Genomic DNA, 56793 nt, shown 5'->3' on the forward strand with positions numbered 1-56793 from the left:
GCCTGGGGGCGGTGGGTACTGACCGGCGCGCTGCATCAGGTCGGCGCGATTGACGCCGGCCCAGGCCACCTCGATATGCACTTCTCTGGCCCGGGGGGCGGGGAGATCGTCGGTGGACCGCCAGATCAGGCGGTCGCCGTCTTGCTGCATGGCGTACATCGGACATCCTCCATGATGAAATGAGAGGTCTACGAGGCGGTTGAGAAGCCGCTTGGACGCAGGAGCCTAGCGCTTGTCCAGGCGGGCCTCGAGCGCCTCCAGCAGGGCGTCAGGGGTGTCTGCACTGATCAGCGTATCGAGCGTGGCGGTGTCGAGAAAGCCCTGCTCCACCCCGGCGTGGAGGAACCTAAGCAAGGGGCGATAGAAGGCGCAAGTGTCGAGAATGCCGATGGGCTTGGCGTGCAGGCCGAGGTAGCGCCAGGTCCAGGTCTCGAAGAATTCCTCCAGGGTGCCGATCCCGCCCGGCAGCATCACGAAGGCGTCGGCGTTGGCCGCCATCTGGGCCTTGCGCTCGTGCATGTCGCCGACACGAACCAGTTCGGTCAGGCCATCGTGGGCCAGCTCCCGGTCCACCAGGTGGTGGGGCATGACCCCGATGACCTGGCCTCCGGCCTCCAGGGTGGCATCGGCCAGCGCGCCCATCAGGCCGACACTGGCGCCACCGTAGACCAGGCCATGGCCGCGTTCGGCCAGGCGCCGGCCGAAGGCGCGGGTATCTTCGAGAAAACGGGGATCTTCGCCCTGGCGTGAACCAAGATAGACACAGATCTGGGCCATGGAACGTTCTTCCTGTCGCGGCGTGAAGGGGGAGAGCGCTTGTCTGCGAGCAGCTCAGGGCAACAGATCGATGATGCCGTAGTGCTCGTCGACCCACTGGCCGATCACGTTGTTGCCGCACAGATGATGGGCGTACTGGGTGTGCAGGCAGCGCACCTGATCGTGGTTGGCGATGCCGCCGATGCCGCGTTCACGCAGCACCTTGTCATAGCCCAGACGCTCGACCTCGGCACGCTGCTCGGCGCTCATGTGCGCCCAGCGGGTGGCGATGTAGTCCTGGTGGCTTGCATGGTAGGCCGCACGGAAGTCGTCATCTTCCTTCAGCCGGGCCTCCAGCGACTTGATCACGCCGGCTGCCTCGATCCGTGACAGCTCCACCTTGAGCAGCTCGGAACTCAGCCAGAACAGGGTGGGAAACGGCTTGCCGTCGACGATCGGGGCCATGCGCAGCACCAGCGGAGTGCCTTCGCCGTCGGTGGCGGCAAGGGCCTCGATGCCGCGGGGCTCGCGACCGAGCTGCTCGGCGATGATCGCCGTCTGGGCGGCATCGGGGGGCGTGTCAGGACGGATCACCATCGGGGTTGTCTCTTACGAATTTGGTGGAGCGCCCCACCGCGCGAAAGAAGGCACGATTGAGCTGTTCCGGGGTGGGGACGTAGGCCTGCTCGCGCTCGATGAACTCGGCGCCGCGTGCGATCAGCACGTCGTAGAGGCGATTGAACGGGGCATCATAATCGTAGGGATCGGCGCCGAACAAGCGAATGTGCGGATAGTCGGCGAAGCGCTCGAGGAAGAAGGCTTCCAGGCTGGCCTCGGCGGCGCGATGGCGGACCTTGTCGTCCGGGTCCAGCCACAGGGTGTAGCGGATCGCCATGGGCACCTCTGGTGTCGATATGGCTCCACCCTAGCATTTTTGCCATTTTGACGCTTGTTCGGCCGGTCTTTTTACCGCGAACGGGGCAGTCTCGAAGGGCTAGCTCGAAAGGCTGTCTCGAAGCGCTATCTTGAAACGCTATCTCGAAGCGCTATTTCGAAGGACTATCTCGCCAGCGCCACCACCTGGGCATCGGTCAGCGCGATCAGGTCGTCCGGGGCCAGGGTGATTTCCAGGCCGCGGCGTCCGCCGCTGACGTGGATCTGGCTGTGGTCGTGACAGCTGTCATCGATAAAGGTGGCCAGACGCTTCTTCTGACCCAGCGGGCTGATGCCGCCGACCACATAGCCGGTGGCTCGTTCGGCCGCTTCGGCCTCGGCCATGGCGGCCTTGCGACCCTTGGCCGCCTTGGCCAGGGTCTTGAGGTCGAGCTTGCGCGATACCGGCACGATGGCCACCACCAGGCGCTGGCCATCGATGCTTGCCAGCAGGGTCTTGAACACCGCCGCGGGGTCCAGCCCCAGCGCCTCGGCCGCCTCCTCGCCGTAGGCCGGCGAGCGCGGGTCATGCTCGTAGCTGAGGGTGGAAAATGGTCTGCCGGCCTTTTCCAGCGTCTTGACGGCAGGGGTCATGGTCAGGCGATCTCCGGTTCGTGAAGGTGCTCCATCAGGGCTTCGCGCAGCTCGCCTTCAATCGGCACCGCCTTCTTGGTCTGGTGGTCGAAGTGCACCAGCACGGTGTGGCCGAGATTGGTCAGCTCGCCCTTCTGGTGGGCTTCCTGGGTCACGGTGAAGGAGCTGTTGCCCAGGCGTGACAGGTAAGTGCGAACCTCGATGTCATGGCCATAGTGGAGTTCGGCGCGATAGTCGATCTCCATGCGTGCCATGATCAACCGCCACTTGGCCGGGTCCAGGTCCGGGGTGAACAGGCGGAAGAGGTCATTGCGTGCCAGCTCGAACCAGGCCGGCAGGCGGGTATTGTTGACGTGACCGAGGGCGTCGGTGTCGTAGAAGGCGGGCTCGATGGTGCGGGTCAGCATAGGGCGTTCTCGTTTGTTGTGGTGGCGATGTGGTGATGTCAGGGTTTCAGGATTATCCCAAGCAAGCGCTAGGTCAAGATGCGGGCGTCGGCGCGCCCGTCTTGGCTCAACGCTTGGCTCAGCCTTTAGCTCAGCCCTTGTCTCTCAACTTCGGCGGCCTGCCCACCACTGCTGCACGCGCATCCACGACAACAGCCACAGGGTGGCGGCGGCGAAGCCCAGCAGGGTGCCTGGCCACAGGCCGAGGCTTGCGTAGGTCAGTGACACCACCAGGGCGTAGCACAGAAGCGAGCCCAGGCCCGCAGGATAGTGCTTGATGACCGTGGCCACTGGCGCTGCCCCCTGGGTCAGGTGGAGGATCACCAGGAACGGGTACATGGTCACCGGGAACGCCGCCATGACCCCGGCCCAGGCGCTCGGCACCACATGGGCGAGGCCGGTGATCAGGAAGATGATGCCCGCGGCGAGCCCTGCCCGCAGCGCCAGCGCCGGCCAGGAGAAACCGCCCTTGGGGGTGGCCTTGACGTCGGGGACCCGGCGATACAGCCAGGTGAAGACGATGATGGCGGCCAGGGTGGTGAGGGTGCCTCCGAGGCGGCTGAAATCGACCTGGGTCAGCAGGCTGCTGGCGGCGAGCCAGGCGGCAAGGCCACCCGCGGTTCCCTGGGCCACGCCCTTGAGCCCGTCACCGCGTGCGGCCAGCAGGTAGCCGCCGCCCAGCGCCAGGGTCGCGGTGAAGCCGGCCAGGGTGTGTACGGCGCTGTCGCTGGCGAACTGGGGCGACAGCTCCAGGCCAATGAAGAACAGTGCGATGGCGGTGCCCAACGGGTAGCCGGAGAGCAGGCCGGCGACCCGGGGGCTGACCCGCTCGGCGATGACCGACAGGCCGAGCACGACGCCGACGGAGATAAGCAGTTTGGCCAGTTGCCAATGAAGGGGGACGTCCATGAGGGGAGGGGGTTCCTTGGGTTATCGTATGTATCTGGTGACCAGGTTCAAGCGAGATGACCATGACCGAGCTGTCGCCGCCCCCGAGGCCGGAGCGCTGCGAGCTGTGCGCGCGAGGGGCGCCCCTGACCAAGCATCATCTGATACCGCGTTCGCTGCACGGCAAGGCGCGCTATCGCAAGCGCCACGATCGCGTCGAGCGCCTGACGGCGATCCTGTGGGTGTGCCATGGCTGCCACCGCCATCTTCACGCGCTGCTGAGCGAGCGTGAGCTGGCCGACCATTATCGCAGCCGCGAGGCGCTGCTGGCACATCCGGAGATTCGTTCCTTCGTCGAATGGCTGTCGACCAAGCCGGATGGGTTTCGGCCGAAGCGGCCGACCCGGCGAAGAGGCTAGGGCTTCAGTGCGGTGCCTAGACCAGCCTGAGCCCCTGGCGATCGACCCAGGCGGCGGTCACCGCGGCCGCCAGCGGTTGGCGAAGGTGTTCCGGCAGGGCATCGACGGCGGCGTCGCGGCTGTCGAAGGCGCGATTGCGCAGCCAGCAGTAGGCCCAGGCGCAGGCCTCGGGCTCATCGCCGGGTGTCGGCCGCGCAGGCATCTGGACCAGCAGGAACAGCGCGGTACGCACCGCCCAGTGGGGTGGGATCTCGTCGTTGTCGGCGGCGGCCCAGCGCTCCAGTGTGGCGCCGTCCGGGGTCTCTCCCGGGTCGCCGAGGCCGGCGACCCGGGCGGTTTCTGCCAGGATCAGCGCCAGGCGATCGGGGTCGCCGCGTCCAAGCGCCAGCCACTGGCCGATCAGGGCAGGCATTCCTCGGCATACCTTGGCGAAGAATCCGTGATGCGGCATGGTGCTTGTCATGGGGGAAGCGTCCTTCAAGTGCTTGGCCAGGGTATCCTGGCAACCGACCAGCCATCGTCAGGGAGATGACCATGAAACCCGATTTTGCCACGCCGATCGATCGACGACAGCCCCGCGGTGATGATCGTTCGCCACATTGGCCGTCACAGAAGTGGCACCGCCACGGTGATGACGTCCTGCCGCTGTGGGTCGCGGACATGGACTTCCGCTCGCCCGAGGCGGTGGTCGAGGCGCTGTCGGCGCGCATCGATCATGGCGTCTTTGGCTACGGTCTGGTGGCGGAAAGTCTGGAACAGACGCTGATCGACTGGAGTGCCACCCACTATGGCTGGGACATCGAGGCCCGCTGGCAGCACTGGCTGCCGGGGGTGGTACCGGCGTTGCACCTGGCGAGCCTGGCCTTTACCGAGCCTGGCGATGGGGTGCTGACGGTGACGCCTATCTATCCGCCGTTCTTGCAGGTGGCCAGGCGCACCGGGCGCCTGCCCCAGCAGGCAGCCATGCGCCCGCCCCAGGCGCCGGGCGAGCCCTGGACGCTGGACCTCGAGGCGCTGGAGGCGGCGATCACCGAGCGGACCCGGCTGCTGTTGTGGTGCCAGCCCCACAACCCCACCGGACGAGCCTGGCGCCGCGACGAGCTCGAAGGACTCGCCGAACTGGTCGAGCGTCATCAGTTGATCGTGGTTTCAGACGAGCTGCACTGCGACCTGCTGCTCGACGAAGGAGCGCGCCACCAGCCCCTGGCCGCCGCCTTCCCGGCGCTGGCCGATCGCATCATCACCCTGTGGGCGCCCTCCAAGACCTTCAATCTGGCTGGGCTGACTGCCGCCTGCGCGATTTGCCCCGACGCCGGCCTGAGAAAGCGCTTTCGTGATACCGCCAAGGGATTGATGCCGGACGCCAATGTGCTCGGGCTGGTGGCGGCTGAGGCCGCCTATCGCCACGGCGAGCCCTGGCGCCAGGAGTTGTTGACGGTACTGCGTGGCCACCGCCAGACGCTGGTCGAGCGCGTCGCTGGCTGGCCCGGCGTGGGCTTCAGCGCCCCCGAATCGACCTATCTGGCCTGGCTCGATCTGCGCCAGTCGACCCTGGGTGGCGAGGAGTCGCCGGCCAAGGCATTGCTCGAGCGAGCCGGGGTCGCGCTGTCGGATGGCGCCGACTTCGGCTGGCCGGGCTTTGCGCGGCTCAATTTCGGCACCACGGCCACCCAGCTTGACGAGGCGCTGGCGCGCCTGGACCAGGTGCTGGGCGGCTGAGTGGCGCTGGCGTAATAACCTCAACAACGAAAACGGGGCCCTCGAAGGGGCCCCGTTTTCATCTTTTTTAGGCGATGAGCGGCAAGGCGCTCGACGTCTCGATCCCCTCAGTAGAGCAGGGCGAACAGCTTGCGGCGGTAGCTCACCGTCAGCGGATGATCGGCGCCGAGTGCGTCGAACACCCGCAGCAGGGTCTTGCGCGCCAGGTCGTCACCGTAGGCACGGTCGCGCTTCATCACTGCCAGCAAGCCTTCCAGGCCGGGTTCATAGTCACCGTCGGCCACCTGGCGCAGCGCCCTCAGATAGTTGGCCTCGCTGTCGTCACGCCCCTCCAGGGCGGCCAGGGTCTCGGCGTCGGGCGCTTCTTCGCCGAACTCGATGCTGGCACGAACGCCGCGGGCCTCGGGACCGTCGCGGTCTTCCGGAGGTAGCGCGTCAAGCAGGGTGCGCGCTTCGTCATTGCGACCTTCCGCCACCAGCACTCGGGCCATCTGGATCTGGTAGGCCAGGTGGTCGGGGTACTGCTGCGTCAGCTGCTGCAGGATCTCCAGCGCGGTGGCGGTGTCGCCCGCCGCCAGGGCCTGCTCGGCCTGTTCTTCGGGGCTTGCCGGAGCATCTTCCGGGGCCGGGAAGTAGCGGCCCAGCCACTCGCGAATTTCCTTTTCCGGCAAGGCGCCCTGGAAGTGGTCCACCAGACCGCCCTGACTGATCAACTTGACGTCGGGTACCGAGCGTACGCCGAGCTGGCCGGCGATGTCCTGGTTGTCGTCGATGTTGAGCTTGGCCAGCAGGAAGGTGCCGGCGTATTCGCGGGTCAGCTTTTCCAGCACCGGCATCAGGTTCTTGCAGGGCTCGCACCAGGGGGCCCAGCAGTCCAGCAGCACCGGGATGCGCATGGACAGCTCCAGCACCTGCTGAATGTTGCTGCGGTCGACGTCGAAGATCAGGTCGCTGTCGGCCGGCCCCTGGGACGCCGCGGCGGCACCCAGGGCGGGTTCGCTGCTCGGATCGCTGCTCAGAGGTTCGCCTGTACGAGGGTCGACGATGGGCATGGGACACAACCTTGTCAAAAGTGAATTGCCCTAAAGATGCGGGCGACGGCCACCGACTTCAAGGCGCCTGCCGATACGCAGGTTGTATTGTCGAGGCGCTCGCGATGTTCGAGGCTGGGCACCCGCAGCTGCAGATTATTCATCGGCTCCGGGCGGCCAGCGGCCTGCGTCGATCAGGGATCGGAACCACTTGGTCATGGCTGCATCTTCCACGGCGTATTCACCCCGGCTCGATTTCCACGCAAGGGGTGGGGTGCGTTCCCGTAGACTCTCCAGGGCTCGCTGAGCTTTTTGTGCAGAAACCGGCTTGCCGGTGATCCGCCGATAAAAGGCCAGCGATTCGGCATTGTACGGACGGAACCCCTCTCTCATCTCGAGCATTCGCCACAGCACCGCCTGCTGGACGGGGTCCAGGCCGAGGTAATCACTCGCCATGTCCTGCTCGACATCTCGCTGTCGAGCCTGTGCGAGTGATACGAGCCGCTGCTCGAATCGGTTTTCATCCGCAGCCAGGGGGCTCATCGCTTGGCCGAGCGCCTCCATGAACAACTGGGGACGAAACCCATAAGCCGTGAATGCCTGCAGCAGCATGTCCGTGTCCACCGGGGCCTGCGCTGGCTGCTGGCGCTCGATGAGATCGGCGATGTGCTTGATAAAAGCCTTGCCGAGCAGCGGCATCTGCTGGATCTGTGATCCGTAGAAGGGGGCAGAATGGCTGTTGACAAGCCGGAGCAGCTTGTCGCGATCGGACCCCGACATGACCAGCATCAGCTGGATGTGGTCGGGCGAATTGAGCTGGTCCCGCGCCGACTTCAGGGCGGCCATGAGGGTGTTGCCAGCGTCGGTGGTTACCGCTTGCTGGGCCTCATCAATCACCAGGGCAACTGGCCTGCCCCCGGCCTCGATGAGCAGGCGTAGTGCCTCAGGGAGGGAGGCGCCCCCGTTGTCTGTGGGGGTGGCATCGAGCTGGATCCATTGTCCGAGCCCTACCTTGCTGATGCCCCACCGTGCTGCCAGCTTCTCGATGGCGGGACGGTGCGGGGCCATGGCTTCCTGAATGGCAGCCTGAATCAGCTGGGCGGGGTCGCGCTGCTGATCCGACCAGAGGTCGACATAGACCACCTCGACGCCTTGTGTCTCCAGCGTGGGCAGCAGGTCGTTGCGCAGGAAGGTAGTCTTGCCGGTCCTGCGAGGGGCGGCAAGGAACAGGCCATTAGGCGCGTCGCTGAAGAGGGTGTGCCCCCTCACGGCGTCCGCCATGTCAGCGGCCAGCTGATGCCTGGGAAAGTAGATCATGGCTTTACCAGTTTTTATCTGAATTCCTATAATTTATCAGACTAGCCGTAAAATGGCGTAAAGCAACGCTCCTGCCCATGATGGCTTCCGCTCCGAGCGGCCTGGCCAGGAGAGATGCGCGTTCTGTAGTAGGCGTGACGGCGGTTGTGCTGGCCCGCGGATGGCCCACGCGAAATGAGCTGGCCCTCAGTCGCTGGACGTTTCATACGGTCCGCGCGGTGATGGAGAGTTCCAGCACCGGCATCAGATGCTTGCAGGGCTCGTATCAGGGGGGCTGCAGGCCAGCAGAACCGGGATGCGCATGGACGGCTCCAGTACCTGCTGAATATTGCTGCGGTCGACGTCGAAGATCAGGTCGCTGTCGACGGTCGATTCTTGACCGACTCGGGTTGATCGAGGTCAGCTCTTCGACGAAAGAAGGAGGGGTGGATGGCTAATCCGGGGACACGGAAGCGCCAAAAAATATCGAATTGGCACAGAAAAATTAAGATTTAATCAGGGGGCGGGCTTCGCAATACAGGGATGCCGCAATGGCGTCTAGTGGCGAAGCGCTGGCCTCGGCCAGCACCGGACAGCCAACAAAAAAACGAGGCAGTCCCGAAGGACTGCCTCGTTTTCGTATTTGGTAGCGGGGACCGGATTTGAACCGATGACCTTCGGGTTATGAGCCCGACGAGCTACCAGACTGCTCCACCCCGCATCAACGAGGACGTAGTATACGGATAATTCTGGCTGCGTCAACCCTGTGCGATTTCGGGTGTGATGGGTCGTGCCGTTCGGGCGCTGTGGTCCATACTGGAGGGGCTGTCATGCAAATGTCAGTGCTAGACGCTAGCCTGGTGGATAGTCGTTGTGGACGTTGATTCGACGCAGTACCACGACGAAGGCCTGCCGAGGTAGGCAGGTGGGGCTGGACGTCGCAGTGGCAGGAGGCCACCCGCGATCGCTCTGGGCCCGAGGTTCCTGGTTGCGCGAATGCGCAGCACCAGAGCATCCACTGCTATACATGCTTGCAACAACAAGTGCCGTCGCCAAGCGGCGGCGTGAAGGACAATCAGGGAGGTCGTCTATGACTCAGCAAAAGCCCGTCGCGTGGGTCACCGGTGGTACTGGTGGTATCGGAAGCTCAATCTGTCGCGAACTGGCGGATGCCGGCTATCAGGTAGTGGCCGGTTACAACAATCCTGACAAGGCCAAGACCTGGCTGGAGACCCAGAAGTCGGATGGCTATGACAATATCGACATCGCTGGCATCGATCTGACCGATTTCGAGGCCTGCCAGAATGGCGTCAAGGCGATCGAGGACCAGCATGGGCCGATCGCAGTGCTGGTCAACTGTGCCGGTATCACCAAGGATGGCACCTTGAAGAAGATGTCGGCGGACCAGTGGAATGTGGTCATCGACACCAACCTCAACAGCGTCTTCAATACCTGCCGCAGCGTGATCGAGAGCATGCTGGAGCAGGGCTACGGACGGATCATCAACATTTCGTCCATCAACGGCCGCAAGGGTCAGTTCGGCCAGGTGAACTATTCCGCCGCCAAGGCCGGCATGCACGGTCTGACCATGGCGCTGGCGCAGGAAACTGCGACCAAGGGCATCACCGTCAACACCATCTCGCCTGGCTATATCGCCACCGACATGATCATGAAGATTCCGGAGAAGGTGCGCGAGGCCATTCGCGAGACCATCCCGATGAAGCGGTACGGCACGCCGGAAGAGATCGGCCGCCTGGTCAATTTCCTGGCCAGCAAGGACAACGGTTTTATCACCGGTGCCAATATCGACATCAATGGCGGTCAGTTCATGGGCTGACAGACGTCGCGCCGGGCTCACGAGGCTCGGCGATGTACATTTCGCCAGAAACCACGATGCGAGGCCAAAAGGCCTCGCATCGTGGTTTTCAGGGGTTGAAAGAGGGGGGAGGCACGGCAAGCCGTGCATCGCTCAGGGTGGTGGCAGTTGACTCAGCCCATCCAGCAGGGCGTCGAGCTCCTGTACCTCGCGCTCCCACTGCTGGCGCGACACTGGACCGGTGGCCAGCAGCCCACACAGTACCGAGATCAGCTCGTCTTCCCGGCTCGGCGCCTGGCCAAGGCTGTCGTTGAGACGGTCGACCTGGATCGCCAGGCGCAGTGGCTCGTCCTGGTGGCCGATCGGATGGCCCGCCAGGAGCGCCAGGTGCACCCGCAGTCGTGCCAGACGCTCGGCGACTTCCTCCGCTGGAGCAGGATCGCGTCGTGCGGCGTTGCGCTGTGCGTGGGCCTGTTTCAGCGCCGGCGGCAACGATAACGCGGCGGGAATCTCCACATCACTGCAGAGGCGGCCGGCGAGGCAGTCATCGTCTGCCTCAAGGTGCTGCAGAATCAGGGGTTTGACCTCGCGCCAACGACCGACGACCTCTGCCACGGAGAGCCGTTCCAGGCGCTCGCGCCGAGCCCGTACGATGCCGGTCCAGCGCTTGCGCATGCCTTCGGTGCGCCGGCCCGATGGCAGCGGTTCCAGCGCGCTGGCCTCATCCACCGCCTTGTCCAGCCAGTCGGCTTCGCTGCTTGCCGCGGGTTGCCAGGCATCGATGCGGTCGATCAGGGCCTGCATCTGTTCCAGGCGCTCGCGAGCACGCTGGGCACGATCATCGCGCTCGGCGTCACGCTGGGCGAAGATCTGGTCGCATAGTTGGCGGAATTCTCGCCACAGGGTCTGCTCCTCGCCCTTGGGCGCGCGCCCCAGTTCGCGCCAGCGCTGTTGCAGTGCCTTGGCCTGGTCGGCTCGCTGGCGTGCCGGCAGTCGTGCATCGACCAGCGCTCGGGCCTGGTCGATCACCTCACGCTTGGCGTCGGCGATCTCGTTGGCGCGGCGATCGATCAGCGCCTGCAACTGGTGCCGGATGCGGCCGAAGCGTCGTCCGATGGCCTCTGCGTGATCGCGCGGGACAGGGGCGGTGCGGCGCCACTGTTCCCTGGCCTGGTCGCGGATCTCGCGCAGCGCGTCGGGGTCGGCCTGGGCGGCGGGCTGCTCCAGAAGGGCCTCGATCTGCTCGCACAGCGCTTCGCGCTCTGCCAGGTTGGCCTCGCGCAGGCGCTGTTGTTGTTCACGCCAGGCCTTGAGCGACTCGCGAATACGTTCGGAGGTTGCCCGAAAGCGCTCGGACTGCTCGCGGTTGGCCGCGGCGTCACCCAGTGCCTTCCACTCCTTGACCAGCTGGCGATGGCGGCGGTCACGGTCACGGTCGGTGAGGGTGGCGTCCTGCTCCAGGGCCTCGATGGCCTGGCACAGTTGCTCGCGCTTGGGGCCGGCGACGAAGCCGCGCCAGTCGCGCAGTTCGGCGAGTCGTGCGCCGAGGCGCTTGAGTCGTGACTGCTGGGCGCCGGCCGAGGACGGCAGTTGATCGGCGAGGTGGCGAAGCCGCTGGTGCAGGCGACTCGCTCCCTTGAAGGTACCCTCGTCGAGCAACGCCTCGAGACGATCCAGTTCCTCATCGAAGCGTGTGAGCTGGGACTCCGACGGTTCGTCCCCGGAAAGATCCTTCTCCAGGCGAAGATGGTGTCGCGCACGTTCGAGCCGCGGGTCTGGCGGCAGACCTTCGGGCCACTTGCAGTCGCTCACCAGCTGCTTGAGCGCAGCCTCGTCGCCGGCCTTGATGGCTTCCTCCAGCGGCAGGGCGCGCTCGACCAGGCGCTGGTGGGCCTGGTTGATGGCGTCGTAGTTCTTCAAGGCCTTGTCGTAGCGCTGGCGCAGGCCGTCGTCGGCCAGGTGGATCTCGGACAGTGCCTGCCAGCGGTTGGCCATCAACTGCTTCTGAGCGCGCAGGCTGGCCAGGTCCTGTTCACCGACATATTCGCCCTGATAGAGCGCGGCCAGGCTTTCTTCCAGCGCCATGACCAGTGCCTCTCGGTCCTGGTCGGCCTGCTCGCGGCGCTGCCGGTCGGCACGCAGGGCGTGTTCCTGGGCCTCGTGATCGTGAATCACCTTGCGACAGCGCAGGCTGGCCTCCTGGTAGCGCTGCTCCTGCCCGGCGTCGGGCAGATCTGCCAGTCGAGACCACTCGCGCTCCAGATGGCGGAAGCGCCCAGCGTAGAGAGGCTCCCAGGTGGCACGGGCGTGCTGCTCGAGACTGGCCAGCAGTTGCTCGCGTCGTTCCCGAGCCTGTTCCACGGCGTCGGCGTCGGCGCGCAGTCGTCCCAGGCGTTCCTTGGCGTCGCGCACCACGTGGCGATCCCGGCGGGCCGCCTGGGCCAGCTGCTTGAGACCTTCCTCGGAGGTGACCCGCTCGGCGGCGGCGTGACGTACGGCGGCGATGCCGTTGTCGCAGGCCTGGCGAATCAGGGCGGCCTCGTCATCGAGCCTGGCCAGGGCGGCGAGTCGCAGCTGCTGGTTATCGCCCTGGAGGGCGATCTCCTCGAGCATCGCCGCGTCGTCCAGGGACTCGACGATCTGCTGGCGGCGGCCAAGTTCGATGCCGCCCTGGCGACCGATCAGCAGCGCGATGAGCTGACGATCCAGCTCGCGTGATCCTTTACCCCCGACGCGCAGCTCCAGCAGTCGCTGTGGGTCGTCCAGGCGCCTCGCCGCGGCGAGACGGACGTCGGGCTCGGTGTCCTGGACCAGGGTCTCGAGGGCCTCGCGTTGGCTCTGGGGGTCGAGCCGTTCGGCGGCATCGCGTCGGACCTGTGGATCGGGATGTCGCCAGCGTGGCGAGAAAAGGCGGCGGAGGAGTCCGGGCATGGGGCTTCCTGCAAAGAAATAAAGAAAGGTGGCGAAACGGCTTCACCATCTTGTTATTGCGCCAGGCAAAGCCGGGCGTCGAGATAGAAAGTTTATCTAAGCATGCGCGCCACCATCAGAAAAGGCCTCAGCGCAGGGCTGTGGCTGATTGGAGACACTGACAGGAGGACAATTGAGGCTTATGATCGGTTGCAGGACCGGGGGCTCTGACTTAGCTTGAGATCATCCCCCGACCAACACCCGACGTGGAGTTCGGCAATGAGCCTCAAAGTGGACAGGGACAGCATGGCGTTTACGTTCAAGGGTGGGATGCTGCCCATGACGGTGATGGAGCTTTCCAGTGCGGATCCCGAGGAAATTCGCGATCAGCTCGCGGGCAAGCTCTCGCAGTCGCCAGCCTTCTTTCAGCACACCCCGGTGGTGCTCAGCGTCGAGAAGCTCGACGAACCTCACCTGGCCCTGGAACGTATCTGTGCGGTGTGCCGGGCGCACAAGCTGCTGCCGGTAGCGGTGCGTGGTGGTGCCGATCCGGTCAAGCAGTCCGCCTGGGCGCTCGGACTTGGCTGGTTCCCCCCCCAGGATGCCGCTCGTGCGCGTACCCTGGAAAGCGTTCCGGTGCAGGAAGACGAAGACGTCACCGTGGTCGAGGAAGTGGAGGCTGACGCGCCTCATGGCGGACGTATCTTTCGTGGCACCGTGCGTTCCGGCCAGCAGATCACCGCTCCCGACGGCGACCTGACCGTGATCGGTGCGGTCAATGCCGGGGCCGAGGTGCTGGCGGCGGGCAATGTCCACGTCTACGGTGCCCTCAGGGGGCGTGCCCTCGCTGGCATTCACGGCGACCACCAGGCAGGCATCTTCTGCCGTGAGCTGCATGCGGAGCTGTTGTCAGTGGCGGGCAACTACAAGCGTCTCGAAGATATCGACCCCCAGCTGCTCGGCTCCTCCGTCCAGGTCGTGCTGACGGACGATCAGTTGGGGATCACCGCGCTGAAGTGAGCCTTCAGCTGGGCTTGTAAGGAGCCTTCAGCCGGGCTGATAGAGAGCCTTCAGCTGGGCTGATAGAGAGCCTTCAGCCGGGTTTGTAAGGAGCCCTCAGCTGGGCTGATGGAGAGCCTTTAGCCGGGCTTGTGAAGCGCCTTCAGCGGGGCATTGCCGCATCAGCGGGCGCTTTAGCGCGGGACAGCGATTTTTATAAGGCCGTGCCTGGTCACTGCGGTGACCACACAGGACCAACAACTTTACGACGACAGGATGCGACACTTGGCCAAGATCATCGTTGTGACCTCCGGTAAAGGCGGGGTCGGCAAGACAACCAGTGCGGCAGCCATTGCCACCGGGCTGGCACTCAGAGGCAACAAGACGGTAGTGATCGACTTCGATGTCGGTCTACGGAACCTCGACTTGATCATGGGCTGCGAGCGCCGTGTGGTCTACGACCTGGTCAACGTCATCCAGGGCGAGGCCGGGCTGAACCAGGCGCTGATCCGTGACAAGCGCGTGGACAACCTGCATATCCTTCCTGCCTCCCAGACTCGGGACAAGGATGCCTTGACCCAGGAGGGCGTCGAGAAGGTGCTGGACACCCTGACCAAGGACTTCGACTACATACTGTGCGATTCACCCGCCGGTATCGAACGTGGTGCCCAGCTGGCCATGTACTTCGCCGACGAAGCCATCGTGGTGACCAACCCCGAGGTGTCTTCGGTGCGTGACTCCGACCGTATCCTTGGGCTGTTGTCATCGAAGACCCGGCGGGCCGAGCAGGGCAAGGACCCGATCAAGGAGCATCTGCTGATCACCCGCTACAACCCCGGACGGGTCGACCAGGGAGACATGCTGAATCTCGAGGACATTCGCGAGATCCTGGCCATCAACCTGGTAGGTTTGATTCCCGAGTCCGAGGCCGTGCTGAGAGCCTCCAACCAGGGGGTCCCGGTCACCCACGACGACAGCAGTGACGCTGGCCAGGCCTATATGGATACGGTCAGCCGCCTGATCGGAGAGGAGGTGCCCTTGCGCTTCCACGAGTATCAGAAGAAAAGCCTGCTGAGCCGCATGTTCGGAGGAGGAGGTCGCCGGTGAAACTACTCGATTTCCTGAAGCGCGAACGCAAGAAGTCCGCGTCTGTCGCCAAGGAGCGGCTGCAGATCATCGTGGCGCACCAGCGTAGCCAGCGGGGACAGCCTGACTTCCTGCCGATGCTGGAGAAGGAGTTGCTTGAGGTTATCCGCCGCTATGTCGAGGTGGACGACGATGCCATCAATATGTCGCTGGACAGCGAGGACAACTGCTCGGTGCTCGAGCTCAACGTGACCCTGCCGCGCAGCAGTTGATGCAGCGTCTGGTGTTGCTTGAACGTCGTGATATCGTCGATGCCACATCGCCGATGCGATATCGACAATGCCAGCCATCAAGATGACGCCCCTTGGGCGTCTTTCGTGTATTTCCTTCCCGCGCCGGACTCGACCTGTGATCGTGCAGGCTGAGCCCGGCGTTGGCCTGTGCTAGGCTGACGGGCCTTTGACGTACGCGTGGAGACCGCAATCCCATGGCGCAGCCGAAAGCCGCTCCGCTGACCTTTCTGTGGCACGACTACGAGACCTTTGGTGCCGATCCTCGGCGCGATCGTCCCTCGCAGTTCGCGGCCATCCGTACCGACGCCGAGTTCAACGAGATTGGCGAGCCGGTGGAGCTGTTCTGCAAGCCCGCCGATGATGCCTTGCCGCACCCGATGGCCTGCCTGATCACCGGTATTACGCCCCAGCAGGCGAGGCGCAACGGTGTGCCCGAAGCCGAGTTCGCCGGCGCCATCGTCGACGAGATGAGCGTCGCCGGGACCTGTGCGGTGGGCTACAACAGCCTGCGCTTCGACGATGAGGTCAGTCGTCACCTGTTTTACCGCAACCTGATCGACCCCTATGCACGGGAGTGGCAGAACGGCAATTCGCGCTGGGATCTGATCGACGTGGTGCGCGCCTTCCACGCCTTGAGGCCCGAGGGCATCGAGTGGCCAAGGCGCGAGGACGGCAGTCCCAGCTTTCGCCTGGAAGACCTGACCGCGGCCAACGGCATCGAGCATGCCGGCGCCCACGACGCCCTGGCCGATGTACGCGCTACCATCGCCCTGGCGCGACTGTTGCGTGGCGCCAATGCCAACCTGTTCGACTACCTGCTGTCGCTCAGGGCCAAGCGCGAGGTGCGTAAACGCCTGGATACGACCCAGCGCAAGCCGGTGGTGCATATCTCCCGGCGCTATCCGGCCAGTCGCGCCTGCGGGTCTCTGGTGATGCCCCTGGCCGAACACCCGACCAATCCCAACGGCGTCATCGTCTACGACCTGTCGCTGGACCCTGCCGACATGCTCAGTCTCTCGCCCCAGGAGATTCGTGCTCGGGTATTTGTCAGCAATGACGACCTGGCCGAGGGGGAAAGCCGGATTCCGCTGAAGGTGGTGCACATCAACAAGTGCCCGGTGATCTTTCCGCCCAGTGCGCTCAAGGATGTGTCGGGGCCCCATCAGGGCGAGTACGGCGAGATCGTGGCGCGCATGGGGCTCGAGATGGACGCCTGTCGCGGTCACTACCAGCGGCTGGCCAAGGACCCCGATATCGTCGCCAAGGTGCAGGAGGTGTTCGCCGAGCCACCGCCGGAGCCGCGGAGGGATCCGGACCTGATGCTCTACTCCGGCGGGTTCTTCTCTCCTGCCGACCGCCAGCAGATGGAGCGCGTGCGTGCCATGGATCCCTGGGATCTGGTCGACGCCAGCTTTGCCTTCCAGGACCCGCGCCTCGAGGAGATGCTGTTTCGCTACCGCGCCCGCAGCTATCCGGACACCCTGACCGGCGAGGAGCAGGCGCGCTGGGAGACCTTCCGGTGGGAGCGGATGAACGACTCGGCGCTGGCGAGCCTGACGCTAAAGGACTTCGCGCGTGAAATCGAGCGTCTGAACCAGACCTCGCTGAGCGATCGCGAACGCCAGATCCTCGAGGAGATGGTGATGTTTGTGGAGTCGATCATGCCCGCCCAGGCGTTCGGCTAGGGGACCAGCCTGGCGCAGACGCACGGCGTCGCGCTGGCCGTGTCGGGCATCATCAATATGGCGCCATGAATCAGGTGCCATGTATCAGGTGTGATGAAGCGGGTGAAACGACGCGGGTGAAACCACAAGGCCCGACCGGCGATGCCGGTCGGGCCTTGTCGTCACTGCTGTCGGCGGCGGCGTCGCCAGCCGGGCGGGATCGCCCCCAAGCAGGGGGCGATGGGGTGGGCCAGGGCCTTTTGGCAGAGCCCTGTCAGGGTTTGGCCGCCTGGGCGCTGGTGTCCGCCGGCGTCGGTGACAGCGCTTCTTCCTCGTCACCGGGCAGGGCTTCCAGGTCGCCTTTCAACGCCATGACGTCGCTGGGTGCGGCGCCCGGATCGAAGGTCACGTCCACCACTGCGGCGCCACCCAGACGCTGCCAGCTGTCCTTCAGGCTGGCGGCGTCGACCTCGAGCACCGCGGCGGCCAGCCGCTCACGCCTATCGAAGTCGGTGTCGCCGTAGGACAGCGCCTGCCACAGGCGGGTGGTGCGCTCCTCGAGGCCTGAATCACGCTGGGTAATCTCGTCGTGGACCGCCTGGCGATAGGTGGCCAGGGTGTCGTCATCCAGGCTGTCCAGACGCTCGGGCACACGGTCGAGGAAGTCGCTGACCCTGGCCTTGAGCTCGTCGCTCTGGGTGGAGGGAGACTGCACCAGCAGGCTGATGCCCGGAGCGTGCAGCAGCGGTGAGTAGCCTGCGCTGACGATGTACCCGAGCTGCTGTTCGGTACGCAACTGCTGGTAGAAGGGGGTCTCGAGCAGCTTGCCGAGCACCGCGATGCGGGCCTGGGTGGCGATACCCTGGTCCGGCCCCTGCAGGTAGCGAATCAGCAGCGACTCGTCTCGGCTGGAGTCCGGCGTCAGGCTCGGCAGATCCACTGCCTTGAGTACCTGCAGGTCGGTGATGGCGTCCGCGCCAAGGCTGGGCTCAAGCGCCGCGATGGCCTGCTCGGCCTCGTCGCGTGCCAGCGACTCTTCCAGGTTGCCGACCACCAGCGCCTGCAGGTGCAGCTCGTCGAGGAAGCGCTCGCGGAAGTCGCGCAGGTCCTGGGGCTCGAGGTCGGACAGTGCCTCGAGCAGCACCTGGGGGGACCACTGGGGCCGAATCAGCGCCTCGGACAGGGTGCGTTGACCCTGGTGATAGAGCGGATTGCGTGGTGCATTGCCCCATTGCTTTTCCAGGCCGTAGCGTACTCGGGCAACGCTTGCGTCGCGGATCTCACCCTGCTTGAGCTGGTCGATCACCTCCCGTATCACCCTGTCCTGGCGGTCACGCCAGCCGGTGAAGGACAGCGTCATGCCACGTGAGTGGGCATAGGCTTCATACTTCTGTCCCGCCAGACGTGCGGCGTAGAGCTTCTCGTTGAGGCTGTCGTTGAGCCAGCCGGCCAGCAGTTGTGTCAGCACGGCCTGGTGCGGGGACTGGCTGGCGCCAGGGTGCTGCAGGCTGAAGCGCCAGGAGGCCTTGGGCGTATCGTACTCGGCATCGGCCTTGTACCAGGCGTCGGCCTCGGGGGTGTCGATCAGCAGTGAGGGGCGCTCGTCGTGGGCCTCAAGCAGCGCCAGGTCCTCGGCGATAAAGGGATTGGGCTCGGGCAGTGCCAGCCCCGCCAGGGGGTCGGCTGCGGTGTCGGCCAATGGCGTCTCCTGCCAGGCGGTGTCGTAGTAGCGGCTGCGCTGGTCGCCTTCGACCTCGGGGCCGGTGTACAGGCGGATCATGTTGTCGGGGCGCAGCGCATCGAGCCAGCGACGCACTTCCTCTGCGTCGAGCCCGTCCATGCGGTAGCCGGCGCGGTTGACGTCCTCGAGCGGGTAGTGGGTCAGGCTCATGGACAGGCGCATGGCCTCGTCCAGGGCGTTACCGTGCTGCTGGAACTGGAACGCCTGCTCGGACAGGCTGGCCTGCTCGTCGTAGCGCTCCTCGCTGATGCCCTGTTGGCGAATCTGCTCGATGGTGGCAAACAGACTGGCCTGGATGCGATCGAGATGCTCGCGCCCCTCGGGGGTCAGGCTGACATCCACGGCCAGCAGTGCATGGCGGCCGTCACCTCGGGTGACGCCGGCGGACAGGCCGTCGGCCCAGCCGGCCTCGCGCAGGCGGCTCAACAGGCTGCCGGGTCCCTCATGACCGATCAGGTTGGCGATGTAGCTGGCCGGCTTGTGGCGATAGCTGAGCACGGGGTCGGGCACCGGGAACAGAAAGCTGACGCGGCGAGCGTCGCGCAGCGACTGGGCCTCGGCGGCCAGCGGCAGGCGTGAGCGATCCACCAGTGGGGTGTCGATGACGGGTGCCTCGAGGCCGCGATCGGGCACCTCGGCGAAACGTTCGACCACCAGTGTCTGCAGTTGATCCAGCGGCATCGGCGCCACTACCGCCAGATGCATGACGTTGGCACCGTAGTGGTTGTCGTAGAAGTTCATGACCCGCTCGCGCAGGCTGGGCTCCCCTTCGGGCCGCTCGGCCAGGGTCTCCTTGCTGCCCACCGAGAAACCCACGGTGGGGTTGGCAGGATTGAGCAGGGCGTCGAGGACCTCGTTCTCGCGGCGTGCGTCATCGCGCAGGCGCGCCTGATATTCGGAGTGCACCACGTTGCGCTCGCTGCCCAGGCGGTCGGCGTTGAACAGCGGGTCGATGAAGAACCGACTGAAGCGATCCAGAGCGCCTTCGAAGGCCTCGGGTTCCACATCGAAGAAGTAGTTGGTGTCCAGCGAGGCGGTGAAGGCGTTGTGGCGCCCGCCGTGGCGGCTGATGTAGCCCTGGTAGGCGTCGGGCTCGGGGTAGGCCTCGGTGCCCAGAAACAGCATATGTTCGAGCAGGTGGGCGAGCCCCTGCAGGTCATCGGGATCCTGGGCGCTGCCCACCGACACATTGAGTGAAGCCGCCGCCTTGTCGGCCTCGGGATCGCTGACCAGCAGGACGTCGAGGCCGTTGTCCAGGGTCAGTACGCGATAGTCGCGATCATCGTGGGGGCTGACGATCGGCGTCGTGGCGGTGGCCACGTCGGCGTCGGCCTGAGCCGTGGGCGGTTGCTCGCTGGTAGCGGTCGGGGCCGCGGAAGCCTGAGCCAACGGCAGCCACAGGCCGATCAGGGTGGCGACGAGGGCGCTGGCGCCGCGTCGTGTGAGGGTCGAAGCCATCACGTCTCCTTGGAAGTCTGGCGCCACATCTTGCCGATGGGATGGGCACAGGATGGGTCTTGCTCTTGAGGATTGTTCACTCGTCTTGATACCGGAAAAGCGCCCAACAGTTCCCCGGGAGGGGGGCTCAACAGTGACTTGAGGTCCTCGGGATCACTCTGCGGGTCCAGCCAGGCCCTCGCTTGGCCGGGGGGCACGACCGCCGGCAGACGGTCGGTCAGGGGGGCCAGAAAGCCAGGGCTAGGTACCGTGATCAAGGCGAAGGAGTCGTTATAGTCGGTAAGGGTGGTGTGAAACCTACACCATAGTCCGGCCAGCAGCATCGGCCCGCGGTCTGCCCTGGTGATCAAGAAGGGCTGCTTGTAGTTTGGACGCGGCTGCCAGGCGTAGGCGCCGGCTACCGGCACCAGGCAGCGCCGCGCGCGGAAGGCGTCACGGAACATCGGGCGCGAGTCGAGGCTTTCGGCGCGGGCGCAGTGGGGGGCGTGATCGAGTACCTGCAACCAGGGCGGTGTCAGGCCCCAGAAACCGATCCCCAGGGTCGGGCGTCCAGCTTCCAGGCGGATGATCGACAGTGGACGGCGCGGGGCCATGTTGACGCCGCTGATGGCCTGGGCCGGAGCATCGAGGTCGTCGAGGGCGGTCTCGATGGCGCGGGCGGGAATATAGAGACGGCCGGTCATGGGGGCTCCTGCGATCTGGAGGGCCAGCGTACCCAAGCTCCCGGTGTCAGGAAAGCCTTGAGCCCGTTGTCGCGGCGAAGGGGGCATAATGAGCGGTCGAAAACAGTGTTCGATTAATGTATGCTGAACGATACCGCTGAACCTGAAGCCGCCGATGTCCGGCCGCGAGAGAGAAGAGCGATGGCGCGTCCAAGACAGCATGCCCCCGAGGAGCTTCACGCCCAGGTGATGGCCGCCTGCGATGCCTGGCTGGCTGAGCAGCCGGTGCATGCCCTGTCGCTGCGCTCGTTGGCCCGGGAGGTGGGCTGTGCGCCGAGCACCCTGCTGAAACTCTACGGCAGCTTCAACAACCTGCTTCAGCACGTCAACCTGGAAAGCCTCGGTCGGCTGCGCACGGTGATGGAGCCCCTGCTGGTGGACACCACCGAGCCCGAGGCCCGGCTGCGTGCCCTGGCCCAGGGGTACTGGAAGTTCGCCCGCGAAGACGCCCATCGCTGGCAGCTGATGTTCGACTATCCGTTGGCCCAGGAAGGCGAGCTCGATCAGCGCCAGACCGACATGATCGGCGCACTGTTTGCCCGGGTCGAGGGGACCCTGACCGAGTATCAGCCGGATCTCGAATCGCTCGAGGCGCAGCGCCTGGCGCGAACCCTGTGGGGTAGCGTTCATGGCCTGGTGCAGCTGGGGCTCAATGACCGTCTTGGCTATTCCCAGGGCGGCGCCTTCGAGGTCGAGGAGCTGCTCGATCAACTGCTGTCGACCACCCTCGCCGGACTCAAGCAGATAGGCCGTGACCAGAGGGGCGATAGACAGGTGAACGACACGCCGTGATCGACGTACTCGTCTGGGGCCTCGTCGGCCTGCTTGCCTGCATCGCTGCCTGGCGCTTCTATCGCGCCCCGGCGGTGTATATCCGACGTTTCGTGTTTGCCTTTATCCATGTGTTGTACCGACTTCGCTTCCAGGGGCGTCGCTTCGTGCCCCCGCGCGGGCCGGCGCTGGTGGTGTGCAATCATGTCAGCTTCATGGATGCGCTGGTGATGGGCGGCGGCAGCCCCAGGCCGCTGCGCTTCTTGATGGATCGTCCGATCTACGAGTCGAAGCGCCTCAACTGGCTGTTTCGCATGGTCGGGGCGATACCCGTGGAATCGGATCGTCGTGACCCGGGCAATGTGCGTCGCGCCCTGGAAGAAGTCAGTCGCGCCTTGAGAAACGGCGACGTGGTGATGCTGTTCCCGGAAGGGCGGCTGACGTCGGATGGTGAGGTCAAGACCTTCCGCCGGGGCCTCGATCTGATCCTGTCGAGGGACCCGGTGCCGGTGATTCCTGCCGCGCTGTCGGGCCTGTGGGGCTCGTGGACCTCCAATTGTCACGGCAAGGCTCTGGCCCATTTCCCCAGGCGCTGCCGCGCCCGGGTGGCGCTCTACTTCGACGAGCCGGTGCCGCCGGGGCAAGCCACCCGTCAGTCGCTGGAGGCCCGGGTGCGCGAGCTCAAGGCCGAAGCCGATCGCTGGGTCGAGACCGGTAAGCCCTGAGGCAACCGCCGCCGGGGTACGCAGGCTCCGGCAGAGGGAAGGTCGGGTTAGGGAAGTGATAACGCAGAAAGGGACGGCCTCGGCCGTCCCTTTCTCGTTAGTGCTTTGCTTGTCAGTACTTTGCTGGCAAGTACTCTGCCTGCTGGTGCCTTGCCCGCTGGTTCCTTCCCTGCATGTCGCGTCGCGACTGACGTCCCTCTGGTCCTTGCGGTGGTCAGTCGCCCGCGTCGGATTCTGCCAGGACGCGGCGAGTGCCGGGCCAGCAGCTGACCGAGGTGATCAGGTTGTCGCGCATCTCGAGGATTTCCATGCGGATGTTGCCGATCTGCAGGCAGGCCGGGCCGTCGGGGAAGGACTCGAGGTGTTCCAGTATCACCCCGTTCAGCGTCTTGGGGCCGTCGGTGGGCAAGTGCCAGCCCAGCGACTTGTTGATATCACGGATATTGGCGGTGCCGTCGATCACGTGGCTGCCGTCGCTCTGGGGCAGCATGTCCTGTTCCTGGCCGGCCACGTCGGTGGTGAATTCACCGACGATCTCCTCGAGGATGTCCTCCAGGGTCACCAGGCCCTCCACGTCGCCGTACTCGTCCACCACGATGCCAATGCGGCGCTTCTGCTTCTGAAAGTTCAAGAGCTGGGTGTGCAGCGGCGTCGATTCGGGGATGAAGTAGGGCTCCCGCGCTTCCTGCACGATGGCCGCCTTGGTCACCTCTCCTCTGGACAGGAAGCGGGCGGCATTGCGCAGGTGCAGCATGCCGATGATGCTATTGATGTCGCCCTTGAACACCGGCAGCCGAGTGTGCTGGCTGGTGCGGATCTGGGTCAGGATATCCTCGAGACTGTCGTCGAGGTCGATGCCGACCACCTCATGGCGCGGCACCATGATGTCGTTCACGGTGACATTCTCGAGATCCAGAATCGACAGCAGCATGGCCTGGTGGCGATGGGGAATCAGGGTGCCGGCCTCGTGGACCACGGTGCGCAACTCGTCGCGGGTGAGGTTGTCACCATTGCCGTCGATATTCTTGACGCCAAGCAGTCTGAGCAGGCCGTTGGAGATCACGTTGACCACCCACACCAGCGGATACAGCAGCTTGAGCAGCGGCTCCAGGATCATCGAGGCGGGGTAGGCGATGCGCTCCGGCTTCACCGCAGCAAAGGTCTTGGGGGTGACCTCGGCGAAGATCAGCACAACGATGGTCAGGATCGCCGTGGAGATGGCGGGGCCGCTGACATCGCCAAAGAAGTGGATGGCGATGATGGTGGCGATGGAGGCCGCCAGGTTGTTGACGAAGTTGTTGCCGATCAGGATGACGCCGATCAGCCGGTCGGGACGCGCGAGCAGGCGCATCACGCGCTTGGCGTTGCGCTGTCCGCTGTTGGCCTGGTGGCTCAACCGATAGCGGTTGATCGACATCATGCCGGTCTCGGAACTGGAGAAGAAGCCCGATAGGGCAATCAGCAGAAAGAGCAGGCCGAACAGCAGGCCCACCGGAAAGTCGTCGTTCAAGACGTGAAATCCTTGGTCGCGGGTAGGGGTCGAGTTGTAGGGGGTCGGGCCGGGAGTGTCAAGGAGACCTCCTGTCTAGCTGTGCGCTAACAGCACCTCAAGGACAAACTTGCTACCAAAGTAGGCCAAAAGCAGTGCGATATAGCCTCCCAGGGTCCAGCGCACCGCCCGCATGCCTCGCCACCCAAGGCGGTAGTGGCACAGCAGCAGTACCGCGAACACCAGCCAGGCCAGCAGCGACAGCACCGTCTTGTGGACCAGGTGCTGGGCGAACATGTTGTCGAGGAACACGAACCCGCTGGCGATGGCCAGCGTAAGCAGGGCCATGCCCACCCAGATCATCTCGAACAGCACCCGCTCCATGGTGGTCAGCGGCGGCAGTGCCTGTACCACGCCGCGTATCCGGTGATGCTTGAGGGCCTTGTTCTGGACACCTACCAGTATCGCCTGCAGCGAGGCGATGGCCAGCACCGCGAAGGCCAGGGCGGAGCTGACGGCGTGGAAGGCGATGCCGGGGGTCATGCCGTTTGCGCTGGTGGGGGTCGGTAGTTCGGTACCGAGCAGCAGCACCACGCCGGCAAAGGGGAACAGCACGGCGGCGATATTGAGCACCGGTTTGAACAGGCTGGCGCCCAGCAGCACCACCACCGCCAGGGCGGTGACCAGCACCGCGCTGGTGGACAGTCCTGGCAGCATCGAGCCCTCGAGGGCAAGCAGGCCGCCGGCGACGACCAGGTGGAGAGCCGCTGCCAGGGTGCCGAAGCCACGTACCAGTAGATCGCGCGGAGGTACCCGGCGAATCAGGGTCAGCCCTTGCCAGGAGGCAGCCGCCAGATAGAAGACAAAGGCCAGTAGAGCCAGAGGTAACGCCTGCATGCTGTGCTGTCCGTGCGCCTTGCCGGCGCCTTTGAAGATAGGGATCCTGGGTCCGGGGAATGCCTTCCCCTCGACACCGACTATACCGGATAGCGCCTCGGCTGACAGCCAGCGGGCGGCCTTCTTCGGCTGTCTTGCCGGCAACTGCATGGAGAGTCCGCGCCACAAGGCGTATAATTTGCGCCATCGTCAAGGCCGCGCACCGGCGGCCGTCTCAAGGGGCGTCTCGACAAGGGCGCCTTGAGGCCATCGCATTTGGAGAGGCCCATGTTTCAGAACCTGAGCGAGCGTCTGTCCCAGACGCTGAAGTCGATCAAGGGTCAGGCACGCCTGACCGACGACAACATCAAGGACACCCTGCGCGAGGTGCGCAAGGCGCTGCTCGAGGCGGACGTTGCCCTGCCGGTGGTCAAGGCGTTCATCGAGCGAGTGCGCGAACGTGCCGTGGGCCAGGAGGTCTCCCGCAGCCTGTCGCCGGGCCAGCAGTTCATCAAGATTGTCCAGCAGGAGCTGGAAGTCACCATGGGCGAGGCCAACGAAGGGCTGTCGCTCAAGGGCACGCCCTCCGTGGTGCTGATGGCCGGCCTGCAGGGTGCGGGCAAGACCACCTCGGTGGCCAAGCTGGGCAAGTATCTGCGCGAGCGCGAAAAGAAGAAGGTGCTGGTGGTTTCCACCGACGTCTACCGCCCCGCCGCCATCGACCAGCTCGAGACCCTGGCCAAGGAGGTCGAGGTCGACTTCTTCCCGTCGCGCTCGGATCAGGCCCCGGTGGACATCGCCACGGCGGCGCTGAAACACGCCAAGATCCAGTTCCATGACGTGGTGCTGGTCGATACCGCGGGTCGCCTGGCCATCGACGAAGCGATGATGCAGGAGATCCAGGGGCTGCATCAGGCCATCGAGCCCTCCGAAACGCTGTTTGTGGTCGACTCCATGACCGGCCAGGATGCGGCCAACACCGCCCGCGCCTTCGCCGATGCCCTGCCGCTGACCGGGGTGGTGCTGACCAAGGCCGACGGTGATGCCCGTGGCGGTGCCGCCCTGTCGGTGCGTCACGTCACCGGTCGTCCGATCAAGTTCATGGGTGTCGGCGAGAAGGTCGATGCCCTCGAGCCCTTCCATCCGGATCGTGTGGCCTCGCGCATCCTCGGCATGGGCGACGTGCTGTCGCTGATCGAGGAAGCCGAGCGTACCGTCGACAAGGGCAAGGCCGAACAGCTCGCCAAGAAGGTCAAGAAAGGCCAGGGCTTCGATCTCGAGGACTTCCGCGAACAGCTCCAGCAGCTCAAGAAGATGGGCGGCATGAGCGGCCTGATGGGCAAGCTGCCGGGCATGGGGCAGATGGCCGAGATGGCCCAGGGGCCTGGGCCCGAAAAGGAGCTTGGCAAGCTCGAGGCGCTGATCAACTCGATGACGCCGAAGGAGCGCCGTAATCCGGACATCATCAACGGCTCGCGCAAGCGCCGTATCGCCGCCGGTGCCGGCCTGCAGGTGCCGGACCTCAATCGTCTGCTCAAGCAGCACAAGCAGATGCAGAAGATGATGAAGAAGGCCGGTAAGAAAGGCGGCATGCAGAAGATGATGAGGGGCATGTCCGGCATGATGGGCGGAGGTGGCCCTGGCGGCCCCGGTGGCATGGGCGGCATGGGTGGCCCCGGCGGCATGCCCTGGCGCTGAGTCAGTTTTTTTCGCTGATGCTGTTTTTAATGCCAAGCGCCGAAGCGTGATGAAGATGCAATACGCTGGGCCCGCCACTCCCGGCCCTGGCACCGCTGGTGCGCCGCTCGTCAAGGGATGAGCGGCAAAAAAGGTTCCCTTGGGGGGTGGTTTTCCGTAGAATACTGCCTCTTCACTCGAGGACCGCGCCTGGCGCGGCCCTCGTCGTGAGCGAAACACCGGTGGCTGGCCTGGCCGTCGCCGTTATCTGAAATCCCAACCGAAGGACAGTCAACGTATGGTTACCATTCGTCTGGCACGTGGTGGCGCCAAGAAGCGTCCCTTCTACCACCTCGCCGTGACCGATTCCCGCAACGCCCGCGACGGCCGCTTCATCGAGCGTCTGGGCTTCTTCAACCCGGTGGCCCGTGGCCAGGAAGAGCGTCTGCGCATCGACCTCGACCGCATCGCCCACTGGCAGTCCCACGGCGCGCAGCTGTCTGACCGCGTCGCCGAGCTGGTCAAGGAAGCTCGCAAGCAGGCCTGAGGCGCAAGCCTTGCCTGTGAATGTCCCGGTGTGAAAGAGGTTTGACCCAGATGGCATCGCCACAACGCCCTAGCGCGCAGCGCCAAGCGCAAGACGATCGCCACAGCGACGATTACGTCGTGCTGGGCAAGCTGACCAGTCCTTACGGCATCAAGGGCTGGCTGAAGGTGTATTCCTACACCTCACCCATGGAAGGCATTCTCGACTATGCCGAATGGGTGGTCCGTCACGACGGACAGATTTCGCGCCACCGCCTCAAGCAGGGGCGCAAGCAGGGACAGGGCCTGGTCGCCCAACTGGACGGTGTCGATGACCGTGACCGCGCCGAGAGTCTGGCCGGAGCGGACATCCTGCTGGCCAAGCAAGACCTGCCCGAACTCGACAGTGAAGAGTACTACTGGCACCAGCTGGAAGGCCTCAGGGTCGTCACGCTGGAAGGGGTGTCTCTGGGACGCCTGGCCTACCTGTTCGAGACCGGTGCCAACGACGTCATGGTCGTGAAGGGCGGCGACGCCCCGGACGATCGCGAACGTCTGCTTCCCTACCTGCCCGATGACGTGGTCAAGCGCGTCGATCTCGAGGCAGGAGAGATGCTGGTCGACTGGGACCCGGAGTTTTGAGCGCAGTGCGTTCGAAAACCGCGTCGACAGGAGATCGATAACGTGTGGATAGGGGTGGTGTCACTGTTTCCGGAAATGTTCGAGGCGATTACTCGCCACGGCGTGACCGGCAGGGCCGTCGACAAGGGCCAGGTGACGCTGGAGTTCTGGAACCCCCGGGACTACGCCACCGACCGCCATCGCACCGTGGATGATCGCCCCTATGGCGGTGGTCCCGGCATGCTGATGAAGGTCGACACCCTGAGAAGTGCCATCCACGACGCCCGCAGCCGAGCCCAGGCGGCCACCGGCGAGCGTCCCAAGGTGATCTACCTGTCGCCCCAGGGGCGCAGACTGGATCAGCAGGGCGCGCGGGAACTGGCGTCCGGACCGCCCCTGGTGGTGGTGGCGGGGCGTTACGAAGGCATCGATGAACGCGTGGTCGAAGCGGACATCGATGAGGAGTGGTCGATCGGCGACTATGTCCTGAGCGGGGGAGAGCTGCCCGCCATGGTGCTGATCGATACGGCGGCAAGGCTGGTGCCCGGTGTACTGGGGCATCAGGATTCCGCGGTCGAGGACTCCTTCAACGACGGTCTGCTGGACTGTCCGCACTATACGCGCCCGGAGGAAATCGACGGTCGCAAGGTGCCGGACGTACTGCTCAGCGGTCACCACGGACAGATCCGTCAGTGGCGGATGAAACAGTCCCTGGGGCGTACCTGGCAACGGCGGCCCGACCTGCTCGAGGGCAGGCAGCTGTCGAAGGAGCAGAAGCGGCTGTTGAACGAGTTCATCGACGAACACGCCGACAAGGCGGAGGTGCAGGACGAACGTCGGGATTCCGACGAGGCGGCCAGTCGCCGCTGACGGACCTGCGTCATCAATGACCCGCGCGCTCGAGCTTCGAGGGCCGGGATCACGATCCATCGGCACCCACGACCGATCGATGGATCACAACGATTTCAGGAGTGAGTCAAATGAGCAGCAAGAACAAGGTGATCCAGGCGCTCGAAGCCGAGCAGATGAGCAAGCAGGTGCCGGACTTTGCACCGGGCGACACCATCGTCGTTCAGGTCAAGGTCAAGGAAGGCAACCGCGAGCGTCTCCAGGCCTTCGAAGGCGTGGTCATCGGCAAGCGTAACCGCGGTCTGAACTCCGCTTTCACCGTGCGCAAGATCTCCCACGGCGTCGGCGTCGAGCGTACCTTCCAGACCTACAGCCCGCTGGTCGACTCCATCAGCGTCAAGCGTCGCGGTGACGTGCGCCAGGCCAAGCTGTACTACCTCCGTGAGCGTAGCGGCAAGTCTGCGCGCATCAAGGAAAAGCTGGCCTAAGACGCGTAAGCGTCTGCCAGTCCGAGGGAGGCCCCGCCTCCCTCGCCCGACACCCCGTCACCACCTTCGTGGGGCGGGGTGTCGGTGCATTGGGGGCCTTCTCGTGCTTCACCAGTGCCCTCGATGGCCAGCCCCACAGCCCAGGAGGTGTTGCTTGAGCGCCGGCGATCGTCAGACAATCGACCGCTTCCTCGACCAGCTATGGCTCGAGCAGGGCGTCAGCGACCATACCCTGAGCGCCTATCGCCACGATCTGGAGGCCTGGGCCAAGTGGCTTGCTGATCAGTCGTGCGTGTTGCTCACGCCGGGTGAGCGGACCTTGCCGGACTGGCTGGACTCGCGTCGCGAGCAGGGCTACAAGCTCACCAGCAATGCCCGGCTGCTGTCGAGTCTCAGGCGCTTCTACCGCTGGGCCCTGGCCGAAGGGATGATCGAAGCGGATCCGCTGGCCCGGGTGCGCCTGCCGCGGGTGCGGCCATCGTTGCCGGACACCCTGGACGAGGACGAGGTCGAGCGCCTGCTGAATGCGCCGGACCTGTCCACCGCCCTGGGACTGCGCGATCGCGCCATGCTCGAGGTGCTGTACGGCGCAGGGCTTCGCGTCAGCGAACTGGTCGGTCTGACCACCGATGCGGTCAATCTGCGCCAGGGCGTGGTGCGGGTGCGCGGCAAGGGGCAGAAGGACCGTCTGGTGCCGCTGGGCGAGGAAGCCGGCCACTGGCTCGAGCGCTACCTGCGCCAGGGGCGTAGCGAGCTGATGAGCGATATCCAGCGTCCGGCGCTGTTCCCCGGACGGGGCGACGGCGCCATGACCCGCCAGACCTTCTGGCACCGAATCAAGCACTACGCCAGTGTGGCACGCATCGATCGTCCGCTGTCGCCACACACCCTGAGGCACGCCTTTGCCACCCATCTGTTGAATCATGGGGCCAATCTGCGTGTCGTACAGATGCTGCTGGGGCACTCGGACCTGTCGACGACCCAGATCTACACCCATGTGGCGCAGGCGCGACTGGAAGCCCTGCACGCCGACCATCATCCTCGAGGCTGACCCATGAAACGCCCTCTGTTCGTGCTTTCCCTGCCCGCTCTGCTCACCGCTGCCCTGTGGACCAGCGGTGCGCTGGCGGCCCCTCCCGCCGCGCTCAATGAGCTTGAGGTGAACGGCCAGAAGATGCCGGTGAGTCAGGTGCTGGATACCCCCATGGACGGCATCTACGAGGTGCGTCTGGAGACCGGGGAGTCCTTTTACACCAACGAGAGCGGCAGCCACTTCCTGGTGGGGGATCTGTACCAGAACGCCGAGGACGGCCTGGTCAACCTGTCCGAGCAGAGCCGCAACGCCAGCCGCGCCAGCCGCGTGGCGGCCATCGACGAGTCCGAGCAGATCGTCTATCGCGGGGTCGATGAGCCCAAGGCCACCATCCACGTCTTCACCGATACCACCTGTCCTTATTGCCGCAAGTTGCACGAGGAAGTGCCGCGCCTCAACGAGCTGGGCATCCAGGTCAACTACCTGGCCTTCCCGCGTGGCGGCATGCAGAGCGAAGGCGCCCGCCAGCTCGAACAGGTGTGGTGCGCCGACAATACCAGCGAGGCGATGACCGCCGCCAAGAGTGGAGAGGTTCCGAGCGGCGCCACAAGCTGCGACAATCCGGTGGAGCGGCAGTATCATCTGGGGCTGGAGCTGGGCGTGCAGGGCACGCCGGCGATCATCCTGCCCGACGGCACCATGGTCCCGGGCTATGTGCCCGCCGAACGGCTGGCCGAACGCCTCGGTATCGACGGCTAAGCCCGTCCGACAACACAATCGAGAAGGCCCGAGCCAGACTCGGGCCTCGCCAAATCGCTGACACAGCCGTCGCTTGCGGCGACGGTCGAGAAGGGAGAATGACATTGAAACCGGTGAGAGTGGGAATCTGTGGGCTGGGTACCGTCGGTGGCGGCACCTTCAATGTACTGACGCGCAACGCCGACGAGATCGCTCGGCGTGCCGGTCGCCCGCTGGTGATCGAGCAGGTCGCCCATCGCAGCATCAATCCCGCCTGTGACCTTACCGGTATTCGTACCACCAAGGACGTCTTCGAGGTGGCGACCAACCCCGATATCGACGTGGTGGTGGAGCTGATCGGCGGCTACGACGTGGCCCGCGAGCTGGTGATGATGGCCATCGAGAATGGCAAGCACGTGGTCACCGCCAACAAGGCGCTGATCGCGGTGCACGGCAACGAGATCTTCAAGGCGGCCCATGAAAAGGGCGTGATCGTGGCCTTCGAGGCCGCCGTGGCCGGCGGTATCCCGGTAATCAAGTCGCTGCGCGAGGGCCTGGGTGCCAACCGCATCAGCTGGGTGGCGGGTATCATCAACGGTACCGGCAACTACATCCTGACCCATATGCGCGACGAGGGCCGGGCGTTCGAGGACGTGCTCGCCGAGGCCCAGGCGCTGGGCTACGCCGAGGCCGATCCGACCTTCGACGTGGAAGGCATCGACGCCGCCCACAAGCTGACCATCCTGGCGTCCATCGCCTACGGTGTGCCGCTGCAGTTCGAGAAGGCCTACACCGAGGGTATCTCTCGGGTCACCGCCGAGGACGTCGAGCAGGCCGACAACCTGGGCTACATCATCAAGCACCTGGGCATCTCCAAGCGCACCGGTGACGGCCTCGAACTGCGCGTCCATCCGACGCTGATTCCCAAGGAGCGGCTCCTGGCCAGCGTCCACGGGGTCAAGAACGCCATCGCCGTGATGGGTGACGCCGTCGGTCCGACCCTCTACTACGGTGCCGGCGCCGGTGACGAGCCCACCGCCTCGGCGGTGGTCGCCGACCTGCTCGACGTGGCCCGCGACATCTCCACCGAGCACCGCTATCGCACGCCTTATCTGGCCTTCTGCGGCGTCACCGATGACTGTGACGAGCTGCCGATCATGCCCATGGAAGACATCACCACGGCCTACTACCTGCGCCTGCTGGCGGTGGACCGCCCCGGCGTGCTGGCGCGGGTGGCGACGATCCTCTCCGAGGAGGGTATCTCCATCGAGGCGCTGATCCAGAAGGAGGCCACCGAGGGCGAACTGGTGCCGATCATCCTGCTGACCCACCGTACCCTCGAGAAGCACATGAACGAGGCCATTCGCCGCATCGAGTCTCTGGCCGACATCGCCGGCTCGGTGACCCGCATTCGCGTCGAGAGCCTCGACGAGCAGGACTGATGATGCCTGCGGGAGCGGGCCCAGGCTCGCTTTCGCGGGCGCTTCGCTGGAATCTCAGGCCGCGCCCCGGGCGGCGGCAAGGAATCACAAGATGCGCTATATCAGCACCCGCGGGCAGGCGCCCGCGCTGTCCTTCGAAGAAGTCGTCCTTACCGGCATGGCCGCCGACGGTGGCCTCTACGTTCCCGAGGACTTCCCTCACCTGAGCGCCGACGACCTGGCCGACATGGCCGGGCTGTCCTACGCCGAGATCGCCTTTCGGGTGATGAAGCCCTTCGTCGGCGGCGAGATCGACGACGACACCTTCCGTGGCCTGGTCAAGGACGCCTACGCGACCTTCAGCCACGACGCCGTGGTGCCGCTCAATCAGCTCGACGCCAACCACTTCCTGCTCGAGCTGTTCCACGGTCCGACCCTGGCGTTCAAGGACGTGGCCCTGCAGCTGCTCGGACGTATCCTCGATCACTTCCTCAAGAAGCGTGGCGAGCGCGCGGTGATCATGGGTGCCACGTCCGGCGACACCGGCTCGGCGGCGATCGAGGGCTGTCGTCACTGTGACAACCTCGACATCTTTATCCTGCACCCCCACAACCGGGTGTCCGAGGTACAGCGCCGGCAGATGACCACGGTGCTGGCCGACAACGTCTTCAACGTCGCCATCGAAGGCAACTTCGACGACGCCCAGGCCATGGTCAAGGCCAGCTTCGCCGACCAGAGCTTCCTCGACGGGGCTCGGCTGGTGGCGGTGAATTCGATCAACTGGGCGCGGATCATGGCCCAGGTGGTCTACTACGTAGCCTCTGCCGTGGCGGTGGGCGCGCCCCAGCGTCAGGTCAGCTTCTGCGTGCCCTCGGCCAACTTCGGCAACGTCTTCGCCGGCTACGTGGCCTACCGCATGGGGCTGCCGGTGAAGCAGTTCATCGTCGCCACCAACGCCAACGACATCCTCCATCGCACCCTGGCCGACAACGACTTCTCCAAGCAGGAGCTGCTGGCCACCCTGGCGCCGTCCATGGACATCGTGGTGTCGTCCAACTTCGAGCGTCTGCTGTTCGAGGCCTACGACCGCGACGGCGGCGCCGTGGACGAGCTGCTCGGGCGCTTCCAGAACGAGCCGACGGTGCTGGCCGAAGCCCCGCTGGGCCGGCTGCGCGAGGTCTTCTCGAGCCACAGCGTGGATGACGACACCATCCTCGAGGTGATCCGCGAGGCCCACCACCGCACCCAGGAGATCCTCGATCCCCACACCGCGACCGGCTATCGTGCCGCCGAGCGCGAGCGCAGGGACGCCTCTACGCCGATGATCACCCTGGCCACCGCCCACCCGGCCAAGTTTGCCGAGGCAGTGGTCAAGGCCGGCTTCCCGGGTGTGCCGCTACCGCCACATATGGACGATCTGCTCGAGCGCGAGGAACGCTACGAGGTGCTGCCGGCTAGACTCGAAGCGGTACAGGCCTTCGTCGCCGAACATCGTCGTCGCTGAGGCCTTCGGCATGGGGCCGAGCGCCTTGCGGCGTTCGGCTCGGTTTTGTGCCAATCGGTTCTTATCCATCGGTTTTTGCCAAGGGTGCCCGCTGCCGGGCATCCCGACAGGGAGACTTCCATGAAGCTGTGGGGACGCAACAATTCGGTCAACGTCAAGAAGCCCGTCTGGTGTGCCATCGAGCTGGGGATCGACCTCGAACGGGTCGATCTGGGAGGGCCCTTCGGTGGGCTCGATACGCCGGAATTCCTGGCCAAGAATCCCAACGGCCTGATTCCCTGTCTCGAGGACGGCGACCTGGTGCTGTGGGAATCCCACACCATCGTCCGCTATCTGGCCGATGTGCACGGTGACGGTCGGCTCGCGACCGACTCTGCCGGCGCCAGGGCGCGCTGCAGCATGTGGATGGACTGGGCGCTTGGCAGTCTGGCGGGCCCCTATCGGGATCTGATCATGAACCTGGTGCGCGGCACCCCCGAGACCCGCGACGATGCGGCCATCGAGCGTGGCCTGGCCGGGTTCGAGAAGAGCCTGCGTATCGCCGACGGTGCGCTGGCCCGCCAGCCCTGGCTGTCCGGCGAGGAATTCGGCATCGGTGATATTCCGCTGGGGGCCTACGTCTACCTGTGGTTCGCCCTGGATATCGAGCGCCCGAGCCTGCCGAACCTCGAGGCCTGGTACGAGAAGCTGACCCAGCGCAGCGCCTATCGCGAACACGTGATGCTGCCGATCAGTTAAGTCGATCCAGCTGCGTTGGACGCGCCGGTATCGCGTCGGCGCAGGTGGCGGTCAGCACGCCATCTGCGCCGACCTTCTCGGTTCCCGACACCCTCCTGCGCCAGCCTCGCTTCAACCTTCCAGAGAATCCGATGTCCCACTCTTCTCCGGCAAATACCGGCTCGAGCGAGCATGCCGAGCCGCGTCCGCGTATCGAACCGCGTCCTCGCAACGAAAGGCTGTATCGGCAGGGACTCGAGGCCGGGCTGTCGGAGCTTCAGGCCCGGCTGCTGGCCGGACGCCTGCCCGACTACCAGGGCGAACTCGGCCCGCTGGTCGACCCGAGTCTACGTCATCTGGTCCATCCCGAGCGTCTGGCCGATGCGCCGAGAGCGGCCGAGCGCATCGCCCAGGCGGTGGCCGAGGGCGAGCACATCGGCATCCTCACCGATTACGACGTGGACGGCATCACCTCCCACGTGGTGATCCGGCGCACCCTGAACGAACTGTTCGGGGTGCCAGAGTCACGTCTGCACAGTCTGATCGGTCACCGTATTCATGACGGCTATGGCATCAGTCTGCCGCTGGTGGAACGCACCCTGAAGCTGACGCCGCGGCCCAGCCTGGTGATTACCGCCGACTGCGGCAGCAGCGACGAGGCGCGTATCGCCAGGCTCAAGGCGGCGGGAATCGACGTGGTGGTCAGCGATCACCACGCTCTGCCCCAGGAAGGGCCGCCGCCCTCGGCCTATGCCACGGTCAATCCGACCCGAGCCGACTGCGACTACCCGGACGCCACCATCGCCGGCTGCATGGTGGCCTGGCTGTTGATGTCGCTGACCCGCCAGGTACTGATCGAACAGGCGGTACTGTCGCCGTCCACGCCCAAGCTCTCGCCCTGGCTGTCCTACGTGGCGCTGGGCACCGTGGCCGACTGTGTGTCGCTGGGTGGCAGCGCCATCAACCGGGCGGTGGTGCGCCACGGTCTTGCGCTGATCAATCGCATGGGCGAGCCCTGCTGGCGGGTAATGGCGGAGCGCCTGGGCGCCGACAGCGTGCCCTTCGACGCCGAGACCCTGGGCTTCCAGATGGGGCCGAGAATCAACGCCCGTTCGCGCCTCGACGATCCCTACGCGGCGCTTCACTTCATGCTCGCCGGGGATGACGGGGTGGCGCGGCGTCACCTGGAGACCCTGGACGCCGACAACCAGTCACGCAAGGCCATCGAAGCCGACATGGTCGCCGAGGCCAGGCTGCTGGCCCGCCGGGCGCTGGACGCCGACGAGCCGGTGGTCATCGTCTATCTGGAGAGCGGCCATCCGGGGGTTCAGGGCATCGTCGCCTCACGCCTGGTGCAGGCCTACGGGCGGCCGACCCTGGTGCTGACCCCCGCCGCCGAGGCCGGCATGCTGACCGGCTCCGGACGCTCGGTGGAGGCGCTGCACCTGCGCGATGCTCTGCAGCGCGCCCACGACCTGGCCCCCGAGGCGCTTACGCGTTTCGGCGGCCACCGGGGCGCCGCCGGCGTCGGCGTGGTACAGGAACGTCTCGACGACTTCCGCCAGGCGCTGATCACCGCGGTCAGCGAACAGCTCGGCGATCTGGAACTGGTGCCCAGGCTCTACACCGACGGTGAACTCGGCGAGCATCAGCTAAGCCTCGAGACCCTGGCCGAGATCGAGGGCCTTGGCCCCTTCGGCCGCGAGTTCGAGGCGCCGCTGTTCGAGGGGCGCTTTCTGGTGGAGCGGCTCAAGCCGGTGGGTGACGGCAGTCACCTGACCCTGGAGCTGTCCTGTCGCGGACTGACCCTGAAGGCCATCTGGTTTCGCTGCCTGACCCCGGGCCAGTTGCCGGACTTCGACGTGGGCGCCACCCTCCACTGCGCCTACAAGCTCAATCGCAACCGCTTCCGCGGACGCGAGTCACTGCAGCTGATGGTGGAGCACGCAGAGCCCGTTGAATAAGCCGGTCGACTAGGCCCGTCGAATAAGCCGGTCGACTGACGTGCCCGATCGAGTCGCCCCGCGACAGTGTCGATGCTGTTATCAATAGTTCGGCCAGATGCCCGGGGTGGCGAGTTCCAGCAGATGCCCGTCGGGGTCGCGGAAGTACAGGCTCTCGCCGCCCTTGGGCCAGTGGGTACGACCCTCGATCTGGACCCCGTGGGCGTCGAGGCGCGTCTCCCAGGCACCGAGCTCCTCGCGGTCGATGGCCAGCGCCATATGCACCCAGCCGCGGCCGTCGTGGGGCGGGATGGTGCCCATGTCATCCGGCAGCACCACCGTCTCCAGGGTCTCGCCCTCGAGAAACAGCAGCAGCACCGAAGGGCCGACCTGGTAGGCGGTGAAGCGATGGTCGGCGTTGAAGGGGGCAAGCCCCATCACCTCCTCGAAGAAGGCTCGCGCCCGCGCCATGTCGGCCACGTACAGGGCGGTTTCCAGCACCGACCTGAGGCGGGGGCTGGGGCTCGAATCCAGGTCACTCACGGAAGGCTTGCTCATGGGGCGCTCCTTGGCGTGGCGGTCTCTTCAGGATAGCCAGAACCACCACACAATCAGGCCGATCAATCCCAGTCCCGTCAGGGTCACCACGATGCTCATGACAGCACCTCCTGCGATGGCGGGGTGTCGGGGTGTGACGCTCGCGCGTTCTGGGGGCGCAGGCGCTTGAGTCGCAGCCGGTTGGCGTTGGCCACTACGGTGATCGACGAGGCCGACATGGCGGCGCCAGCGATCATCGGTGACAGCAGGGTGCCGGTGAGCGGGTAGAAAAGGCCGGCCGCGATGGGGATGCACAATGCGTTGTAGCCCAGTGCGCCCCACAGATTCTGGCGGATATTGGCCAGGGTCGCCTGGCTGATCTCGATGGCGGCGGCGACGCCGTGAAGCGATGAGCGCATCAGCGTCACCCCGGCGCTTTCGATGGCCACGTCGGTGCCCTGGCCGATGGCGAAGCCGACGTCGGCCCGGGCCAGGGCGGGGGCGTCGTTGATGCCGTCGCCCACCATGCCGACGACTTCGCCCTCGGCCTGAAGACGCTCGATCTCGGCGTGCTTGTCCTCCGGCGACAGTTCGGCGTGGACCTCATCGATGCCGACCTCTTCCCCAATCGCGCGGGCGGTGGCGCTATTGTCACCGGTCAGCATCACCACCTTGAGGCCATCGGCCCGCAGTCGCGCCACCGCGTCGAGGCTGTCCTCGCGCAACGGATCCTCGATGGCGAAGCCCGCCGTCAGGACGCCGTCCAGCGACAGATAGACCAGGGTGCGGGCCTGGGCCTGCCAGTCGTCGAGCTCATGGTCAGCGAGTGTGACGCCTTCCTCCTGCATCATCGCCGCATTGCCGATGGCCAGGCGTCGTCCCTCGGCGTCCCGGGCACGCACGCCGCGTCCGGTCAGGCTTTCGAAGGCCTCGATGGTGCTGTTGGCGAAAGAAGAGGCACTAGCGGTGCTGCCGCCAGATTCGTCGCTGGGGTTGGTGTCGGCGGCGGCATGGTCATGGCCATGGTCGTGTGCATAGCGGCCCAGGGCCTCGGCCAGGGGGTGTTCGGAACGGGCCTCGATGGCCGCGACCAGACCCAGCAGCCGGGTGCGGTCGTCGCTGGCTTCGCCAGCGAACCAGCGGCAGTCGGTGACCCTGGGGCGACCTTCGGTCAGGGTGCCGGTCTTGTCCACCACCAGGGTGGTCAGTCGACTGGCGGTCTGCAGCGCTTCGCCGGAGCGTATCAGCACGCCGTGCTCGGCGGCCTTGCCCACCCCGATCATGGTCGACAACGGGGTGGCCAGGCCCAGTGCGCAGGGGCAGGCGATGATCAGTACCGTGGTGGCGGTGACCAGCATATGGATGACCCGCGGCTCGGGGCCGAAGTGGTACCAGGCTAGGGCGGTGAGCACGGCGATGATCATCACGCTGGGCACGAACACCGCCGAGACGCGATCGGCCAGGTTGCCGATGGGTGGCTTGGAGCCCTGGGCGTTGGCCACCTGTTCGGTGATACGCCCCAGTCGGGTATCGGCACCGACGCGGGTCGCGCGGAACACCAACGACCCCCGGCCGTTGACCGTGCCGGCGCTGACCTCGTCGCCCGGGCCTCGGGCCACCGGCGCGGGCTCACCCGAGAGCATCGATTCGTCGATATGGCTGTCGCCTTCGACCACCTCACCGTCCACGGGCAGGCGCTCGCCGGGCCGCACCCGGATCAGATCGCCCTGGCGAACCTCGTCGATGGGCAGGTCCAGCTCGCCCTCTTCACGCACCACTCGAGCGCTCTGGCTCTGCAGGTCGAGCAGGCGATGCAGGGCGTCCGAGGTCCTGCCCTGGGCACGCAGTTCCAGCGCCTTGCCCAGCAACACCAGGCCGATGATCATGCTCGAGGCCTCGAAGTAGAGCCCTCGGGCGGCCTGTGGCAACCAAGGGGCAGCCACCACCACCGCCATGGAGTAGAGCCAGGCGGTGCCGGTGCCCAGTGCGATCAGGGTATCCATGTTGGCCCGGTGGTGACGCAGCGCTTTCCAGGCGCCGACGAAGAAGGCGCGTCCCGGGAACGCCAGCACGGCCAGCGTCGCCAGGCCCACCAGCCCCCAGCCAAGGCGGGCAAGACCCGTCGGCTCAGGGTGATGGATCAGCATCATCACCATCAGCGGAACCGCCAGCGCCAGCGAGGCCAGGCTGCCCTTGAGCTTGCGCCGGTATTCGCGCTGGTTGCGTTCGGCACGCTGGCGTTCGGCCTGGCGCAGGTCGACGATGGGTTCGGCGCCGTAGCCCACGGATTCCACCGCTTGAACCAGCGCCTCGGCGTCAACGTCGCCGTGGATCCGCGCGGTATGGGAGGCGAAGTTGACCTCGGCGCGCTCGACCCCTGAGGTGGCGGCCAGCGCCTTCTGCACACTGGCCACGCAGCCGGCGCAGGTCATGCCCTGGATCGCCAGACGCTGGGAAGGCGCTGAGGGCTCTTCTTGCAGTGACGCTGAGGGCTCTTCCTGAAGCGACGGCGCCTCGGCGGGTGCTTGTGGCGTGGTCGTGCTGTCGCTGGCTATCTGCTCGTCGGTGCCGCTTGCCTCGGCGGGGTAGCCGGCTTGCGACAGCAGGGCGGCTAATTCGTCGGCGCCGAGGCATGAGGCAACCGACAGCGTGCCGCTCCCGGGGTCGCCTTCGACCTGGGCTTCGGCGTCGTGCTCCTGGATGGCCCGGCGCATGCGCCCGACGCAGCCCTGGCAGGACATTCCGGTTACCTGAAACTGGTGCTCCTCGAGGCGATTCATGACGACTCCCGCTGTCTGGCCGTGGCGGTTTCCGGTACGGACGCCGTCGGCACGCTTTCGATCAGGCGGCACAGGCTGTGTCCGTCCGGGACGCCGTCGGGCAGGTGTTGCCAGCTCTGCATGGCGTCTTCCATGCGCGCTGCCAGGGCCTCGAGCTCGGCGATGCGCCTGCGGATCTTCGGCAGCCGTTCGGCCAGCAGGTCGCGCACCATGGGGCAGGGTGAATCCCCCTGATCGGCGTGGGACAGGATGTCGCGAATCTCGGCCAGGCTGAATCCCAGGGTTCGGGCGCGCTGGATAAAGTCCAGACGCTCGCGATCGCGGTCGCCATAGAGGTGATAGCCGTTGTCAGGGTCTCGATCGGGCGCCAGCAGGCCCTCGCGGGTGTAGTGGCGCACCGTCTCGGCGGTCACGCCGGTGATTCTTGCCAGTTCACTGACCTTCATGTGCACTCCTGGGCGCCCATCGGCGCTGCGCATGGGAGAACGATGGGGATAGTGTAAAACCTGTGTGTTGCACAAAGGTCAAGGGCGCCTGAAGTATGCAGGAAGCGTTTTGTTTAGCTTGTCTAAGTCTTTGAAATGAATGAATTGGCAAATGTTCTTTGACCAAAGTATGAGTAATTTGGCCATTAAAACGAACGTTTGGCCTTGAACTCTTTGGCGCCTTCGCAAACACTGCGAGCAGGCCCGTCGACAGGGCCAAGCAATTCAGGTCAAACAGATTACAAAGAGTGCTCGAAAGGAACTGCGCCCGGACAAGTGTGCGGACGCAACTGCACAATAACCACTACGCCATAACAAGTACGCCGACACGCTTGCTGATAATAAGGACGCCGACATGATGCACAACAACTTCAAGCCTTTGACCCTGGCGGTTGCCGTGGCCACCGCTGCTCTTTCCGGCCAGGCGATGGCCGGCGCCTTTCAGCTCAACGAGCAGGGCGTAAGTGGCCAGGGCACCTCCAACGCGGGCCGTGCCTCCACCGTGACCGACGCCACCATCGTGTTCGGCAACCCGGCCGGCATGTCGTTTCTCGATCGTGCCCAGGTCACCGCCGGTACCGCCTTCCTGACCGTGGACACCGACATCAAGAATGCCGACGGCAGCGCCACGGGCTCCAACGAAGGCGATATGGTGCCGGACACCTTTATTCCCTTCGGCTTCTACGTCCAGCCGATCAACGACAACCTGCACTTTGGCCTCGGTGTCTACGCGCCCTTCGGTCTGATCACCGACTACGAAGGCCAGTTCCAGGGCCGTTTCTTCGGCGATCGCAGCAAGGTCGAGGTGGTCACCGTTCAGCCGACCATCTCGGTGAAGTTCAGCGAGCAGTTCTCGGCCGGCTTTGGCCTGACCTACAACCAGATCGATGGTGAGCTGACTGCCAATACTCAGGGAGGCCCGGTGGGCTTCTTTGACCAAACCGGTGCCTTCACTCCTACCGGAGTCGCAGGCGAAGGGGATGTGGACATCGAGGGTGACGATAACGCCTGGGGCTTTACCTTCGGCGCCATGTACAAGCCCTGGGAGCACACCACCTTCGGTTTCGCCTACCACTCTGAGGTGGAGTATGACCTCGAAGGCAAGGCGCGCTTTACCAATGTACGTGGACAGGGTGACCCGACGGTCGTTGCTGGTATCGGCCCCGTAGTCCCTGTAGGCACTGCGAGCCAGCAAGTCGACGCCGATCTGTCGATCACCCTGCCCGAGGTGTGGGACTTCTCGGTAACCCACGAGCTCAATGATCGCTGGACGGTGATGGCCGGCGCCGCCATGACCAACTGGAGCGAGTTCGATGAGCTGCGTGTCGAGAACGATGTTCGCGAGATCGTCGAGGCCCAGAACTATGAGGACAGCTGGCAGTACTCCATCGGTACCGCCTATCAGCTCAACCCCCAGTGGGTGCTGCGTACTGGCCTCGCCTACGACGAGACCCCGATCAAGGACGAGTACCGCAGCGTGCGTGTGCCGTCTGATGATCGCATCATCTTCTCGCTGGGTGCCGGCTGGACCCCGACCCCGGATCTGACCGTGGACGTGGCCTACTCCTATATCCACGAATCCGACGCCGAGCTGTCCCAGGAAGAGGAAAATCGCGGCACCTACGAGGCGGACTTCGAAAACACCGCCCAGGCCTTCGGTGCCCAGCTGACCTATCGCTTCTGACCTATCGCTTCTGACCGGCCACCACCTCGGTCCAGGCGACCGATATTGGCTTCCGCTAGAACATAGTCAGACCCTGCGCAGCGCCCCCTCCCAGGAGGGGGCGCTGTCGTTCGTGGAAGCCAGCCATGCCAAGAGAAGATATCAGCGTTGCAAGTGGAGGCCTTTCTGGAAGGGCAGGGGGTAACAACAGCGATGCTTCACCGTAAGGGTGATAGCACGCGAATCGGCGAAGTCCACTATTGTCGAACATCCCGTTGCATCGGTTTGCCGGTTTTCTGATCGCTAAACGCTGTCTGGACGTATCCCGGTTGGTTAACATTGCGAATCAATCGTATTTGGTCAATACAACAACCTGGTGCTCCGGATGTCCCTTCGCTTGATGATTCGCTGGTCTGTTCTGCCCCTGGGGGCGGCTTCCCTGTCTGTTCAGGCGCAACAGGATCTCGCCCTGGACAATATCGTCGTTACCGCTGCGGGCTATGAGCAGACGCAGACCGAGGCACCGGCTTCGATCAGCGTGGTGACCCGGGAATCGCTTGAAAAACGTGCCTACCGGGACATCACCGATGCGCTACAGGATGTGCCCGGCGTCGTGGTGACCGGCGGTGGCGATGGCGAAGACGTCAGCCTGCGTGGCATGCCGGCGCAGTACACCCTGTGGCTGGTAGACGGTCGCCGGCAGACTTCGCGGGAATCCCAGCCGAGCGGCGGGGGCGGCTTCCAGAAGGACTGGCTGCCACCGTTGAGCGCCATCGAGCGTATCGAGGTCATCCGCGGCCCCATGTCGACCCTGTACGGGTCCGATGCCATCGGTGGAGTCATCAACATCATCACCCGCAAGGTCGCGGAGGATTGGGTCACCCAACTGCGTACCGAGGCGACGATTCAGGAAGACAGTGACTCCGGCAACGAATTCAACAATCAGCTGTATGTGTCCGGTCCGCTGGCCGACGACGTCCTCGGGCTGCAGCTGACCGGTCAGTACCAGCATCGCCAGGAGGACAAGATCGAGCGCGGCTATGCCAAGCGCGAGTTTTCCAACCTGGCCGCGCGGCTGTCGCTGGAGGCTACGCCCGATCACTCACTTTCGCTTGATGTCAGTCGACGAGAGCAGGATCGCACCAGTCGTGCCGGATTCTCGCTGCCCGAGCGTTCGAGCGACGCCGAGACCGAAAATCGACACAAGACCGTTGCGCTGTCCCACCAGGGCAACTGGGGGTTGCTGACCTCGGATTCCTACGTGCAGCTGGAGGAAACCGACAACGTCGGTCGCGATATCGAAATTCGCAATACGGTGGCGGATTCACGCTGGGTACTGCCGCTGGGCGACCACTTCGTGACCTTCGGGGGCACCTGGGAGGACGAGAAACTCGAGGACACCGCCACCAACGCTCTGGCAGGCACCGACGAGATCACCGTCTACCAGTACGCGCTGTTTCTCGAAGACGAGTGGTATCTGACCGACAGCTTCTCGTTGACCGCCGGGCTGCGCATGGACGATCACGAGTTCTTCGGCGAGCACTACAGCCCGCGACTCTACGGTGTCTGGAGCCTGCTGCCCGACTGGACCCTGAAGGGCGGTATGTCCACCGGGTTCCGCGCGCCCAACCTGCGCGAGCTGTCCGGCGACTGGGTCCAGGAGAGCCGGGGCGGCGATATCTACGGCAACCCGGATCTGGACGCGGAAGAGTCCCGTAGCTACGAGATGGGGCTGGTGCATGATGGCGCCAACGGCCTTCAGGCCAGCCTGACGATGTTCTACAACGACTTCGATGACAAGATCTCCACCATCGCCTGTGGCGATCGCGACTGCGGTGATGCGGCCGCTGGCGACCCGGACGCCCGCACCAACGTCAATATCGATGACGCCATCACCAAGGGCATCGAGGCTGGTGTCCAGATGCCGATCGGCGAACGTTGGCAGGCCCAGGCCTCCTACACCTACACCGATTCCGAACAGAAGAGCGGTGACAACGAGGGTCAGCCGCTGACCCAGGTGCCTCGGCACCTGTTCAACACCACCGTCAACTGGCAGGCCACCGAGGCCCTCGCTCCCTGGCTGCGCTTTACCTTCCGCGGCGAAGAAAGCCAGCCGGTGAACCTCTCAAGCAACAGCAGCACCTCCATCCGGGCCCCATCCTACGCCACCTGGGACGCGGGGCTCAGCTGGCAGGCGACACGACAGATCCGTGTGCTTTCCGGCATCTACAATCTGACCGACAAGGACATCGAGTTCGATAACTTCGGTCATGTGGACGATGGACGGCGCTACTGGGTCGGGCTCGACCTGGAGTTCTAAAGCGCCAAGCCACCCACCTAAACGAACAGCAGCGAACAGGAAGGACAATGAAAGCGATGATCGCAGGGGCCGTGGTAAGCCTCACCCTGAGTCAGACCGCCCTGGCGGTGGATGAACCTCCCCAGCAGCTGGCCGAGCAGCTGGCTGAGCGGGGCCTGGCGGCCGGACAGGCCTTCCCCGGGCTGTCCAGCCTGTGTGACCTGTCGGCCAGGCTCAAGGTGGCGGGCCAGCGTCCGAAAGGCGAGGCGGCAGAGCGGGAGCGTCGTGAGTCCAGTCGCGATGACCGGCGCCAGCGCGGCCCGGCCGAGCCGATGCCGACCCAGGTATTCGACAATCTCTACTACGTCGGCACGCCCGGCGTCGCCAGCTGGGCGCTGACCACCAACGAGGGGATCATTCTGATCGATGCCCTCAACAACAACGAGGAAGCGCAGAAGTTTATCGAGCAGGGGCTGGTGGATCTGGGCCTGGATCCCGAGGACATCACCTATCTGGTGGTGACCCACGCCCACGGTGATCACTACGGTGGTCAGCAGTACCTGGTCGATAACTACGGTGCCCAGGTGGTCATGAGCGATGCGGACTGGACCGCCCTCGAACAGCCGGAGCTGGCCATCGACAATCCCCGCTGGGGCGAGCCTCCAGTGCGCGATATCACCATCGCCGACGGCGACACCCTGACTCTTGGCGATACCGCCCTCGAGGCCTACGTGACCCCCGGCCATACCCTCGGCACGCTGTCGCTGGTGATTCCGCTGAAGGATGGCGACAGTACCCATCGGGCGGTGCTGTGGGGCGGTACCGGTTTCAACTTCGGGCCGGACGAGGCCCGATTGCGGGAGTACTCGGCCTCCGCCTCACGAATGAAGACGATCTCTGAACAGCAGGGCGTGGACGTCTTCCTGTCCAACCATCCCACCCGCGACAACACCCTGGCGCGGATCGAGGCGTTGGAGCAGCGGCAAGCCGGCGATCCCCATCCCTTCGTCAGCGACCAGGCGCTGGGTGCCCTGGACCTCTTGATGAGCTGTTCGCTGGCCCAGGCCGAGCGTGTCTACGCAGGCGAACATCCGACAGAGTAGAGACGTTCATACGAGCCAAAGCAGCGGCCGCTGCCTTCGCACACCAGGCGCTGCTCAAGCAGCGCCTGTTACGTTACGTAGGTAGAGCCCGTAGATCGCTTGGCCTAGGCCACCTGATCGAGCATGGCGGCGGCCAGCAGCTTGCGGGTGTATTCGGTCTTCGGCGCGGCGAACAGCGCTTCGGCGCTGCCCTGTTCCACTACCTCTCCGTCCTTCATCACCAGCACGGTGTCGGCCAGTGCCCGCACCACCGCCAGGTCGTGGCTGATGAACAGGTAGGTCAGGCCGTGTTTCTGTTGCAGGTCACGCAGCAGGTCGATGACGGTGACCTGCACCGAGCGGTCCAACGCCGAGGTGGGTTCGTCGAGCAGCAGGAACTCCGGCTTGAGCACCAGCGCCCGGGCGATGGCGATCCGCTGGCGCTGGCCGCCGGAGAACTCGTGGGGGTAGCGATTGCGCATCGAAGGATCCAGCGACACCTCCTTGAGCGCCGCCATCACCTGGGCCTCGCGCTCGGCGCGGGACAGGTGCGGGGCGTGGACCTTGAGCCCCTCGCCGATGATGTCGCCAACGGTCAGCCGCGGCGACAGCGAGCCGTAGGGGTCCTGGAACACCACCTGCAGCTTCGAGCGGATCGGCCGCATGGCGGTCTTGTCCAGCACGTCGAGGCGGGTGTCGTGGAAGCGGATCTCGCCCTGGCTCTTGAGCAGCCTCAGCAGGGCGCGGCCCAGGGTCGACTTGCCGGAGCCCGATTCGCCGACGATGCCCACCGTCTGGCCGCGACGGATGCTGACGTCGATGCCTCGCACCGCCTCGAAGTACTCGCTGGGACCGAACAGGCGCTTCTTGAGGGCGAAGCGTACGCGCATGTCCTTGGCCTCGAGCACCATGGGCTCGCTGTCGGCCACCGGCGCCTTGCGCCCGCGTGGCTCGGCGTCGATCAGCATGCGGGTGTACTCGTGGCGCGGGTTGGCGAAGACCTCCTGGGTCTCACCCTGCTCGACCAGCTCGCCGTGGCGCATCACGCAGACCCGGTCGGCGAAGTGCTTGACGATGGTCAGGTCGTGGGTGATGAACAGGATCGCCATGCCGTAGCGGCGTTGCAGGTCCTTGAGCAGCTCGAGGATCTGGGCCTGGACGGTGACGTCCAGCGCGGTGGTGGGCTCGTCGGCGATCAGCATCTCCGGCTCGCCGGCCAGGGCCATCGCGATCATCACCCGCTGGCGCTGGCCGCCGGACAGCTCGTGGGGGTAGCTCGATACTCGCCTTGCCGGTTCGGGGATGCCGACCTGCTCGAGCAGGTCGATGGCCTTGGCGGTGGCGGCGCGCCCCTTGAGGCTCTGGTGGCGGTCGAGCACTTCCTTGATCTGGTCGCCGATGCGGTGCAGCGGATTGAGCGAGGTCATCGGCTCCTGGAAGATCATGGCGATATTGCCACCGCGAATCCGGCGCATGCGCTTGGCGGTGGCACCCAGCAGTTCCTCGCCCTTGAAGCGGATGACGCCCTCGGCCCGGGCGAGCTCCGGCAGCAGGCGCATGGCGGCGGTGGAGGTCACCGATTTGCCGGAGCCGGATTCGCCCACCAGCGCCAGGGTCTCGCCGGGATTGATGGCAAAGCTGACGTCCTTGACCGCCTGGACGGTGCCGTGGGGCAGCTCGAAGCTGACGCTGAGCCCCTCGATCTCGAGCAGCGCCTCGCGGGCGGGGCGACGGGGGTTCTTGGGTTGTGTGTCGGTCATGGTCGCGTCTCCGGCGTCGATCAGCGGGTCTTGGGGTCCAGGGCGTCTCTGAGGCCGTCGCCGAGGAAGTTCAGGCAGAACAGCGTCAGCGCCAGGAACACCGAGGGCACCAGCAGCATCCAGGGCGAGGTCTGCATCATGTCGGCACCTTCGGAGATCAGCACGCCCCAGCTGGTCAGCGGCTCCTGCACGCCGAGGCCGAGGAACGACAGGAAGCTCTCGAGCAGGATGACCTTGGGCACCGTCAGGGTGACGTAGACGATCACCGGGCCGATGGCGTTGGGGATCAGGTGGCGGGTGACGATCTTGCCGTCCTTGACGCCGAGGGCGTGGGCCGCCTCGACGAACTCCCGCTGCTTGAGCGCCAGGGTCTGGCCGCGCACGATACGCGCCATGTCGAGCCACTCCACCGCGCCGATGGCGGCGTAGATCAGGAAGATGTTGCGGCCGAACACCACCATCAGCAGGATCACCAGGAACATGAACGGCAGCGAGTACATGATGTCGACGAAGCGCATCATCAGGTTGTCGACGCGCCCGCCGACATAGCCGGACACGGCGCCGTAGAGCACTCCGATGATCAGGCTGACGAAGGTCGCCACCAGTGCCACCGACAGCGACACCTGGCCGCCGTAGAGGGTGCGGGTCAGCAGGTCGCGGCCGTTGGCGTCGGTGCCGAGCCAGTGGCCGCCTTCCAGGGTCGGGCCCACGTCGAAGGCGTTCCAGTCGACGTCGGCCAGCCCCCAGGGGGTCAGCCAGGGACCGATGAAGCAGGCCAGGGTCATCAGGCCGAGCAGCCACAGGCTGGCCATGGCCGCGCGGTTCTGGCTCAGCCGGCGCCAGGCGTCGCGGCCGAGGCTGTCGCCGACGGGGGCGGCGGTCGGGGCGAGGGAATCGGTACTCATGGCGTCGCCTCAGTCGTCATAGCGAATTTGGGGATCGAGGGCCGAGTAGATCAGGTCCACGATCAGGTTCATCAACACGATCAGGGCGCCGTAGAACACCACCGTGCCCATCACCAGGGTGTAGTCGCGGTTGAGCGCGCCCTGGACGAAGTAGCGGCCGATGCCGGGGATGCCGAAGATCTGCTCGATCACCACGGAGCCGGTGATGATGCCGGCGATGGCCGGGCCCAGGTAGGAGGTCACCGGCAGCAGGGCGGGGCGCAGGGCGTGGCGCCAGACCACCTCGGCCTCGGTCAGTCCCTTGGCTCGGGCGGTGCGAATATAGTGGCTGCCCATCACCTCGATCATGCTGGCGCGCATCATCCGCGCGATGTAGGCGATCTGCTGAATCGATAGCGCGATCACCGGCAGGATCAGGTTGGGCAGGGCGCCGTCGTTCCAGCCCCCCGCCGGCAGCCAGCCGAGCAGCACCCCGAACACCAGCGCCAGCACCGGCGCCACCACGAAGTTGGGCACCGCGATGCCGGCCAGCGCCGTGCCCATCACCGTGTAGTCCACGGCGGTATTGCGCTTGAGTGCGGCGATGATGCCCAGCGGCAGGCCGATCGCCAGCGCCAGCAGGATCGCCAGGCCGCCGATCTGCAGGCTTACCGGGAAGCCCTGCATGATCAGCTCGGTGACGGTGAAGTCCTTGTACTTGAACGAAGGCCCGAAGTCGCCCTGGACCAGGTTGCCCAGGTAGCGGAAGTACTGCTGCCACAGCGGTTCGTCCAGGTGATAGGCGGCCATCAGGTTGGCCTCGATCTCCGGCGGCAGGGCGCGCTCGCCGTCGAAGGGCCCGCCGGGGGCGATGCGCATCAGAAAGAAGGCGATGGTGATGACGATCAGCATCGTCGGTATGGCCTGGGCCAGGCGTTTCAAGGTGTAGCTCAGCATGGCGCCGTTCCTCGGTTGACATGAAGGGCGGGCCGTCCCTGGCCGCGCCCACGATTGGGTTGGGGCGAGTGGTCGTCAGGGCGCGTCGCCGTCCACGGACACGTAGCGCAGCGGATGCACGTCGAGCGTCGTGGGCTGCCAGCCCTTGACGTCCGGAGAGACCAGATTGACGACCACGTAGTCGTAGATCGGCAGCATCACGTCGGCTTCCAGCAGGCGCTGCTCGGCCTCGGTCATCAGCGCGGCGCGTCGGTCCACGTCGAGCTCATGGGTGCTGGCCTCGACCAGGGCGTCGTACTCGGGGTCCGCGTAGCCGGTGCTGGCCGCCGCCGAGCCTCCCGCCGCGTAGGCGTTGAGGAAGTCGTAGGGGTCGTTGACCGTGGCCACGAAGCCGTAGCGGGCGATCTCGAAGTCGCCCTGGCGCAGGCCGGCGAAGTGCACCGCCGCCTCGCGATTGACCAGATCTATTTCCACCCCCAGCGGGCGCCACATGGCGGCGATGGCCACGGCGATCTTCTTGTGGTCTTCCAGGGTGTTGTAGGACAGCTCAAGTTCAAGCGGTCGATCCGGCCCGTAGCCGGCCTGATCCAGCAGCTCACGGGCCCTGGCCCGGCGGCTGTCCATGCCCTGGTCATGGAAGTCGAGGCTTGCCGAGGTGGGCGAGGCGATGGTGCGCGGCACGAACCAGTAGGACGGCGTCTGGCCCATGCCCAGCAGGCGCTCGGTGATCACCTCGCGGTCGAGCGCCAGATTCAGCGCCTCACGCACCCGCTCATCGCTGAGCGGCGTGCCTTCGCGCAGGTTGAGCATATAGAAGTAGCTGCCGATCAGCGGCCCGACGCGCAGCGACTCGCTCAGGTTTTCCTGGGCCCACTCGAAGCGCGCGGAAGGCACCGCGCCGTAGGCGATGTCGAGCTCGCCTGAGCGAAAACGGTTCATCAGCGCCGAGGTATCCTCGATGGCGTGGAAGTCGACACCCTCCAGCGCCACCTCGTCAGCGGCGTAGTAGCGAGGGTTGCGCTCCACCTCGACCTTGTCCTGGGGCTTCCAGTCGGCGAGCACGAAGGGGCCGCTGGCCACCAGGGTGCCTGGCCGGGTCCAGTCCTCGACGCCGCTGGTGAGCAGGTGGCGGGGCAGAGGTGCGGCCTCGGTCATCGCCATGGCCTGAAGAAAATAGGCGGTGGGCTCGGACAGCCGGATTTCCAGGGTGTGGGAATCCAGCGCGGTGACGCCGAGGCTCTCGGGTTCGGCCTCCCCGGTGTTGATCGCCCGGGCGTTGATGATGGGGTAGTAGAGGTTGGCGTTGTGGTTGGCGGTGGCCGGCGTCACCAGACGTTGCAGGGCGAAGACGGCGTCATCGGCGGTGATCGGCTCGCCGTCGGACCACTGCGCCTCGCGCAGCCGGAAGGTGATCACCCGGCCGTCGTCGGACAGCTCCCAGGATTCGGCCAGGCCCGGCACCAGGGCGCCGTCGGGGCCATAGTTGACCAGACGATCGAACAGTTGGCGGGTGATCCGGCTCTCCCAGTTGCCGCTGACCTTCTGCGGATCCAGGGTGCTGGGCTCGGCGCCGTTGCCGACCTGCAGGGTGGCGGCCTGGGCGTCGGCAGCGGGCAGACAGAGTCCGAGGCTTGTCGTTGCCATCAGGCCGGCAAGTGCCAGCGGACGAAAGGCGTCCATGGAGACCATAGCGAAGTCCTTGTGGGGTAGGCAGAGCGTCGGTAGGGGACTCGCCTCCTGGTGGAGGCGAGTTCTCGCAGCGAGTCGTTGAAGTGAGTCCTTGAAGCGAGTCCTTGAAGATAGCCCAACGCTGCTATTTACCAACCCAGCGCTGCTACTCGTCGAAGGAGATCCAGCGAGACGGGTGATCGTCCTCGATGTTGTCTTCCCAGCCGCTGATCTTCGGGTTCACCAGGTTGCGTGAGACGTAGTAGAGCATCGGGATCAGGGCGTCGTCGTCCATGGCCAGGGCCTCGGCGCTTTCCATGACGGCCTTGCGTTCATCCAGGTCCAGGGTGGCGGCGGCCTGGTCGTAGAGGGCGTCGAACTCCTCGTTGGCGTAGGCTCCGTAGTTGTTGCCGACGCCGGAACGCAGCAGCGCCAGAAAGTTCTCGGCGTCGTTGTAGTCGGCGATCCAGCCGGCCCGGGCCACATCGAAGTCTCCCTCGGCGATGGTCTGGTAGTGCACCGTGGCCTCGGCATTGACTAGCTCCACCTCGACACCCAGCGGGCGCCACATGGACGACACCGCCACCGCGATCTTCTTGTGCTCGTCGGTGGTGTTGTAGCGCAGGCGCAGTTCGAGCGGTGACTCCTGGCTGTAGCCGGCCTCTTCCAGCAATTGCTTGGCGCGGGCCATGCGGGCGTTCATGTCATCGGTGATGTCATTGCCGTCGGCGTCTTCGAAGCTGGTGTTCTGCACCTCGTAGTGATCGATGCCGTCAGGCACGAAGGACAGCGATTTCTGGAAGGTGCCGCCCATGATCTGCTGAGCGATGACGTCGCGGCGCACCGCCATGTTGAGCGCCTCGCGCACCCTGGGGTCGGCGGTGGGATGACCGTCGCGGTGGTTGAACACGTAGTAGTAGCTGCCGAGGTAGGTGGCCATGTGGGTGGCCTCGGGGATCTCTTCCTTCAACAGCGGGTACATGCTCGAGGAGTACTCGGTCATGATGTCCAGCTCGCCCGCGCGAAAGCGCGAGACTCCGGCATTGCGATCCTCGATGGTGTGGTAGCGCACGCCGTCCAGCGCCACCTGGTCGGCCTCGTAGTACTCGGGATTCTTGACCACGGTGATGCGCGACTGGGAGATCCACTCGGTGGGGGTGAAGGCACCGTTGGTGACGATGTTGTCGAGATCCACGTAGTCCCGGCCGTACTCCTCGAAGGTGTGCTGTGGCTGGGGGTAGCCGGTGTAGTGGGTCAGCAGCTGCAGGAAGTAGGGCGTCGGTTGAGTCAGCTGGACCACGAAGGTGCGGCCATCGTCGCGGCTTTCCACGCCAAGCTCCTCCAGGGGCAGCTCGCCGGTGTTGACCTCCCTGGCGTTGACCACCGGATAGAGCATGTAGGCGTACTTGGAAGCGTTGGCCGGGTCCAGCAGGTGGCGCCAGCCGAACACGAAGTCCTCGGCGGTGACAGGCTCGCCGTCGGACCAGCGGGCATCCTCGCGCAGGCTGAAGGTGTAGGTCTTGCCGTCCGCGGAGACCTCCCAGTCGGTGGCCATGCCGGGCAGGATCTCGCCGTCCGGGGCGTTCTTGACCAGGCCCTCGTAGACGTCCATCAGGATCTGGGACTCCCACACGCCGCCGGAGATCTGGGAGGTGTCGAAGGAGGCGAGTTCGCCGGTGACGCCAAGATCGAGGGTCTCGGCCATGGCCGGTGCGCTGATGGCGGCCGCCAGCGAGGACAGGGTCAGGCCGGAGGCCAGCGCCAGGCGGCGGGCCCAGCGAGCACGGTTCGCGATCATGTCAGTTCCTTGTTCGTGTTGGCATTGTTGTCGCGGGCCGGGCCGTTGGCAGCGCGGTTCGCTGCGACCACGGCCATCGTGGGAAGGCCGCACAAGGCGTGCGACACCGGCTAAGCCCGCTTAGTCGTCAATGACCATCGCGCCGTGGCTCCGGTGCTGTCCAGACGAAAATTTTCATGACGTCTTGCGTTTCGTCGATAGCCCCGTGGGAGCCCTTGTGGCAAGGGGGCTCGATGGCAGGAGCAGGATGACGGGGTTAGACGTTTTGGCTACAATGCATCCCCTTTATCGCGGCCTGGCCGACGATCATCGCAACTGGCCCATCGCCACCGGCGCATCGCGAGCGCACGCCGGCACCCGGCGAGGGACGACAAAAGGCGAACTTCATGTTGGAAACCAACCCGATTCACAACCTCATCAAGGACCTGTCTGAGCGGACAGACGTCCTGAGGGGGTATCTTTGACTATGCCGAAAAGAAAGATCGGCTAGAGGAAGTCACCCGCGAGCTCGAGGACCCGGCGGTCTGGAACGACCCGGACTACGCCCAGAAGCTCGGCAAGGAACGTGCCTCGCTGGAACTGGTGGTCGCCACCATCGACGAGCTGGACCAGGGCCTCGGCGACAGCCGGGACCTGCTGGAGCTGGCCGAGATGGAAGACGATGAGGCCACCGTGGCCGAGGTCGAGAAGGAACTGGCCTCGATGCAGGCCAACCTCGAGAAGCTCGAGTTCCGGCGCATGTTCTCCGGCGAGATGGACGAGAACAGCGCCTATCTCGACATCCAGGCGGGCTCCGGCGGCACCGAGGCCCAGGACTGGGCCAACATGCTGCTGCGCATGTATCTGCGCTGGGCCGAGTCCCACGGTTTCAAGGCCGAGATCATCGAGCTGTCGGCCGGTGAAGTGGCCGGGATCAAGTCGGCCACGGTGCACGTCCAGGGCGAGTACGCCTTCGGCTGGCTGCGCACCGAGACCGGGGTGCATCGTCTGGTGCGCAAGAGTCCGTTCGACTCCGGCGGCCGCCGCCACACCTCCTTTGCCTCGGTGTTCCTGTCGCCGGAGATCGACGACAGCTTCGAGGTCGAGATCAATCCGGCGGATCTGCGCGTCGACACCTACCGCTCCAGCGGCGCCGGTGGTCAGCACGTCAACACCACCGACTCGGCGGTGCGGATCACCCACGAGCCGTCCGGCGTGGTGGTGTCGTGCCAGAGCCAGCGCAGCCAGCACGCCAACCGCGACTTCGCCATGAAGCAGTTGAAGGCGAAGCTGTGGGAGCTGGAAATGCAGAAGCGCAACGCCGCCAAGCAGGAGGCCGAGGACTCCAAGGCCGACATCGGCTGGGGCAGCCAGATCCGTTCCTATGTGCTGGACGACCAGCGCATCAAGGACCTGCGCACCGGCGTGCAGTCGAGCAACTGCGACAAGGTGCTCGACGGCGATCTTGACCAGTACATCGTCGCGAGCCTCAAGCAGGGGCTTTAAGCGACCGTCGCCAAGCCCACCGCGTCGCGACCTCGCCCCGGGAGCCAAGTGGCCTCGGGGCGTTTCGCCACCACCATTCATGGGTCCCGTGCCGGGGCCGTTCGGGGAACCGCCGTGGCGGCTTCCCTGCCGTGACAGAGACGAGTAGCCATGGCCAACCAGGATACGCCTTCCACCAATGACGCCGTTGCCGAAGAGAACCGCCTGATCGCGGAGCGCCGCGCCAAGCTGGCGGCTCGTCGCGAGCGCGCCGAGGCCGAGGGCGGCAGCGCCTTCCCCAACGACTTTCGCCGTGACAGCCTGGCCGCCGAGCTCGAGGCGGAACTTGGCGAGCATGACAAGGAAGCGCTGGAGTCGCTGGGCCGCGAGGCCGCGGTCGCCGGGCGCATCATGCGCAAGCGCGGTCCCTTTATCGTGATCCAGGACGTCAGCGGCCAGATCCAGCTCTACGTCGACAAGAAGGGGCTGGATCCTGCCCTGCTCGAGGACATCAAGGGCTGGGACATCGGCGACATCGTGGCCGGCCAGGGCCCGGTGCACAAGTCCGGCAAGGGCGACCTGTACGTGATGATGCGCGAGGCCAAGCTCCTGACCAAGAGCCTGCGCCCGCTGCCCGACAAGTTTCACGGCCTCACCGACATGGAAGCGCGTTACCGCCAGCGCTATGTCGACCTGATCATGAACCCGGACTCGCGCCGGGTGTTCGAGACCCGTGCCGGCATCATCAGCGCCATGCGCCGCTTCTTCGAGGATCGCGGCTTCATGGAGGTGGAAACGCCGATGCTGCAGCCGATCCCCGGCGGCGCCACGGCGCGTCCCTTCATCACCCACCACAATGCGCTGGACATCGACATGTACCTGCGTATCGCGCCAGAGCTTTACCTGAAGCGCCTGGTGGTGGGGGGCTTCGAGCGGGTCTTCGAGATCAACCGCAACTTCCGCAACGAAGGGCTGTCCACCCGCCACAACCCCGAGTTCACCATGGTCGAGTTCTACTGGGCCTACGTGGACTACCAGGCGCTGATGGATCTGACCGAGGCGATGCTGCGCGAGATCGCCCAGAAGGTGCTCGGCACCACCACCCTGAACTACCAGGGAGCGACCTACGATCTGGGCCAGCCGTTCGTGCGGATGACCCTGCGCGAGGCGATCCTGGCTCACGGCGAAGGCATCGAGGCTGCGGACATCGACGAGCTCGACGCCGCCCGTGCCCTGGCCGAGCGCCTCGGCATCAAGGTCAAGGATGGTTGGGGACTCGGCAAGCTGCAGACCGAGATCTTCGAGGAGGTGGCCGAGGCGCGCCTGGACCAGCCGACCTTCATCACCGAGTATCCGGCCGAGGTCAGCCCGCTGGCGCGGCGCAACGACGCCAATCCCTTCGTTACTGACCGCTTCGAGTTCTTCGTCGGTGGCCGTGAGATCGCCAACGGCTTCTCCGAGCTCAATGACGCCGAGGACCAGGCCGAGCGCTTCCGCGCCCAGGCGGCCGAGAAGGACGCCGGTGACCTGGAGGCGATGTACTACGACGCCGACTACGTGCGCGCGCTCGAGGTAGGCCTGCCGCCCACCGCCGGCGAGGGCATCGGCATCGACCGCCTGGTGATGCTGTTCACCGACAGCCCCTCGATCCGCGACGTGCTGCTGTTCCCGGCGATGCGCCCGGAAGCCGGCGAGGCCTGAGCCGTTGGGCCTGGCCACCGGGGACAATGTCCCCAGTGGTCGGACCGATGGATTGTCGGCGGGGCCGGGCCGATGGATGGTCGGCGGGGTCGGGCCGATGGATTGTCGGCGGGGCCGGGCTTTTGCTGGCAAGCGAGGCCCTTAGCACCCATAATGGCTGCGATTCGACGTCGAGGAGACCGCGATGAAACTGCTCAACCGCTCCGCCCTGAGCGTCAGACCCACCCAGCACTTTGTTGACTGGATCAATGCCCTGGAACCGACCATGGGCGATGACGACCTCACGCTCGCCGACGTCGACCGGGAAAGCACGGTCTACCTGATCCCGGAGATGGACACCCCCGAGGCGCTGGAAGCCTTCGTTCGCGAGCGCTATCTCGAGGTGCTCGAGAACGAACTGCGCGCCTGGGAAGAGGACGAACGGCAGTGGCCCGAGGCCCTGAACTGGGAGCTGTTCCAGCGCTTCTTGCAGGTCGAGCACAGCTATCTGGCGATCGACCTGGATGGCGAGGCTGCGCTTGAGATCTCCGAGGTGGACGACGAACTGCTGGCCGACCTCGAGCAGGACTGAAACAGCGCGGCCTGCCGCCGCTGATCAGTGTCTGCCGGATGTACCCCGCAGGTGTCGACGAGACCGGCCACGGCCGGTCTCGTTGCGTGCCGGCATGACTTCCTGTGCCTGACCACCCCGATGCAAGACAACACCCGCCTAGACAACACCAGGAATTGCCCCGATGAGTCGACTGTTCTCCACCCGTGACGGCGACGATGGCCTGCCCGGGCCGGAGCGACGGCTGGCGGTCATCGCCCTGGTGCTGGGGACCCTGATGGCGGTGGTGGACACCACCATGATCAATATCGCGCTGCCCTCCATGGCGCGGGATCTGGGCGTGTCCGATGCCCGCGCGGTGTGGATCACCAACCTGTTCCAGGTGGTCTGCGCGGCCATGCTGCTGGTGTTCGCCGCCGCCAGCGAGTTGCTCAGTCGGCGCAAGGTCTACGTGGCAGGGCTCACCCTGTTCGTAGTGGCGGCGCTGGGCAGCGCGCTGTCGCCCAACTTCGAGACCCTGCTGGTGTTTCGTGCCCTGCAGGGCGTCGGCGCCGCCGCCACCCTGTCGATCGGGCCGAGCCTGTATCGCTCGATCTTTCCCTCGCGCCTGCTCGGCAGCGCCCTGGGCCTGTCGTCGCTGGTGGTGGCGGGGGGCTACGCCGCCGGCCCGTCGATCGGTGGTCTGGTGCTGTCGGTGGCCAACTGGCCGTGGCTGTTCGCCCTGAACGTGCCGCTGGGCGCCGCCGCCGCGGTCATGGCCTGGCGAGCCCTGCCCAGGGAGGAACGCCGCGAGGGCAACTTCGACGCCTTCGGCGCCCTGGCCTCCATGGCCATGCTGGCGGGACTGTTCATGTGCATGGACGCCGTCGGTCATCGCGCGCCGCTGGCCGAGATCCTGGCCTGGCTGGCGGTGACGGTGGTGTCGGCGGTGGCCTTTATCCGTCGCCAGGGGCGGGCTCCCCATCCGCTGCTGCCGCTGGGGCTGTTTCGTGAACCGCGTTTCAGCCTGGCAGTGTC

General features: G+C 65.4%; 50 protein-coding genes and 1 tRNA gene (2 of these 51 cut by a window edge). 27 read left to right on the forward strand and 24 right to left on the reverse strand.

Features of this window, described 5'->3' with window-relative positions:
* From NFH98_RS02320 to NFH98_RS02350, 7 genes are all read right to left on the reverse strand, one after another.
* On the reverse strand, window positions 1-159 hold the 5' end (the start) of the coding sequence (locus NFH98_RS02320; RefSeq protein WP_213230538.1) for an NAD(P)H-quinone oxidoreductase. The gene continues 810 nt to the left of window position 1, outside the view; the window shows 159 of its 969 coding nt (coding positions 1-159); it begins with the start codon at window positions 157-159; its stop codon lies off the left edge, out of view.
* Between the two features lie 66 nt (window positions 160-225).
* Window positions 226-777, reverse strand: a complete 552-nt coding sequence (locus NFH98_RS02325; protein WP_349588656.1) for an LOG family protein — start codon at window positions 775-777, stop codon at window positions 226-228.
* A 54-nt stretch (window positions 778-831) separates the two neighbouring features.
* Window positions 832-1353 carry a DUF501 domain-containing protein gene (locus NFH98_RS02330; protein ID WP_045991352.1) on the reverse strand — a complete coding sequence of 174 codons (522 nt, stop codon included), beginning with the start codon at window positions 1351-1353 and terminating at the stop codon, window positions 832-834.
* Window positions 1337-1651: a hypothetical protein gene (locus NFH98_RS02335; protein WP_045991351.1), complete on the reverse strand. Its 315-nt coding sequence runs from the start codon at window positions 1649-1651 to the stop codon at window positions 1337-1339. Before NFH98_RS02335 ends, NFH98_RS02330 begins: the two co-directional genes overlap by 17 nt.
* Before the next feature lie 164 nt (window positions 1652-1815).
* Window positions 1816-2283 carry a Cys-tRNA(Pro) deacylase gene (gene ybaK, locus NFH98_RS02340; RefSeq protein WP_045991350.1) on the reverse strand — a complete coding sequence of 156 codons (468 nt, stop codon included), beginning with the start codon at window positions 2281-2283 and terminating at the stop codon, window positions 1816-1818.
* A gap of 2 nt (window positions 2284-2285) precedes the next feature.
* Window positions 2286-2690: an acyl-CoA thioesterase gene (locus NFH98_RS02345; protein ID WP_045991349.1), complete on the reverse strand. Its 405-nt coding sequence runs from the start codon at window positions 2688-2690 to the stop codon at window positions 2286-2288.
* Window positions 2691-2834: 144 nt separating this feature from the next.
* Window positions 2835-3638 carry a hypothetical protein gene (locus NFH98_RS02350; protein ID WP_108131196.1) on the reverse strand — a complete coding sequence of 268 codons (804 nt, stop codon included), beginning with the start codon at window positions 3636-3638 and terminating at the stop codon, window positions 2835-2837.
* 62 nt (window positions 3639-3700) lie between these two features.
* Here NFH98_RS02350 and NFH98_RS02355 point away from each other — a divergent pair, with 62 nt between their 5' ends.
* Window positions 3701-4036, forward strand: a complete 336-nt coding sequence (locus NFH98_RS02355; protein WP_045991373.1) for a hypothetical protein — start codon at window positions 3701-3703, stop codon at window positions 4034-4036.
* A 16-nt stretch (window positions 4037-4052) separates the two neighbouring features.
* On the opposite strand, the gene NFH98_RS02360 is transcribed toward NFH98_RS02355, so the two are convergent.
* Window positions 4053-4487 carry a hypothetical protein gene (locus NFH98_RS02360; RefSeq protein ID WP_045991372.1) on the reverse strand — a complete coding sequence of 145 codons (435 nt, stop codon included), beginning with the start codon at window positions 4485-4487 and terminating at the stop codon, window positions 4053-4055.
* An 83-nt stretch (window positions 4488-4570) separates the two neighbouring features.
* Here NFH98_RS02360 and NFH98_RS02365 point away from each other — a divergent pair, with 83 nt between their 5' ends.
* The gene (locus tag NFH98_RS02365; RefSeq protein WP_222568285.1) at window positions 4571-5755 is read left to right on the forward strand and encodes a MalY/PatB family protein; all 1185 of its coding nucleotides are present in this window, start codon (window positions 4571-4573) and stop codon (window positions 5753-5755) included.
* A gap of 107 nt (window positions 5756-5862) precedes the next feature.
* On the opposite strand, the gene NFH98_RS02370 is transcribed toward NFH98_RS02365, so the two are convergent.
* The 3 genes from NFH98_RS02370 to NFH98_RS02380 form a co-directional block, all read right to left on the reverse strand.
* Window positions 5863-6807, reverse strand: a complete 945-nt coding sequence (locus tag NFH98_RS02370; RefSeq protein WP_349622169.1) for a tetratricopeptide repeat protein — start codon at window positions 6805-6807, stop codon at window positions 5863-5865.
* A gap of 135 nt (window positions 6808-6942) precedes the next feature.
* A complete protein-coding gene (locus NFH98_RS02375; RefSeq protein ID WP_348827537.1) occupies window positions 6943-8103 on the reverse strand; it encodes an AAA family ATPase in 1161 nt (386 codons plus the stop codon).
* 623 nt (window positions 8104-8726) lie between these two features.
* Window positions 8727-8803: transfer RNA gene (locus tag NFH98_RS02380), tRNA-Met, on the reverse strand.
* Between the two features lie 369 nt (window positions 8804-9172).
* On the opposite strand from NFH98_RS02380, the gene phbB reads away from it, so the two are divergent.
* Window positions 9173-9919: an acetoacetyl-CoA reductase gene (gene phbB / locus NFH98_RS02385; RefSeq protein WP_045991345.1), complete on the forward strand. Its 747-nt coding sequence runs from the start codon at window positions 9173-9175 to the stop codon at window positions 9917-9919.
* Between the two features lie 132 nt (window positions 9920-10051).
* On the opposite strand, the gene NFH98_RS02390 is transcribed toward phbB, so the two are convergent.
* The gene (locus NFH98_RS02390; protein WP_348827538.1) at window positions 10052-12829 is read right to left on the reverse strand and encodes a DUF349 domain-containing protein; all 2778 of its coding nucleotides are present in this window, start codon (window positions 12827-12829) and stop codon (window positions 10052-10054) included.
* A gap of 258 nt (window positions 12830-13087) precedes the next feature.
* Here NFH98_RS02390 and minC point away from each other — a divergent pair, with 258 nt between their 5' ends.
* The 4 genes from minC to sbcB all read left to right on the forward strand — a co-directional run bounded on the left by minC (window position 13088) and on the right by sbcB (window position 16871).
* Complete coding sequence (gene minC / locus NFH98_RS02395; RefSeq protein ID WP_045991343.1) at window positions 13088-13828, forward strand: septum site-determining protein MinC; 741 nt, start codon at window positions 13088-13090, stop codon at window positions 13826-13828.
* A gap of 264 nt (window positions 13829-14092) precedes the next feature.
* Window positions 14093-14914: a septum site-determining protein MinD gene (gene minD / locus NFH98_RS02400; protein ID WP_045991342.1), complete on the forward strand. Its 822-nt coding sequence runs from the start codon at window positions 14093-14095 to the stop codon at window positions 14912-14914.
* Window positions 14911-15165 (forward strand): cell division topological specificity factor MinE, encoded by a 255-nt coding sequence (minE, locus tag NFH98_RS02405; RefSeq protein WP_045991341.1) that lies wholly within the window; start codon window positions 14911-14913, stop codon window positions 15163-15165. Before minD ends, minE begins: the two co-directional genes overlap by 4 nt.
* A gap of 215 nt (window positions 15166-15380) precedes the next feature.
* Complete coding sequence (gene sbcB / locus NFH98_RS02410; protein ID WP_348827539.1) at window positions 15381-16871, forward strand: exodeoxyribonuclease I; 1491 nt, start codon at window positions 15381-15383, stop codon at window positions 16869-16871.
* Window positions 16872-17124: 253 nt separating this feature from the next.
* Here the strand turns inward: sbcB and NFH98_RS02415 are convergent, their stop codons facing one another.
* Entirely contained in the window at window positions 17125-20049 is a 2925-nt protein-coding gene (locus tag NFH98_RS02415; protein WP_349622170.1) for an insulinase family protein, read from the reverse strand.
* Window positions 20049-20732: an SOS response-associated peptidase gene (locus tag NFH98_RS02420; protein ID WP_348827541.1), complete on the reverse strand. Its 684-nt coding sequence runs from the start codon at window positions 20730-20732 to the stop codon at window positions 20049-20051. The genes NFH98_RS02415 and NFH98_RS02420 overlap by 1 nt, the downstream gene beginning before the upstream one ends.
* A gap of 180 nt (window positions 20733-20912) precedes the next feature.
* Between NFH98_RS02420 and NFH98_RS02425 the strand changes: the two genes are divergently transcribed.
* Complete coding sequence (locus NFH98_RS02425; protein WP_108131203.1) at window positions 20913-21563, forward strand: TetR/AcrR family transcriptional regulator; 651 nt, start codon at window positions 20913-20915, stop codon at window positions 21561-21563.
* Window positions 21560-22267: a 1-acyl-sn-glycerol-3-phosphate acyltransferase gene (locus tag NFH98_RS02430; protein ID WP_348827542.1), complete on the forward strand. Its 708-nt coding sequence runs from the start codon at window positions 21560-21562 to the stop codon at window positions 22265-22267. The genes NFH98_RS02425 and NFH98_RS02430 overlap by 4 nt, the downstream gene beginning before the upstream one ends.
* 214 nt (window positions 22268-22481) lie before the next feature.
* Here the strand turns inward: NFH98_RS02430 and NFH98_RS02435 are convergent, their stop codons facing one another.
* Together NFH98_RS02435 and NFH98_RS02440 are read right to left on the reverse strand one after the other, a co-directional pair.
* The gene (locus tag NFH98_RS02435; RefSeq protein ID WP_045991336.1) at window positions 22482-23777 is read right to left on the reverse strand and encodes an HlyC/CorC family transporter; all 1296 of its coding nucleotides are present in this window, start codon (window positions 23775-23777) and stop codon (window positions 22482-22484) included.
* 75 nt (window positions 23778-23852) lie between these two features.
* On the reverse strand, window positions 23853-24653 hold the full coding sequence (locus tag NFH98_RS02440) for a cytochrome C assembly family protein (protein WP_045991335.1): 801 nt from the start codon (window positions 24651-24653) through the stop codon (window positions 23853-23855).
* Window positions 24654-24920: 267 nt separating this feature from the next.
* Between NFH98_RS02440 and ffh the strand changes: the two genes are divergently transcribed.
* The 11 genes from ffh to recJ all read left to right on the forward strand — a co-directional run bounded on the left by ffh (window position 24921) and on the right by recJ (window position 36169).
* Window positions 24921-26330: a signal recognition particle protein gene (gene ffh, locus NFH98_RS02445; RefSeq protein WP_045991334.1), complete on the forward strand. Its 1410-nt coding sequence runs from the start codon at window positions 24921-24923 to the stop codon at window positions 26328-26330.
* Window positions 26331-26607: 277 nt separating this feature from the next.
* The gene (rpsP, locus tag NFH98_RS02450; RefSeq protein WP_045991333.1) at window positions 26608-26856 is read left to right on the forward strand and encodes a 30S ribosomal protein S16; all 249 of its coding nucleotides are present in this window, start codon (window positions 26608-26610) and stop codon (window positions 26854-26856) included.
* Window positions 26857-26906: 50 nt separating this feature from the next.
* Window positions 26907-27476 (forward strand): ribosome maturation factor RimM, encoded by a 570-nt coding sequence (gene rimM, locus NFH98_RS02455; RefSeq protein WP_045991332.1) that lies wholly within the window; start codon window positions 26907-26909, stop codon window positions 27474-27476.
* A gap of 42 nt (window positions 27477-27518) precedes the next feature.
* The gene (gene trmD, locus NFH98_RS02460) at window positions 27519-28325 is read left to right on the forward strand and encodes a tRNA (guanosine(37)-N1)-methyltransferase TrmD (protein ID WP_108131204.1); all 807 of its coding nucleotides are present in this window, start codon (window positions 27519-27521) and stop codon (window positions 28323-28325) included.
* Between the two features lie 110 nt (window positions 28326-28435).
* Window positions 28436-28792 (forward strand): 50S ribosomal protein L19, encoded by a 357-nt coding sequence (gene rplS, locus NFH98_RS02465; protein ID WP_045991330.1) that lies wholly within the window; start codon window positions 28436-28438, stop codon window positions 28790-28792.
* A gap of 154 nt (window positions 28793-28946) precedes the next feature.
* On the forward strand, window positions 28947-29843 hold the full coding sequence (gene xerD / locus NFH98_RS02470; RefSeq protein ID WP_240184197.1) for a site-specific tyrosine recombinase XerD: 897 nt from the start codon (window positions 28947-28949) through the stop codon (window positions 29841-29843).
* A 3-nt stretch (window positions 29844-29846) separates the two neighbouring features.
* Window positions 29847-30584: a DsbC family protein gene (locus tag NFH98_RS02475; RefSeq protein WP_045991329.1), complete on the forward strand. Its 738-nt coding sequence runs from the start codon at window positions 29847-29849 to the stop codon at window positions 30582-30584.
* 104 nt (window positions 30585-30688) lie between these two features.
* Complete coding sequence (locus tag NFH98_RS02480) at window positions 30689-32005, forward strand: homoserine dehydrogenase (protein ID WP_045991328.1); 1317 nt, start codon at window positions 30689-30691, stop codon at window positions 32003-32005.
* Between the two features lie 91 nt (window positions 32006-32096).
* The gene (gene thrC / locus NFH98_RS02485; RefSeq protein WP_045991327.1) at window positions 32097-33488 is read left to right on the forward strand and encodes a threonine synthase; all 1392 of its coding nucleotides are present in this window, start codon (window positions 32097-32099) and stop codon (window positions 33486-33488) included.
* A 120-nt stretch (window positions 33489-33608) separates the two neighbouring features.
* Window positions 33609-34226 (forward strand): glutathione S-transferase family protein, encoded by a 618-nt coding sequence (locus NFH98_RS02490; RefSeq protein WP_045991326.1) that lies wholly within the window; start codon window positions 33609-33611, stop codon window positions 34224-34226.
* Window positions 34227-34357: 131 nt separating this feature from the next.
* Window positions 34358-36169, forward strand: a complete 1812-nt coding sequence (gene recJ, locus NFH98_RS02495; protein ID WP_348827543.1) for a single-stranded-DNA-specific exonuclease RecJ — start codon at window positions 34358-34360, stop codon at window positions 36167-36169.
* Window positions 36170-36250: 81 nt separating this feature from the next.
* On the opposite strand, the gene NFH98_RS02500 is transcribed toward recJ, so the two are convergent.
* The 3 genes from NFH98_RS02500 to NFH98_RS02510 all read right to left on the reverse strand — a co-directional run bounded on the left by NFH98_RS02500 (window position 36251) and on the right by NFH98_RS02510 (window position 39911).
* A complete protein-coding gene (locus NFH98_RS02500; protein WP_348827544.1) occupies window positions 36251-36706 on the reverse strand; it encodes a VOC family protein in 456 nt (151 codons plus the stop codon).
* A gap of 95 nt (window positions 36707-36801) precedes the next feature.
* Window positions 36802-39465 carry a heavy metal translocating P-type ATPase gene (locus tag NFH98_RS02505; RefSeq protein ID WP_349622171.1) on the reverse strand — a complete coding sequence of 888 codons (2664 nt, stop codon included), beginning with the start codon at window positions 39463-39465 and terminating at the stop codon, window positions 36802-36804.
* Window positions 39462-39911, reverse strand: coding sequence for a MerR family transcriptional regulator (locus NFH98_RS02510; protein WP_108448495.1), 450 nt, complete (start codon window positions 39909-39911; stop codon window positions 39462-39464). Before NFH98_RS02510 ends, NFH98_RS02505 begins: the two co-directional genes overlap by 4 nt.
* Window positions 39912-40305: 394 nt before the next feature.
* Between NFH98_RS02510 and NFH98_RS02515 the strand changes: the two genes are divergently transcribed.
* The 3 genes from NFH98_RS02515 to NFH98_RS02525 all read left to right on the forward strand — a co-directional run bounded on the left by NFH98_RS02515 (window position 40306) and on the right by NFH98_RS02525 (window position 45015).
* Window positions 40306-41634 (forward strand): OmpP1/FadL family transporter, encoded by a 1329-nt coding sequence (locus tag NFH98_RS02515; RefSeq protein WP_308812410.1) that lies wholly within the window; start codon window positions 40306-40308, stop codon window positions 41632-41634.
* 364 nt (window positions 41635-41998) lie between these two features.
* A complete protein-coding gene (locus NFH98_RS02520) occupies window positions 41999-43933 on the forward strand; it encodes a TonB-dependent receptor domain-containing protein (protein WP_348827546.1) in 1935 nt (644 codons plus the stop codon).
* 47 nt (window positions 43934-43980) lie between these two features.
* The gene (locus NFH98_RS02525; protein WP_348827547.1) at window positions 43981-45015 is read left to right on the forward strand and encodes an MBL fold metallo-hydrolase; all 1035 of its coding nucleotides are present in this window, start codon (window positions 43981-43983) and stop codon (window positions 45013-45015) included.
* Between the two features lie 104 nt (window positions 45016-45119).
* Here the strand turns inward: NFH98_RS02525 and NFH98_RS02530 are convergent, their stop codons facing one another.
* The 5 genes from NFH98_RS02530 to NFH98_RS02550 form a co-directional block, all read right to left on the reverse strand.
* The gene (locus tag NFH98_RS02530) at window positions 45120-46754 is read right to left on the reverse strand and encodes an ABC transporter ATP-binding protein (protein WP_348827548.1); all 1635 of its coding nucleotides are present in this window, start codon (window positions 46752-46754) and stop codon (window positions 45120-45122) included.
* 20 nt (window positions 46755-46774) lie between these two features.
* Window positions 46775-47659: an ABC transporter permease gene (locus NFH98_RS02535; RefSeq protein WP_045991316.1), complete on the reverse strand. Its 885-nt coding sequence runs from the start codon at window positions 47657-47659 to the stop codon at window positions 46775-46777.
* A 9-nt stretch (window positions 47660-47668) separates the two neighbouring features.
* Window positions 47669-48595 (reverse strand): oligopeptide ABC transporter permease OppB, encoded by a 927-nt coding sequence (oppB, locus tag NFH98_RS02540; protein ID WP_045991315.1) that lies wholly within the window; start codon window positions 48593-48595, stop codon window positions 47669-47671.
* A 75-nt stretch (window positions 48596-48670) separates the two neighbouring features.
* Window positions 48671-50284, reverse strand: a complete 1614-nt coding sequence (locus NFH98_RS02545) for a peptide ABC transporter substrate-binding protein (RefSeq protein WP_249743017.1) — start codon at window positions 50282-50284, stop codon at window positions 48671-48673.
* Between the two features lie 145 nt (window positions 50285-50429).
* Window positions 50430-52061 carry a peptide ABC transporter substrate-binding protein gene (locus NFH98_RS02550; RefSeq protein WP_349622172.1) on the reverse strand — a complete coding sequence of 544 codons (1632 nt, stop codon included), beginning with the start codon at window positions 52059-52061 and terminating at the stop codon, window positions 50430-50432.
* 386 nt (window positions 52062-52447) lie between these two features.
* Between NFH98_RS02550 and prfB the strand changes: the two genes are divergently transcribed.
* The 4 genes from prfB to NFH98_RS02570 form a co-directional block, all read left to right on the forward strand.
* Window positions 52448-53546 (forward strand): peptide chain release factor 2 gene (gene prfB / locus NFH98_RS02555; protein WP_197037043.1). Its coding sequence is split into 2 segments (ribosomal slippage): window positions 52448-52522 and window positions 52524-53546, totalling 1098 coding nucleotides; the frame shifts between segments, so codons are not numbered across the junction.
* A gap of 150 nt (window positions 53547-53696) precedes the next feature.
* Window positions 53697-55226, forward strand: coding sequence for a lysine--tRNA ligase (lysS, locus tag NFH98_RS02560; protein ID WP_213230511.1), 1530 nt, complete (start codon window positions 53697-53699; stop codon window positions 55224-55226).
* Window positions 55227-55410: 184 nt separating this feature from the next.
* Entirely contained in the window at window positions 55411-55797 is a 387-nt protein-coding gene (locus NFH98_RS02565) for a hypothetical protein (RefSeq protein WP_045991311.1), read from the forward strand.
* Window positions 55798-55960: 163 nt separating this feature from the next.
* A protein-coding gene (locus NFH98_RS02570; protein WP_108131212.1) for an MFS transporter crosses the window boundary here: on the forward strand, window positions 55961-56793 show its 5' portion. The gene runs 634 nt beyond the window's last position; only the first 833 of its 1467 coding nucleotides appear in the window; its start codon is at window positions 55961-55963; its stop codon lies beyond the right edge, outside the window.

The organism is Halomonas sp. H33-56 (assembly GCF_040147035.1).
GTDB classification, from domain to species: Bacteria; Pseudomonadota; Gammaproteobacteria; order Pseudomonadales; family Halomonadaceae; genus Halomonas; species Halomonas litopenaei.

Excerpts from the sequence above, each read along its gene's own strand:
- NFH98_RS02375 (WP_348827537.1), bottom strand. The coding sequence starts at position 8,103 with ATGATCTACTTTCCCAGGCATCAGCTGGCCGCTGACATGGCGGACGCC.
- NFH98_RS02330 (WP_045991352.1), bottom strand. The coding sequence starts at position 1,353 with ATGGTGATCCGTCCTGACACGCCCCCCGATGCCGCCCAGACGGCGATC.
- minC (WP_045991343.1), top strand. The coding sequence starts at position 13,088 with ATGAGCCTCAAAGTGGACAGGGACAGCATGGCGTTTACGTTCAAGGGT.
- NFH98_RS02335 (WP_045991351.1), bottom strand. The coding sequence starts at position 1,651 with ATGGCGATCCGCTACACCCTGTGGCTGGACCCGGACGACAAGGTCCGC.
- NFH98_RS02530 (WP_348827548.1), bottom strand. The coding sequence starts at position 46,754 with ATGACCGACACACAACCCAAGAACCCCCGTCGCCCCGCCCGCGAGGCG.
- NFH98_RS02515 (WP_308812410.1), top strand. The coding sequence starts at position 40,306 with ATGATGCACAACAACTTCAAGCCTTTGACCCTGGCGGTTGCCGTGGCC.
- NFH98_RS02500 (WP_348827544.1), bottom strand. The coding sequence starts at position 36,706 with ATGAGCAAGCCTTCCGTGAGTGACCTGGATTCGAGCCCCAGCCCCCGC.
- NFH98_RS02520 (WP_348827546.1), top strand. The coding sequence starts at position 41,999 with ATGTCCCTTCGCTTGATGATTCGCTGGTCTGTTCTGCCCCTGGGGGCG.
- NFH98_RS02390 (WP_348827538.1), bottom strand. The coding sequence starts at position 12,829 with ATGCCCGGACTCCTCCGCCGCCTTTTCTCGCCACGCTGGCGACATCCC.
- NFH98_RS02425 (WP_108131203.1), top strand. The coding sequence starts at position 20,913 with ATGGCGCGTCCAAGACAGCATGCCCCCGAGGAGCTTCACGCCCAGGTG.
- NFH98_RS02355 (WP_045991373.1), top strand. The coding sequence starts at position 3,701 with ATGACCGAGCTGTCGCCGCCCCCGAGGCCGGAGCGCTGCGAGCTGTGC.
- NFH98_RS02545 (WP_249743017.1), bottom strand. The coding sequence starts at position 50,284 with ATGGTCTCCATGGACGCCTTTCGTCCGCTGGCACTTGCCGGCCTGATG.
- NFH98_RS02360 (WP_045991372.1), bottom strand. The coding sequence starts at position 4,487 with ATGCCGCATCACGGATTCTTCGCCAAGGTATGCCGAGGAATGCCTGCC.
- NFH98_RS02565 (WP_045991311.1), top strand. The coding sequence starts at position 55,411 with ATGAAACTGCTCAACCGCTCCGCCCTGAGCGTCAGACCCACCCAGCAC.
- NFH98_RS02525 (WP_348827547.1), top strand. The coding sequence starts at position 43,981 with ATGAAAGCGATGATCGCAGGGGCCGTGGTAAGCCTCACCCTGAGTCAG.
- NFH98_RS02535 (WP_045991316.1), bottom strand. The coding sequence starts at position 47,659 with ATGAGTACCGATTCCCTCGCCCCGACCGCCGCCCCCGTCGGCGACAGC.
- rimM (WP_045991332.1), top strand. The coding sequence starts at position 26,907 with ATGGCATCGCCACAACGCCCTAGCGCGCAGCGCCAAGCGCAAGACGAT.
- NFH98_RS02440 (WP_045991335.1), bottom strand. The coding sequence starts at position 24,653 with ATGCAGGCGTTACCTCTGGCTCTACTGGCCTTTGTCTTCTATCTGGCG.
- sbcB (WP_348827539.1), top strand. The coding sequence starts at position 15,381 with ATGGCGCAGCCGAAAGCCGCTCCGCTGACCTTTCTGTGGCACGACTAC.
- phbB (WP_045991345.1), top strand. The coding sequence starts at position 9,173 with ATGACTCAGCAAAAGCCCGTCGCGTGGGTCACCGGTGGTACTGGTGGT.
- oppB (WP_045991315.1), bottom strand. The coding sequence starts at position 48,595 with ATGCTGAGCTACACCTTGAAACGCCTGGCCCAGGCCATACCGACGATG.
- NFH98_RS02415 (WP_349622170.1), bottom strand. The coding sequence starts at position 20,049 with ATGGCTTCGACCCTCACACGACGCGGCGCCAGCGCCCTCGTCGCCACC.
- NFH98_RS02345 (WP_045991349.1), bottom strand. The coding sequence starts at position 2,690 with ATGCTGACCCGCACCATCGAGCCCGCCTTCTACGACACCGACGCCCTC.
- NFH98_RS02365 (WP_222568285.1), top strand. The coding sequence starts at position 4,571 with ATGAAACCCGATTTTGCCACGCCGATCGATCGACGACAGCCCCGCGGT.
- NFH98_RS02510 (WP_108448495.1), bottom strand. The coding sequence starts at position 39,911 with ATGAAGGTCAGTGAACTGGCAAGAATCACCGGCGTGACCGCCGAGACG.
- lysS (WP_213230511.1), top strand. The coding sequence starts at position 53,697 with ATGGCCAACCAGGATACGCCTTCCACCAATGACGCCGTTGCCGAAGAG.
- rplS (WP_045991330.1), top strand. The coding sequence starts at position 28,436 with ATGAGCAGCAAGAACAAGGTGATCCAGGCGCTCGAAGCCGAGCAGATG.
- NFH98_RS02350 (WP_108131196.1), bottom strand. The coding sequence starts at position 3,638 with ATGGACGTCCCCCTTCATTGGCAACTGGCCAAACTGCTTATCTCCGTC.
- NFH98_RS02420 (WP_348827541.1), bottom strand. The coding sequence starts at position 20,732 with ATGACCGGCCGTCTCTATATTCCCGCCCGCGCCATCGAGACCGCCCTC.
- ybaK (WP_045991350.1), bottom strand. The coding sequence starts at position 2,283 with ATGACCCCTGCCGTCAAGACGCTGGAAAAGGCCGGCAGACCATTTTCC.
- ffh (WP_045991334.1), top strand. The coding sequence starts at position 24,921 with ATGTTTCAGAACCTGAGCGAGCGTCTGTCCCAGACGCTGAAGTCGATC.
- NFH98_RS02550 (WP_349622172.1), bottom strand. The coding sequence starts at position 52,061 with ATGATCGCGAACCGTGCTCGCTGGGCCCGCCGCCTGGCGCTGGCCTCC.
- NFH98_RS02475 (WP_045991329.1), top strand. The coding sequence starts at position 29,847 with ATGAAACGCCCTCTGTTCGTGCTTTCCCTGCCCGCTCTGCTCACCGCT.
- NFH98_RS02370 (WP_349622169.1), bottom strand. The coding sequence starts at position 6,807 with ATGCCCATCGTCGACCCTCGTACAGGCGAACCTCTGAGCAGCGATCCG.
- NFH98_RS02325 (WP_349588656.1), bottom strand. The coding sequence starts at position 777 with ATGGCCCAGATCTGTGTCTATCTTGGTTCACGCCAGGGCGAAGATCCC.
- recJ (WP_348827543.1), top strand. The coding sequence starts at position 34,358 with ATGTCCCACTCTTCTCCGGCAAATACCGGCTCGAGCGAGCATGCCGAG.
- NFH98_RS02490 (WP_045991326.1), top strand. The coding sequence starts at position 33,609 with ATGAAGCTGTGGGGACGCAACAATTCGGTCAACGTCAAGAAGCCCGTC.
- thrC (WP_045991327.1), top strand. The coding sequence starts at position 32,097 with ATGCGCTATATCAGCACCCGCGGGCAGGCGCCCGCGCTGTCCTTCGAA.
- rpsP (WP_045991333.1), top strand. The coding sequence starts at position 26,608 with ATGGTTACCATTCGTCTGGCACGTGGTGGCGCCAAGAAGCGTCCCTTC.
- NFH98_RS02505 (WP_349622171.1), bottom strand. The coding sequence starts at position 39,465 with ATGAATCGCCTCGAGGAGCACCAGTTTCAGGTAACCGGAATGTCCTGC.